This is a genomic window from Pusillimonas noertemannii (assembly GCF_003096595.1).
In the GTDB taxonomy this organism is placed as follows: domain Bacteria; phylum Pseudomonadota; class Gammaproteobacteria; order Burkholderiales; family Burkholderiaceae_B; genus Pusillimonas; species Pusillimonas noertemannii.
This window is the reverse complement of sequence record NZ_QEKO01000004.1, coordinates 397,796-440,121: the sequence shown is the minus strand read 5'-3', so window position 1 is coordinate 440,121 and position 42,326 is coordinate 397,796. Positions and strand designations below refer to the sequence as shown.

Annotated in this window: 43 protein-coding genes and 1 tRNA gene (1 of these 44 cut by a window edge); 21 read left to right on the top strand and 23 right to left on the bottom strand. The window is 62.5% G+C overall.

All coding sequences use genetic code 11. The features are described 5' to 3' along the window. The first annotated feature begins 368 nt into the window (after positions 1-368). Positions 369-1,328 carry a glutathione S-transferase family protein gene (locus tag C7440_RS15285; protein WP_116519118.1) on the top strand — a complete coding sequence of 320 codons (960 nt, stop codon included), beginning with the start codon at positions 369-371 and terminating at the stop codon, positions 1,326-1,328. A 111-nt stretch (positions 1,329-1,439) separates the two neighbouring features. Next, complete coding sequence (locus tag C7440_RS15280; RefSeq protein WP_017525355.1) at positions 1,440-1,868, top strand: VOC family protein; 429 nt, start codon at positions 1,440-1,442, stop codon at positions 1,866-1,868. Positions 1,869-1,875: 7 nt separating this feature from the next. Here C7440_RS15280 and C7440_RS15275 read toward each other — a convergent pair whose 3' ends face one another. From C7440_RS15275 to C7440_RS15240, 8 genes are all read right to left on the bottom strand, one after another. Next, positions 1,876-2,568 (bottom strand): Maf family protein, encoded by a 693-nt coding sequence (locus tag C7440_RS15275; RefSeq protein ID WP_116519138.1) that lies wholly within the window; start codon positions 2,566-2,568, stop codon positions 1,876-1,878. Positions 2,569-2,651: 83 nt separating this feature from the next. Further along, positions 2,652-4,091: a pyruvate kinase gene (pyk, locus tag C7440_RS15270; RefSeq protein ID WP_116519117.1), complete on the bottom strand. Its 1,440-nt coding sequence runs from the start codon at positions 4,089-4,091 to the stop codon at positions 2,652-2,654. A gap of 27 nt (positions 4,092-4,118) precedes the next feature. After that, on the bottom strand, positions 4,119-4,589 hold the full coding sequence (gene rlmH / locus C7440_RS15265) for a 23S rRNA (pseudouridine(1915)-N(3))-methyltransferase RlmH (protein WP_017525358.1): 471 nt from the start codon (positions 4,587-4,589) through the stop codon (positions 4,119-4,121). A 22-nt stretch (positions 4,590-4,611) separates the two neighbouring features. Next, positions 4,612-5,004 (bottom strand): ribosome silencing factor, encoded by a 393-nt coding sequence (rsfS, locus tag C7440_RS15260; protein ID WP_017525359.1) that lies wholly within the window; start codon positions 5,002-5,004, stop codon positions 4,612-4,614. A gap of 29 nt (positions 5,005-5,033) precedes the next feature. After that, positions 5,034-5,639, bottom strand: a complete 606-nt coding sequence (gene nadD, locus C7440_RS15255) for a nicotinate (nicotinamide) nucleotide adenylyltransferase (protein ID WP_116519116.1) — start codon at positions 5,637-5,639, stop codon at positions 5,034-5,036. After that, positions 5,630-6,538 (bottom strand): oxygen-dependent coproporphyrinogen oxidase, encoded by a 909-nt coding sequence (gene hemF / locus C7440_RS15250; RefSeq protein WP_116519115.1) that lies wholly within the window; start codon positions 6,536-6,538, stop codon positions 5,630-5,632. The genes nadD and hemF overlap by 10 nt, the downstream gene beginning before the upstream one ends. A gap of 26 nt (positions 6,539-6,564) precedes the next feature. Further along, entirely contained in the window at positions 6,565-7,854 is a 1,290-nt protein-coding gene (purD, locus tag C7440_RS15245; protein WP_116519114.1) for a phosphoribosylamine--glycine ligase, read from the bottom strand. Between the two features lie 163 nt (positions 7,855-8,017). Then, positions 8,018-8,749 (bottom strand): YebC/PmpR family DNA-binding transcriptional regulator, encoded by a 732-nt coding sequence (locus tag C7440_RS15240; RefSeq protein ID WP_116519113.1) that lies wholly within the window; start codon positions 8,747-8,749, stop codon positions 8,018-8,020. A 112-nt stretch (positions 8,750-8,861) separates the two neighbouring features. Between C7440_RS15240 and C7440_RS15235 the strand changes: the two genes are divergently transcribed. Together C7440_RS15235 and C7440_RS15230 are read left to right on the top strand one after the other, a co-directional pair. Further along, positions 8,862-10,376 carry a helicase HerA-like C-terminal domain-containing protein gene (locus C7440_RS15235; protein WP_116519112.1) on the top strand — a complete coding sequence of 505 codons (1,515 nt, stop codon included), beginning with the start codon at positions 8,862-8,864 and terminating at the stop codon, positions 10,374-10,376. Positions 10,377-10,405: 29 nt separating this feature from the next. Continuing rightward, the gene (locus tag C7440_RS15230) at positions 10,406-11,386 is read left to right on the top strand and encodes a quinone oxidoreductase family protein (protein ID WP_116519111.1); all 981 of its coding nucleotides are present in this window, start codon (positions 10,406-10,408) and stop codon (positions 11,384-11,386) included. A gap of 37 nt (positions 11,387-11,423) precedes the next feature. Here C7440_RS15230 and C7440_RS15225 read toward each other — a convergent pair whose 3' ends face one another. Both C7440_RS15225 and pepN read right to left on the bottom strand, forming a co-directional pair. After that, entirely contained in the window at positions 11,424-12,434 is a 1,011-nt protein-coding gene (locus tag C7440_RS15225) for a class 1 fructose-bisphosphatase (RefSeq protein ID WP_017525366.1), read from the bottom strand. A gap of 12 nt (positions 12,435-12,446) precedes the next feature. After that, a complete protein-coding gene (gene pepN / locus C7440_RS15220) occupies positions 12,447-15,134 on the bottom strand; it encodes an aminopeptidase N (RefSeq protein WP_116519110.1) in 2,688 nt (895 codons plus the stop codon). A 143-nt stretch (positions 15,135-15,277) separates the two neighbouring features. On the opposite strand from pepN, the gene C7440_RS15215 reads away from it, so the two are divergent. Then, entirely contained in the window at positions 15,278-15,907 is a 630-nt protein-coding gene (locus tag C7440_RS15215; protein ID WP_116519109.1) for a DUF4136 domain-containing protein, read from the top strand. Positions 15,908-15,943: 36 nt separating this feature from the next. Here the strand turns inward: C7440_RS15215 and C7440_RS15210 are convergent, their stop codons facing one another. Then, a complete protein-coding gene (locus C7440_RS15210) occupies positions 15,944-16,306 on the bottom strand; it encodes an H-NS histone family protein (protein ID WP_116519108.1) in 363 nt (120 codons plus the stop codon). Positions 16,307-16,580: 274 nt separating this feature from the next. Between C7440_RS15210 and C7440_RS15205 the strand changes: the two genes are divergently transcribed. From C7440_RS15205 to thpD, 7 genes are all read left to right on the top strand, one after another. Next, on the top strand, positions 16,581-17,405 hold the full coding sequence (locus C7440_RS15205; protein WP_116519107.1) for a carbon-nitrogen hydrolase family protein: 825 nt from the start codon (positions 16,581-16,583) through the stop codon (positions 17,403-17,405). Positions 17,406-17,427: 22 nt separating this feature from the next. Next, positions 17,428-18,885, top strand: coding sequence for a metalloprotease TldD (gene tldD / locus C7440_RS15200; protein ID WP_116519106.1), 1,458 nt, complete (start codon positions 17,428-17,430; stop codon positions 18,883-18,885). Between the two features lie 284 nt (positions 18,886-19,169). Continuing rightward, on the top strand, positions 19,170-19,709 hold the full coding sequence (locus C7440_RS15195) for a MarR family winged helix-turn-helix transcriptional regulator (RefSeq protein ID WP_017525372.1): 540 nt from the start codon (positions 19,170-19,172) through the stop codon (positions 19,707-19,709). Positions 19,710-19,747: 38 nt separating this feature from the next. Further along, positions 19,748-20,281 carry a diaminobutyrate acetyltransferase gene (ectA, locus tag C7440_RS15190; RefSeq protein WP_243410941.1) on the top strand — a complete coding sequence of 178 codons (534 nt, stop codon included), beginning with the start codon at positions 19,748-19,750 and terminating at the stop codon, positions 20,279-20,281. Between the two features lie 114 nt (positions 20,282-20,395). Then, positions 20,396-21,709: a diaminobutyrate--2-oxoglutarate transaminase gene (gene ectB / locus C7440_RS15185; RefSeq protein WP_116519104.1), complete on the top strand. Its 1,314-nt coding sequence runs from the start codon at positions 20,396-20,398 to the stop codon at positions 21,707-21,709. Then, positions 21,706-22,104 carry an ectoine synthase gene (locus C7440_RS15180; RefSeq protein ID WP_116519103.1) on the top strand — a complete coding sequence of 133 codons (399 nt, stop codon included), beginning with the start codon at positions 21,706-21,708 and terminating at the stop codon, positions 22,102-22,104. Before ectB ends, C7440_RS15180 begins: the two co-directional genes overlap by 4 nt. An 85-nt stretch (positions 22,105-22,189) precedes the next feature. Beyond that, on the top strand, positions 22,190-23,107 hold the full coding sequence (gene thpD, locus C7440_RS15175; RefSeq protein ID WP_116519102.1) for an ectoine hydroxylase: 918 nt from the start codon (positions 22,190-22,192) through the stop codon (positions 23,105-23,107). Between the two features lie 119 nt (positions 23,108-23,226). Here the strand turns inward: thpD and ehuA are convergent, their stop codons facing one another. The 4 genes from ehuA to ehuB all read right to left on the bottom strand — a co-directional run bounded on the left by ehuA (position 23,227) and on the right by ehuB (position 26,272). Further along, complete coding sequence (gene ehuA, locus C7440_RS15170) at positions 23,227-24,006, bottom strand: ectoine/hydroxyectoine ABC transporter ATP-binding protein EhuA (RefSeq protein ID WP_017525377.1); 780 nt, start codon at positions 24,004-24,006, stop codon at positions 23,227-23,229. After that, positions 24,003-24,695 carry an ectoine/hydroxyectoine ABC transporter permease subunit EhuD gene (gene ehuD / locus C7440_RS15165; protein ID WP_017525378.1) on the bottom strand — a complete coding sequence of 231 codons (693 nt, stop codon included), beginning with the start codon at positions 24,693-24,695 and terminating at the stop codon, positions 24,003-24,005. Before ehuD ends, ehuA begins: the two co-directional genes overlap by 4 nt. Then, positions 24,695-25,366 (bottom strand): ectoine/hydroxyectoine ABC transporter permease subunit EhuC, encoded by a 672-nt coding sequence (ehuC, locus tag C7440_RS15160; protein WP_026068124.1) that lies wholly within the window; start codon positions 25,364-25,366, stop codon positions 24,695-24,697. The genes ehuD and ehuC overlap by 1 nt, the downstream gene beginning before the upstream one ends. An 87-nt stretch (positions 25,367-25,453) precedes the next feature. Beyond that, entirely contained in the window at positions 25,454-26,272 is an 819-nt protein-coding gene (gene ehuB, locus C7440_RS15155; RefSeq protein WP_279305868.1) for an ectoine/hydroxyectoine ABC transporter substrate-binding protein EhuB, read from the bottom strand. 392 nt (positions 26,273-26,664) lie between these two features. On the opposite strand from ehuB, the gene aroG reads away from it, so the two are divergent. The 3 genes from aroG (at position 26,665) to mnmA (ending at position 30,690) form a co-directional block, all read left to right on the top strand. After that, positions 26,665-27,741, top strand: coding sequence for a 3-deoxy-7-phosphoheptulonate synthase AroG (aroG, locus tag C7440_RS15150; RefSeq protein WP_026068126.1), 1,077 nt, complete (start codon positions 26,665-26,667; stop codon positions 27,739-27,741). A gap of 73 nt (positions 27,742-27,814) precedes the next feature. After that, a complete protein-coding gene (locus tag C7440_RS15145) occupies positions 27,815-29,230 on the top strand; it encodes an FAD-binding oxidoreductase (protein ID WP_371743497.1) in 1,416 nt (471 codons plus the stop codon). Between the two features lie 341 nt (positions 29,231-29,571). Then, complete coding sequence (gene mnmA, locus C7440_RS15140; protein ID WP_116519100.1) at positions 29,572-30,690, top strand: tRNA 2-thiouridine(34) synthase MnmA; 1,119 nt, start codon at positions 29,572-29,574, stop codon at positions 30,688-30,690. Between the two features lie 110 nt (positions 30,691-30,800). Here mnmA and C7440_RS15135 read toward each other — a convergent pair whose 3' ends face one another. Continuing rightward, complete coding sequence (locus C7440_RS15135; RefSeq protein ID WP_051019311.1) at positions 30,801-31,454, bottom strand: glutathione S-transferase N-terminal domain-containing protein; 654 nt, start codon at positions 31,452-31,454, stop codon at positions 30,801-30,803. A gap of 216 nt (positions 31,455-31,670) precedes the next feature. Here C7440_RS15135 and purB point away from each other — a divergent pair, with 216 nt between their 5' ends. Both purB and C7440_RS15125 read left to right on the top strand, forming a co-directional pair. Then, entirely contained in the window at positions 31,671-33,047 is a 1,377-nt protein-coding gene (gene purB, locus C7440_RS15130) for an adenylosuccinate lyase (protein ID WP_017525385.1), read from the top strand. A gap of 55 nt (positions 33,048-33,102) precedes the next feature. Beyond that, positions 33,103-33,178: transfer RNA gene (locus tag C7440_RS15125), tRNA-Lys, on the top strand. Positions 33,179-33,291: 113 nt separating this feature from the next. Here the strand turns inward: C7440_RS15125 and C7440_RS15120 are convergent. The 3 genes from C7440_RS15120 to C7440_RS15110 all read right to left on the bottom strand — a co-directional run bounded on the left by C7440_RS15120 (position 33,292) and on the right by C7440_RS15110 (position 36,696). Continuing rightward, positions 33,292-33,558, bottom strand: a complete 267-nt coding sequence (locus C7440_RS15120; protein WP_017524664.1) for a hypothetical protein — start codon at positions 33,556-33,558, stop codon at positions 33,292-33,294. 132 nt (positions 33,559-33,690) lie between these two features. Continuing rightward, the gene (locus tag C7440_RS15115; protein WP_017524663.1) at positions 33,691-35,187 is read right to left on the bottom strand and encodes a phospholipase D-like domain-containing protein; all 1,497 of its coding nucleotides are present in this window, start codon (positions 35,185-35,187) and stop codon (positions 33,691-33,693) included. A 36-nt stretch (positions 35,188-35,223) separates the two neighbouring features. Then, entirely contained in the window at positions 35,224-36,696 is a 1,473-nt protein-coding gene (locus C7440_RS15110; protein WP_017524662.1) for a helix-turn-helix transcriptional regulator, read from the bottom strand. A gap of 305 nt (positions 36,697-37,001) precedes the next feature. Between C7440_RS15110 and C7440_RS19905 the strand changes: the two genes are divergently transcribed. Continuing rightward, positions 37,002-37,169 (top strand): hypothetical protein, encoded by a 168-nt coding sequence (locus C7440_RS19905; protein WP_157787577.1) that lies wholly within the window; start codon positions 37,002-37,004, stop codon positions 37,167-37,169. A 10-nt stretch (positions 37,170-37,179) separates the two neighbouring features. Here the strand turns inward: C7440_RS19905 and C7440_RS15100 are convergent, their stop codons facing one another. From C7440_RS15100 to C7440_RS15085, 4 genes are all read right to left on the bottom strand, one after another. Beyond that, positions 37,180-37,545: a hypothetical protein gene (locus tag C7440_RS15100; RefSeq protein WP_017524660.1), complete on the bottom strand. Its 366-nt coding sequence runs from the start codon at positions 37,543-37,545 to the stop codon at positions 37,180-37,182. Positions 37,546-37,566: 21 nt separating this feature from the next. Further along, on the bottom strand, positions 37,567-38,064 hold the full coding sequence (locus tag C7440_RS15095) for a hypothetical protein (RefSeq protein WP_116519098.1): 498 nt from the start codon (positions 38,062-38,064) through the stop codon (positions 37,567-37,569). Between the two features lie 199 nt (positions 38,065-38,263). Further along, entirely contained in the window at positions 38,264-38,461 is a 198-nt protein-coding gene (locus tag C7440_RS15090) for a hypothetical protein (RefSeq protein ID WP_017524658.1), read from the bottom strand. Positions 38,462-38,584: 123 nt separating this feature from the next. Then, positions 38,585-38,866 carry a hypothetical protein gene (locus tag C7440_RS15085; RefSeq protein WP_017524657.1) on the bottom strand — a complete coding sequence of 94 codons (282 nt, stop codon included), beginning with the start codon at positions 38,864-38,866 and terminating at the stop codon, positions 38,585-38,587. Positions 38,867-39,375: 509 nt separating this feature from the next. On the opposite strand from C7440_RS15085, the gene C7440_RS15080 reads away from it, so the two are divergent. The 3 genes in view from C7440_RS15080 to C7440_RS15070 are tightly spaced (at most 3 nt apart) and all read left to right on the top strand, a layout consistent with a single transcriptional unit that may run on beyond the window. Further along, positions 39,376-40,275: a TrbG/VirB9 family P-type conjugative transfer protein gene (locus tag C7440_RS15080; RefSeq protein ID WP_083851291.1), complete on the top strand. Its 900-nt coding sequence runs from the start codon at positions 39,376-39,378 to the stop codon at positions 40,273-40,275. Further along, entirely contained in the window at positions 40,275-41,867 is a 1,593-nt protein-coding gene (locus tag C7440_RS15075) for a hypothetical protein (RefSeq protein ID WP_017524655.1), read from the top strand. The genes C7440_RS15080 and C7440_RS15075 overlap by 1 nt, the downstream gene beginning before the upstream one ends. A gap of 3 nt (positions 41,868-41,870) precedes the next feature. After that, a protein-coding gene (locus C7440_RS15070; protein ID WP_017524654.1) for a type 4b pilus protein PilO2 crosses the window boundary here: on the top strand, positions 41,871-42,326 show its start. It continues 948 nt past the right edge of the window; 456 of the gene's 1,404 nt are visible here — the first part of the coding sequence; it begins with the start codon at positions 41,871-41,873; the stop codon falls past the right edge of the window.

Here is a 42,326-nt window from a genome sequence, read left to right as displayed (position 1 = left end):
CGAACAGGACCGTGAAACGCCTTTGCGCCGATGATAGTTGGCATTCGCCTGTGAAAGTAGGTCATCGTCAGGCTCTTACACCCCAAAGCCCCCGCATCTCAACCGATGCGGGGGCTTTGCTCTTTGTGAACAGCCACAAGCGCCTGTCACAAGCCCCCAACGGCTGCAATCCCTCTTCGCGCCTCCCACCACCGCGACCCTCGGCGGCCGCTTCTCGGCGCGCACGACTGCGGACATGACTCTTCCCCATACCGGCGTCGAGCCGGAAAACTCCGATTACTTTTTGGTATCGCTTGCCGAGATTCCGCATCTGATGCATTCCTTGTCCGGGTGCTATATTTTTTGCGGATAAGAAAAGGAGGTTTCGTATGTCTCAAAGCATGGAGCAGATTGCCACGGAGTTGCGAGGCGCACTGGGAGGCGGTGAGGTCGTGGGCGAGAGCGGCTCGAAAGAGCCTCGGTTCGAACTATTTCACGCGGCCAATTCCATTTGCTCGCAGAAAGTGCGCGCCGTTCTGGCTCATCACGGCATTCCATACCGTTCGTGCGTGTTGAATATCTTCGAAGGTCAGACCTATCTGCCGGCCAATATCAGGCTGCGCCTGATTGGTTGCGCCGAACTTGGCGGCGGCCTGGTGGCCGGCCACACGGGAAGCACTTCGGCATCGCAAGGCGGATGCGATCCAGCGGTGGTGCCGACACTGATCGATTGGGAGACCGGGCGTGTGCTGGTCGACTCGAAACGCATTTGCGTCTATGTCGATGGTATCGCGGCAGGCGAGACCACTTTGCGTCCGCAGAGCCTGCAAGACGCCATCGATGCCGAAGTGGAGTTTGTCGACAACATGCCTAATTACCAGATGCTGGCTGGAAAACCGCCTGGCGAGGATCACAGGCCCGAATCGCGCCGCAAGAGCAACGGCGTCGGCTTTGCCATGAGCAAGGTCGAGCGCTGCGATCACTACCTGAATGAGTTTGCCGATGATGCGGATCTTGTCAGAGGATATTCCGCCAAACGTTCCAAAGAGCTGCAGGCGGCCCAGCAGTTGTTCACCCCCGAGGCCATGCGGACGGCCTACGACAAAGCCGAAGCCGGGTGCAGCCATCTGGAACAGATGCTCAGTTCAGGCAGCGGCTGGGTGGTGGGCGACACGATGACCATGGCCGATTTGTATTGGGGGCTGGAATTGCTGCGTATGAAGAATATGGCCGTCGAATCGTTCTGGACCGGCGGCGCGAAGCCGGCCGTCGAGGCTTTCATCCAGAAAGTGGAATCCATCCCGGCGATCCGCTCGTCGGTGATCCAGTGGCCGGGCGCAATGTATTGAATGAATGACTTGCCTCCGGTGGCCGGCGGCAGTGGTACGATCGTGCCTGGAGCATGCGTCGAGCCACTCTTTGCTTCGAATGCGCCAGACCACACGACAAGGGGCAACATCATGGAAACACAATCGCTGCATCGAGGACGGCTGCTCGACCACATCCAGTTGGTGGTTCGCAGCCTACCCGCCAGCAAAAGGTTTTATACCGCCGTGCTCGAGGTGTTGGGCGTACCCATAGCGGGGGAATACGACGATTTCTTCTGGGCCGACGAACTCGTCATCAGCGCCGTCGATAGCGAGGCTGCGGCGGGCAAGCTTACCGGCCGCCAGCACTTGGCTTTTCAGGCTCGCGACAAGGCAATGGTCGAGGCGTTCTATCGCGCGGCCCTCGAAAATGGCGGCACCGATAACGGCGCTCCGGGATACAGGCCTTATCACCCTGATTACTACGGTGCTTTCGTGCTCGACCCGGATGGCAACAATATCGAGGCGGTCTTTCATGGCCCGGCTCAGCGCAGTGTGACGTCGGTCGAAATTACGTTCTGATCGACGCTTATATGGCGACGCCGCCTTGCTTCAGCAGGCGCGCGGTTTCGTACAGGGGCAGGCCCACCACGCCGGTGTAGCTGCCGCTGATGTGCTCTACGAACCTGGCAGCGCGCCCTTGGATCCCGTAGGCGCCGGCCTTGCCCATGGGTTCGCACGACGCGCAGTAGGCTGCAATTTCTTCCTCATCAAGCATCTTGAACCTGACCTGGGTGCGCGATACGTCGCACATGAATTGATTGCTTTGGGGCTGGCGCCACGCAGGCTTTGCCGGGCCGGCGGCAGCTCTTGCGTGGACGTCAGACCCTGGCAGTGCCAGCACGATGGCCGTATGCACTTCGTGCAATGTGCCAGACAGGCGCCGCAACATTCCGGCGGCCTCCTCCGCGTCGCTGGGTTTACCCAGCACGTCGTCGCCGAGTATCACGGTGGTGTCCGCCGCTAGCACAGGATGCACGGGGACAGGCTGGGCCGAGCGGGGCCATTCGGGCTGTGCGCCGTCTACATTCATTCCCAGCCAATGGAGGGCGCGCAAGGCTTTCTCGTGCGCGGTTCGCTGCACATAGGCATCGGGGCTTTCTCCGCGAAGCCGGGGTTCGTCCTCGCCAGGCGGCGAGGGCACATGCAGAACGGTGTGGGCGATGGCGGCCTGGCACAGCAGTTCATGCCGGCGGGGACTGGCGGAAGCCAGATAGATCATCAGGATGTCCTTGGATCGGCTGGGAGGCAGTGTCTGTAGGTGGGCGTCATCTTCGGGCGGATTCTCCCGCTCTGGGTGCATCTTCAATCCAGCTGGATCAACGTCATGCTGTCGGTTCCGATGTCGCTGTCGAGGACGCGCCCGCGGGTGAGTATCGCCCAGTCGCCCGGTTGTATCAGTTTTTTGTCCTTCAGGGCGGCCAATGCAAGATTGCCCAATTGGGCCGCTGGCATGGCGGCCGGGTCGAAGGGCATGGCATACACGCCGCGGAACAGGGCCACACGCCGCTGGGTGGCCGCGTGGCGGGTGTAGCAATAAATAGGCACCCCCGAGCGGATGCGCGACATGATGAGCGGGGTGTGGCCGCTTTCGGTCAGGCTGATAATGGCTTTTACGCCCGGGAAATGGTTGGCGGCGTACATGGCCGACAGGGCGATGGTTTCGTCGCAGCGGCCGAACACCTCGCCCACGCGGTGCTGGGAACGCGTGGTGCCGGGCTCTTGTTCGGCCCCCACGCAGATTCGGGCCATGGCGGCCACGGCTTCGACAGGGTACTGCCCTGAAGCGCTCTCGGCCGACAGCATGACCGCGTCTGTGTAGTCGAGCACGGCATTGGCCACGTCCGAGACTTCTGCCCGGGTGGGCACGGGGCTGTGCACCATGGATTCCATCATCTGGGTCGCGGTGATGACCAGCTTGTTGTGGGTGCGGGCGTGCAGGATGATGCGCTTCTGGATGCCCGCCAGGCGGGCATCGCCGACCTCGACGCCCAGGTCTCCGCGCGCGACCATGACGCCGTCGCTGGCGTGGATGAGATCGTCCAGGGCCTCGTCGTCCGCCACCGCCTCGGCCCGTTCGATCTTGGCAATGATCCAGGCCTGGCTGCCCGCTTCGCGCACCAGCTTGCGGGCCTGGTGGATGTCGCGGCCGTAGCGGGGAAAGGACACCGCCACGTAGTCCACGCCGATCTCGGCCATGGTCGTGATGTCGGCATGGTCTTTATCGGTGAGGCTGTCGGCGGAGATGCCCCCGCCGCGCCGGTTGATGCCCTTATTGTCCGAGAGCGGGCCGCCCTGTTCGACCACGGTATGGACAGCCTGCGCGTCCACGCTCTGGACCCGCAATATGACCTTGCCGTCATCGAGCAGCAGTTCGTCGCCCGGTGCGCAGTCGTGCACCAGACTGGGGTAGTCGATGCCCACGATGCGTTCGTCGCCCTGCTGCGGCGGATGCGCATTGCTCAAGGTGAAGGGCTCGCCCGCTTTGAGGGTAATGGCCTTGTTGCAGAAGCGCGCTATGCGTATCTTGGGCCCCTGCAGGTCGCCCATGATGGCGATGTAGCGGCCGTGCTTTTGCGCCAGGGCCCGCAACTGGCGCACGCGTTCGCGGTGATCGTGCGCCGTGCCGTGCGAAAAATTCAGGCGCGCGACATCCATGCCCGCCAGTATCAGTTGTTCAATGACTGCGTCGCTGGAGCTTGCCGGCCCCAGCGTGGCGACGATCTTGGTGCGGCGTTGGGCCATGCCGAAAGCCTCCGGTCGGGCGCGCCTTCAGGCGCGATGGTAGGGATGGTTGACCATGATAGCCCAGGCGCGGTAGATCTGTTCGGCCAATACGACCCGGACCATGGGGTGGGGCAGGGTTAGCGACGACAGCCGCAGCAGGCTGTCGCAACTGTCTTTCAATTGCGCATCCAGGCCGTCCGGGCCGCCTACCAGCAAGGCCACGTCCCGTCCCATTCCGCGCCAGTGCTCGAGTTCGCTCGAAAGCTTGCGGGTGGTCAGGTCTCGTCCTCGTTCGTCCAGGGCGATGCGCAAGGCGTTGGCCGGGATGGCGGCCTCGATGCGCCGCGCCTCGGCCTGCATCATCTGTGCGGGGGTCTTGCCGCCGCTTCGGGGCTCGGGCTTGATCTCACGCAGTTCGAGCGCGCAGTCGGGGGGAAGGCGGCGGGCGTAGTCTTGCCAGGCCTGTTCGACCCAGCCGGGCATGCGATGGCCGACGGCGATGACGAACAGTTTCATGGTGGCTTGCCGTTGGGGTGGGTCAGTCGTCGAGGTCGAATGAGTGCGGCATGACGGGCTGGGTCGATTGAGGCAGCAGCTTGACGCGGACGGGCTTGTCGCCCCAGACCTCTTCGAGGTTGTAGTACAGCCTGATGTTGGGCTGCATGCAGTGCACGACGATGTCGCCCAGGTCGAGCAGCACCCATTCGCCGGTGTCCTGGCCTTCGTAGGCCACGATGGTGACCTTGTTGCGCCGGGCGGCGTCGGCTACGCTTTCAGCCAATGCGCGGGTTTGCCGGTTGGAGGCTCCGCTGGCAATGACGACGCGGTCGAACAGGCTGGTGATGTGGCTGGTGTTGAACACCTTGATGTCCTGAGCTTTGACGTCTTCGAGGGCGTCTATGACCAGTCGTTGCAGTTTCTGAATATCCATAAGTTGACTATAACGTGAGGGGCGGCGATTTAGGAAGCGGCAGAGCGATACAGCCCATGACGTTCGATGTACAGGATGACGGCGGGATGGAGCAGGCCTTCGACCGATGAGCCCTCGGCCAGGCGCTTGCGGATTTCAGAGGCCGAAATCGGCATGGGCGCAAAGGGTATCTGAAGCAAGGGCCGCTGCTGCTCATCGAGCAGTGCCTGCAGGTCGGGCGGCGCGCTGGCGTCGGCCCCGGGACGGCGGGCCACGGCGATGCGCACCAGCGAGGCGATGTCGCGCCATTGGCGCCAGGTACAGAAATTGGCCAGCTGGTCGGCGCCCAGTATCCAAACATATTCGGGGCCGGCTGGAAGCTGGCGCAAGGTGTCGATGGTATAGGTCTTGCCGCCGCGCTCGATTTCGATGGAATTGACGCCAAGCATGGGCGACTGGCCAATGGCCAGCCGCAGCATGGCCAGGCGCTGGCTGGATGTGGCCGCAAGCGGGCCGCGCTGCCAGGGGTCGCTGGCGGGCAGCAGTTGCACCTGGTCGAGCGAGAGTTCGTCCAGGGCGGCCTGCGCCAGCGCCACGTGGGCCAGATGCACGGGGTCGAAACTGCCTCCCAGCAGGCCGATGCGGCTCACAGCCATTCGCGGGGACGCAGGTAGTCGTACAACTCGGCTTCGGGCGTGCCCGCCTCGGGACGCCAATCGTAGCGCCACGAGGCCAGCGGCGGCATGGACAGCAGGATGGACTCGGTGCGGCCGCCCGACTGCAGCCCGAACAGTGTGCCGCGGTCGAAGACCAGGTTGAACTCTACGTAGCGGCCGCGGCGATAAGCCTGAAAGTCGCGCTCGCGTTCGCCGTAGGGTGTGCCGCGGCGTTTCTCGACAAGGGGCATGTAGGCGGGCAGGAAGCAATCGCCGACCGAGCGGGTCAGGTCGAAGCAGTCGTCGAAGCCTTCTTGATTGAGGTCGTCGAAGAACAGGCCGCCCACGCCCCGGGTTTCATTGCGGTGCTTCAGGAAAAAATACTGGTCGCACCACTTTTTGTATGCGGGGTATTTATCGTCGCCGAAGGGGGCCACGGCATCGTGGCAGATGCGGTGGAAATGGCGCACGTCTTCTTCGAAGGGATAGTAGGGGGTCAGGTCGAGCCCGCCGCCGAACCAGAATACGTCGTCGCCGTTTCCGTCTTCAGGGGCCCGCGCGACGAACAGCCGGACGTTCATGTGAGTGGTGGGCACATAGGGGTTGCGCGGATGCAGCACCATGGATACCCCCATGGCTTCCCAGTGGCGTCCGGCCAGGTCGGGCCGGTGGGCGCTGGCCGACGGGGGCAGTGCGCGTCCCCGCACATGACTGAACAGCACCCCCGCCCGTTCAAACAGCGCACCGCCCTCGAGCAGGCGGGACAGTCCGCCGCCGCCTTCTTCGCGCGTCCAGCTGTCGGAGCGGAACGGCAAGCCGTCGGCTTCTTCGAGGGCGCGCACGATGTTGGCCTGCAGGCTGGTGAAGTAGTCGTAGGCCAGGGAGATCGGCACGGACATGGTTTCTTCCTTGTGTTCGGTGTCGGTCAGGAGTCGTTGCCGGGCAGGGCGCGCCAGCCTATGTCGCGGCGGTATTGAGCGCCTTCGAAGCGGATTTGCTGCACGACCCCGTAGGCGGTGTCTTGTGCGCGCTTTACGGAATCGCCCAGCGCGGTGACGCACAGCACGCGGCCGCCCGAGGTTCTGAGCGTGCCGTCGTCAAGCGACGTGCCGGCGTGGAATACCGTGCATTCGCCGGTGTCGGCGGGAATCGAGGTGATGGCGTCGCCGCTGCGGGGCGACTGGGGGTAGCCCGCCGAGGCCATGACCACGCCCAGCGCGGTGCGACGGTCCCAGTCGAGTTCGGCCTTTTCGAGGGTGCCGTTGACGGCGTGCTCGAAGACGGTTGCCAGGTCGCCCTTGGCGCGCATCATGATGGGCTGGGTTTCGGGGTCGCCCATGCGGCAATTGAACTCGAGCACCTTCAGGGGCCGGGTGGCGTCGGGGCCTTCGCCTATCATCAGGCCCGCATAGAGAAAGCCCGTGTAGGGATGGCCATCTTTGGCCATGCCCTGCAGGGTGGGGTGGATGACCTCGCGCATAATGCGATTGTGCAGCGCGGGCGTGATGATGGGCGCCGGCGAATAGGCGCCCATGCCCCCCGTGTTGGGGCCCTGGTCGCCGTCGAGCAGCCGCTTGTGGTCCTGGCTGCTTGCCAGCACCAGCACCTGGCGACGATCGCACATGACGATGAAGCTGGCTTCTTCGCCCTGCAGGCATTCTTCGATGACCACGCGGGCGCCGGCGGCCCCCAGGCTGGCGTCGCACAGCATGTTGTCGATGGCGGCGATGGCTTCGTCGACGCTGGCGGCCACCACTACGCCCTTGCCGGCGGCCAGGCCGTCGGCCTTGATGACGATGGGCGCGCCCTGTTCGCGAACGTATTGCCTGGCCTCGTCGGCATCGGTGAACGTGCGGTAGGCCGCCGTGGGGATGTTGTGCCGCACCATGAAGGCTTTGGCGTAGTCCTTGGAGCTTTCAAGCTGGGCGGCGGCCTTGACAGGGCCGAATATCTTGAGCCCCGCCGCCAGGAAGGCATCGACCACGCCGGCGGCCAGCGGAGCCTCGGGCCCCACCACGGTAAAGGCGATGCCCTCGCGGCGCGCGAGGTCGATAAGGTCGTCGGCAGCGCTGAGGGCGAGGTTTTCGAGGCGGTCGGACAGCGCCGTGCCGCCATTGCCGGGTGCGACGAACACTTTTTGGACGCGAGGCGATTGGGCCAGGCGCCAGGCCAGCGCATGTTCGCGGCCGCCGCCGCCTATGACGAGAAGTTTCATGTGTGATGGAAGCTCAAAAAGACGCTGCGCGCCGCGCCATGTGCGACGCGTACGGTTGCAAACGGTTTATCAGAAAGCGTAACGCGAAAATCCTGTGAAGGAATATATGGTTTTCCAGCATGGCATTGCCGCGCCCAATCGCCTTGCGCCTGCCGGCGTGGGTTCAGGCCGACTCGTCGAAGACTGCCGTGGTGTATACCTCTTGTACGTCGTCCAGGCCTTCGAGCATGTCGAGCATTTTCTGCATTTTCTCGGCATCGTCGCCGGCAAGCTCGGCTTCGTTCAGGGCCTTCATGGTGACGGCCTGTACTTCGGGCACCAGCCCGGCGGCCGCGAAGGCGGCCTTGACGGCTGCGTATTCGGACGGCGGGCAGATGACCTCGATCACGCCTTCGTCGTCGGTCTGGATGTCTTCGGCGCCGGCCTCGAGCCCGATTTCCATGACCTGTTCTTCAGAGGTGCCGGGTGCGAAGATGAATTGCCCGCAGTGGTTGAACATGAAGGCCACCGAGCCTTCCTGGCCCAGGTTTCCCCCGTGCTTGGAGAAGGCGTGGCGCACTTCGGCCACCGTGCGCATGCGATTGTCGGTCATGCAGTCGACGATGACGGCCGCGCCGCCGACGCCGTAGCCTTCGTAGCGGATTTCTTCGTAGCTGTCGCCGTCGGCGCCGCCGGCGCCGCGCGTAATGGCGCGCTGGATGTTGTCTTTGGGCATATTGGCGGCCGTGGCCTTGTCCCATGCCATGCGCAGGCGCGGATTGCTGTCGGGGTCGGGGCCGGCCGCGCGGGCGGCAACCGTGATTTCACGAATGATTTTTGTCCAGAGCTTGCCCCGTTTGGCGTCTTGGCGACCCTTGCGATGCTGGATGTTCGCCCATTTACTGTGACCGGCCATAGATAATGACTCAATATGAATGCAAAGATAAAAGGGGATTTTAACGCGTGCATCGTTATGGTGCCGGAATTACACTACGGCTGCCGTCTACAGCAAATCGATAAGGTGAAAAATGGCTGAACCGATCATTGTTGCAAAAAGCGCCGATGCGCCCGTCGTGATGCTGCCCAGGCTGGCCAACCGCCATGGCTGCATTACCGGCGCGACCGGAACCGGCAAGACCGTCACCCTTCAGGTGCTGGCCGAGGCTTTCTCGCGGCTGGGCACGCCGGTGTTCATGGCCGACGTCAAGGGCGACCTCAGCGGCATTTCGCAAGCCGCGCAGAACAGCCCCAAGCTGCAAGAACGCCTGGATAAACTGGGTCTGCCCGAGCCGCGCTGGGGCGCCTGCCCTGTTACTTTCTGGGACGTATTCGGCGAGCAGGGCCATCCGGTGCGCGCCACGGTGTCCGACATGGGCCCCTTGCTGCTGGCGAGCATGCTCGAGCTCAACGACACCCAGGAAGGGGTGTTGAATGTAGTGTTCAGCGTGGCCGACGACGAGGGCATGCTCATACTCGACATGAAGGATTTGCGCGCCATGCTGCAGAGCGTGGCCGAACGGGCCGCCGAACTGCGGCCGCGCTACGGAAACGTATCGGCCGCCTCGGTGGGCGCCATACAGCGCAGCCTGCTGCGCCTCGAGACCCAGGGCGCCGATCTTTTCTTCGGCGAGCCCATGTTCGACGTTCACGACATGCTGCGGGTCGACGCCGGCGGCCAGGGCATGGTCAATATCCTGGCCGCCGACAAACTGATGCAGGCACCCCGCTTGTATGCCGTATTCCTGCTCTGGATGCTGGCCGACATCTACGAAACCCTGCCCGAGGTCGGCGATCTCGACCGCCCCAAGCTGGTGTTCTTCTTCGACGAGGCACACCTGATCTTTTCCGACGCGCCCAAGGCCCTGCTCGAAAAGGTCGAGCAGGTCGTGCGGCTGGTCAGGTCCAAGGGTGTCGGCGTGTATTTCGTCACGCAGAATCCCGCCGACATACCCGACACCGTGCTGGGCCAACTGGGCAACCGCGTGCAGCATGCCTTGCGCGCCTTCACGCCGCGCGACCAGAAGGCCGTGAGGGTGGCGGCCGAGACCATGCGCCCCAATCCGGCCTTGGACATCACGGCGGCCATTACCGAGCTGGGCGTGGGCGAGGCGCTGATTTCGATGCTCGACGAGAAAGGCCGGCCGGGCGTGACCCAGCGCGCCTGGATGGCGGCCCCGGGCAGCCGCATCGGTCCCGCCACCGACGCCGAAAGGCAGGCGCTGCGGCAGGCCTCTCTGCTGGGCGGCAAGTACGACAAGCCCATCGATCGCGAGTCGGCCTACGAACTGCTGCAAAAGCGCGCCGAATCGGCTGCCGCGCAAAAGGCTGAAGACGGGGCGGGGCGCCCGGGCCAGCCTTCGCGTTCACAGCAAAATGCCGACGACGGCATGCTGGGCGCCGTCAATGATTTCCTGTTCGGGTCGACCGGGCCGCGGGGCGGCCGGCGCGAAGGGGCCGTGCAGTCGGTGGCCAAGAGCATGATGCGCCAGGCGGCCAACAAGTTGATACGCGGTGTGCTGGGGTCGCTGGTTTCCCGCCGTTGATTCGCACTTTTTCATCCGGAGCTCTTTACATGCAGACCGAAGCAATACGCATCACACGCCATGGCGGGCCCGAGGTCATGGAAATGGTCAGCCAGAACGCGCCCGATCCCGCCGAGGGCGAAGTCGTCATCGAGCAGAAGGCGATCGGCCTCAACTTCATCGATATCTACTTTCGCACCGGTTTGTACAAGCATCCGTTGCCGCATGGGCTGGGTTTCGAGGCGGCCGGCCGCGTGGCGGCGGTGGGCTCCGGCGTTACCCACCTGAAAGCGGGCGACCGCGTGGCTTATGCGCAAAGCCCCTTGGGTGCCTATGCAGGGGCGCGCACCATGCCGGCCTGGCAGGTGGTGAAGCTGCCGCGCAGTGTCGATTTTGAGTCGGCCGCGGCCATGATGCTCAAGGGCCTGACGGTGCAGTACCTGTTTCGCCAGACCTATCGCCTGCAGGGCGGCGAAACCATTCTGTTCCATGCCGCCGCGGGTGGGGTCGGCCTGATCGCCTGCCAATGGGCCCGGGCCCTGGGCGTGCGCCTGATAGGCACGGCCTCGAGCCCTGAGAAGGCCGAGCTTGCCAAGCGCCACGGCGCCTGGCAGGTTATCGATTATTCACGCGACGACATCGCCAAGAAAGTGCTCGAGCTTACCGACGGCCGCAAGGTTCCGGTGGTGTATGACGGCGTGGGCAAGAGCACCTGGCTGGCTTCGCTTGACTGCCTGCAGCCGCGCGGCCTGATGGTCAGCTTCGGCAACGCCTCGGGGCCCGTTGAAGGCGTGAACCTGGGCATACTGGCGGCCAAGGGCTCTTTGTACCTTACGCGGCCGTCCATCACCGACTACACGCCTACCCGGCAGAAGCTCGGCGCCGCCGCCAAAGACCTGTTCGACCTTGTGAGCAAGGGCAAAATCCGCATGGAGATCGGCCAGCGTTTTGCCCTGCGCGACGCGGGCAAGGCGCACGAGGCCCTGGCTTCGCGCCAGACCACGGGCGCCACGGTGTTGCTGCCCGAATAAAAAAGAAGGCCGCTGCCGGGGGCAGGGTCAACAGGCCCTAGTCTTCCTGGTGGTAGCGCCGTACGCGTTCGACCTCGTTTTTCGAGCCCAGGACGACGCCGATGCGCTGGTGCAGGGCCTGGGGCTTTACATCGAGGATGCGCGCTTCGCCGTCCAGCGCCGCGCCGCCCGCCTGCTCCACAATGAAGGCCATGGGGTTGGCTTCGTACATCAGGCGCAGCTTGCCTTTCTTGCCCGAGGGGCGTTCGTCGCGCGGATACATGAAGATGCCCCCGCGCGTCATGATGCGGTGTACGTCGGCCACCATGGAAGCGATCCAGCGCATGTTGTAGTCTTTGCCCAGCGGCCCGGTCGAGCCGGCCAGGCAGTCGTCGATATAGCGCTTGACCGGGGGCTCCCAGTGCCGCATGTTGGACATGTTGATGGCGAATTCGGAAGTATCTTCGGGGATGGTGAGGTTTTCTTCGGTAAGCAGCCAACTGCCCATTTCGCGGTCGAGCGTGAAGGCGGCCACGCCGTTGCCCAAGGTTAGCACCAGCATGCTTTGCGGGCCGTACACGGCATATCCTGCGGCAACCTGCTGGCTGCCCGGCTGCAGGAAGTCGCTTTCTTCGATATCGCGCCCCGGGGCGTCATGGGGGGCGTGCAAGACAGAGAAGATCGTGCCTATCGACACATTGACGTCGATATTCGATGAGCCGTCGAGGGGATCGAACAGCAGCAGGTACTCGCCCTTGGGATAGCGGTTGGGGATGCGGTGCAGGGTCTCCATTTCTTCAGAGGCCATGGCCGCCAGGTGCCCGCCCCATTCATTGGCCTCGAGCAGGATCTCGTTAGACAATACGTCGAGCTTTTTCTGGACTTCGCCCTGGACGTTCTCGCTGTCGAGGCTGCCCAGCACGCCGCCCAGTGCCCCCTTGCTGACGGCATGCCCGATCGCCTTGCAGGCGCGTGCCACCGTTTCGATCAAAAGCCGGACTTCGGCCGGCACGGTCTGGTGGGTACGCTGCTGTTCAACCAGATATTGGGTAAGCGTCTTGCGGTTCAAGAGGGACTCCTGTCAGATGTTCAAGGCTTTGGAGACGATCTCGGCGACGTTGCGCGAGAGCGGTTCATGTTGCTGTATGCGCTGCAATGCACTGTGTACTGCGTCGCGATTCGAGGGTGCGTAGCGGGCCCAGCTGTCGAAGGCACGGGCCAGGCGGGCTGCGATCTCGGGGTTGAGCGCATCGAGGGCCAGAACCTGTTCGGCCCAGAATTCGTAGCCCTCGGGCCGATGCACGCCCAGCATGTTGTTCATGCAGAACTGGAAGATCAGGGATCTGGCCCGGTTCGGATTGCGCAGGGTGAAGGCGGGGTGCAGCATCAGGGCGCGGACGGTGTCGGTCCGGGTGGCGCATGCCGTGGCCTGCAGGGCAAACCAGCGGTCGACCACCAAGGGGTCGTGCTGCCATTGCTCGTAGAAGTGGCGCAGCGCCCGCGTTGCGGCGGGCGTGTCGCCCTGGCCGACCAAGGCCGAAAGGGCACCCATGCGGTCTGTCATGTTGCGGGCGCTCTCGTATTGAGCCTGCGCCAGGCTTTCGGCCTGCGGATGCCGGCCCGCCGCAAGATAAGCCAGGGCGAGGTTCTTGAGGGCGCGGCGGCCCGACGATACGGCGTCGGGGCTATATTCGCGGGGTTCGGCCGCGGCGCAGGCCTGGTAGATGGCGAGCCAGGAATCGGCCAGGGCCTGGCCAAGGCGGGCCCTGAGGTCTTCACGGGCCTGGGCTACGGCCAGGGGATCCATGGGGTCGGTTTTTTCAAGCAGCGCCTTGGTGGCCGGCAGGGTAAGCACCCGTGCGCGATAGGCGTCGCTAAGGGCCGGGTCGTGGAGCAGGGCGCGCCAGGTCTCGATGAGTATGGCGTCTTCCTGCTTTGCAGAGCCCGACTGCGACATGGCCAGCAGCTGGCGCGAGGCAAGCTCCTGGCCGGCCTCCCAGCGGGCAAAGGGATCGGTGTCGTGGCGGGCCAGCAGGGCCAGTTCGGCGTCGTCGCGGTCGTACTCGACTATGACCGGCGCCGAGAAATCGCGCAGCAGCGAGGCCACGGGCCTTTCGGCGATGTCGGGAAAGGTCCAGGTCTGGGATTCGGCACACAGGTCGAGGACGACGGTTTCATGCTCTTGACCTTCGTGGCGCAAAGCCAGCGCCTGCCCCTGGGCGTCGAGCAGGCCCAGGGCGAAAGGGATGTGCAGGGGCGGCTTTTCGAGGGGCGGCGATTGCAGCTTCTCGATGCCCACGGGCGGGCAATGCTGGCGCAGGGTGATGCTGCACAGGCCCTGGTCGGCGTCATGCTGCAGCGTGACATGCACGCGCGGCGTGCCGGCCTGCGAATACCAGCGCCGGAAGACATCGAGCGACTTGCCGGGATGGCGGGCCCGATAGACCGAGTCCATGGCGTCGACGAAGTCGTCGCAGGTAACCGCCTGCCCGTCGTGGCGGCGGAAATACTCGCGTATTCCGGCCTGGAAGTCCTCTTCGCCCAGCAGCGTATGCTGCATGCGTATGACTTCGGCGCCTTTTTCATACACGGTGGCGGTGTAGAAGTTGGCGATTTCCTGGTAGCTTTCGGGGCGGATGGGGTGGGCCATGGGGCCCGCATCTTCGGGAAACTGCGCCACGCGAAGGGCGGTGACGTCGTCGATGCGCTTGACTGCCCGGGCGCTGCGGGCGGCGTCTTCGGACAGCCCATGGGCCATCATGTCGGCCGAAAACTGCTGGTCGCGGAAAACGGTGAGCCCTTCTTTGAGCGACAGCTGGAACCAGTCGCGGCAGGTAACCCGGTTGCCGGTCCAGTTGTGGAAGTATTCGTGGCCGATGACGCTTTCGATGCCATGGTAGCTGGCGTCGGTCGCTGTGTCGGGTTCGGCCAGCACGTAAGACGAATTGAAGATGTTCAGGCCCTTGTTTTCCATGGCCCCCATGTTGAAGTCGCGCGCGGCGACGACCATGAAGCGATCGAGGTCGAGCTGCAGGCCGAATCGCTGCTCATCCCATTGCACCGAACGGTGCAGGCAGTCGAGCGCCCATTCTGTTTTGTTGCGCGAGCCCTTGTCGCTGTATATCTGCAGCAGCGCGTTGCGACCGGCGCCCGTGCGGATGCGGCGCTCGAGGCAGTCGAAGCTGCCGGCCACCAGCGCAAACAGATAGCAGGGCTTGGGATGGGGATCTTCCCAGACTGCCTCGTGACGGCCGTTTTCGAGCTCGCTGCCGGCGACCAGGTTGCCGTTGGACAGCAGCAGCGGGTAGGCGGTTTTGTCGCCGCGCAGGGTGACGGTGTAGCGCGACATGACGTCGGGCCTGTCGGGAAACCAGGTAATGCGCCGAAAGCCCTCGGCCTCGCATTGGGTGAAGAGGCTTTCGCCTGAAACGTAAAGACCCATCAGGGCCGAGTTCTGGGCCGGCCGGCATTCGCTGGCTATTTCGACGATGAATCGGGCGGCTTCCGGGAAGAGGGTGAGCGTTTCGTCATCGAGCCGGTATTTGCCGGCATCGAGCTGGGTGCCGTCGATGGACACGGAGACCAGGCTCAACTCTTGCCCATTCAGTACCAGGGGCGGCAAGCCGCCGCCGTCGCGTTCGACTTCGAAACGCGCATGCACCCGCGTACATTCGGCGTCGAGATCGAATTGCAACGCCACGCGCGGCAAGCGGTAGGGGTAGGGCTGGTAATCGTGGCGTGAGATGGCGGGAGCGGTGTCTGTGCGCATGGAGGAATCGGTTGGCCGAAGGTTCATGAATACAATGTATTGTAGTGGTTGGGTGCCCTGGGCGGTACCGCTTGCGGCACTGCAACCTTTTGCATCGCGGCGAGTCTGAACCCTGACGATCTCCACCTTTCGGGAGCAAGGTTATGTTGCAACGCACAATCAAACTGGCTGGCGAATGGTCGCGCATGCTCTTGGGCATCGCGGCACTCATGGTTTTGGCGGGGTGCGCCTCTACACTGTCGGCGCGCGTTACCACTTTCCAGCAGTGGCCGGCCGATTCCCAAGGGGCCCATTACCGTATTGTTCCGCCATCGGGCGACACGCTCGAGGTGCAGGCGTTTTCAGACATGATACGGGCGGCGATCGGACGTACCGGCCTGGTCGAGGCCCAGGGCGAACAAAAGCCGCGTTTCGACGTGCATTTCGAATATGGCGCCACAGTGTCGCAGGAATGGGTCCAGCGTTTTCATGATCCCTATTTCGACAACTTCGGGCCCTGGGGCTGGGGCGGATATTACGGCGGCTTCAGGGGCTGGGGCGGCGGAATCTATTACACGCCCACGGTTGTCAATGTGCCGGTCCAAGTCAGCAAAAACACGCTTACCGTCATCATCCGCGACAATCAGCGCCAGGGGGCGCAGGTATATAAATCGACGGCTGTCAGCACCGCGGGCAGCTTGGTCGAGGTCATGCCTTATTTGGCCCAGGCGGTATTCGACGGGTTTCCGGGCAACAATGGACAGGTGCGAAACATCACCTACGAATTGCAGTGATGCGGGCGCTCTCAAGCGCCCGTCGCGGGTAAATATTTAGCGCTTGATCAGGAACTGGTCGCGGCTTTTTCCGGCGGTTTCGGCCTCGCTGATCCAGCGCGGCGCCTTGCCACGGCCCGTCCAGGTGGCGCCGGTTTCGGGGTGCTTGTATTTGGGCGGAACGGTGCGCTTGGCCGCAGTGGCCGCCCGGGCGGGGCGCGTGGCCGGGCGAGCTGGTTTTTTCTTGTTGTAGGCGGAGGCGATTTCTTCGGGGGTGATATCGTATTCGCGCATCGAGCGCACGATCGAAGTAATGACAGGCGAGCGTTGCTTGCTTTGAAGCGCCTGGGCTTGTTTTTGAAGACGGGTGATTTCTTTCTGGATTTTCAACTGAAGAGCGGCGTACGTGTCGCGCGTCATTATCTTATCCTTGCCTATTACTATTAATGAGAGGGATGCCGTTCTACGATTATTATGTGCGGCTATGTTAATTCAATTACTTTATTAATAAAAGGCATTGCGCCTATATTTTGATTATGTGGGCGTATATGTATCCGGTATATTCAAATTGGCCCGGTGTTTATTCCGTACGAGCAATTTGCACTGAATATTCATTAATCAAAACTTCATTTTGGACGGTGTGTTTTGTAATGCCGATCATTGGCAAATTCATATCGTCCGTATTTGGCTGAAAATGGAAACCCTGAGCGAGAAAGACGAATTTTGCGTGGCGGCCATTCAAACTGTTTCGTCCACCGATTTGCACGAAAATCTGGAACAGGCGGCTTCCCTGATACGGCAGGCAGCCGAACAGGGCGCCCAAATGGCGGTATTGCCCGAATATTTCTGCCTGATGGGCCGGCGCGACGACGACAAAGTGGCACTGCGCGAGCGGCCCGGCAAGGGGCCCATCCAGCAATTCCTGAGCGAGTCGGCCAGGCGGCATGGATTGTGGCTGGTGGGCGGCACCTTGCCGCTTGAAAGTCCCGATTCCGGCCGCATCTATAACACGACGCTGGTTTACGACCCGCAGGGCAGTCAGGCGGCGCGCTACGACAAAATCCACCTTTTCGGGTTTCGACGCGGCGAGGAAGCCTACGATGAGTCGGTCACCATCCGTCCGGGTGGCTCCGAGCCGCAGGCATTCGAGGCGCCCTGCGGCAAGGTGGGGCTTTCCATCTGCTACGATTTGCGGTTTCCCGAGCTTTACCGCGCTTTGGGCGAAACAAGCCTTATTGTCGTGCCGGCCGCCTTTACATATACGACGGGCTCGGCGCACTGGGAAATACTGCTGCGGGCCCGCGCCATTGAAAACCAGTGCTATGTGCTGGCGGCGGCCCAGGGTGGCAAACACGAGAACGGGCGCCGCACCTGGGGGCATTCCATGCTGATAGACCCATGGGGCGACGTGCTGGATTGCCTGCCTGAAGGCCCCGGTCTGGCCCTGGGCAACATCAGCCGAAGCCGGCTCGAGGATGTCAGGCAGGCTTTGCCGGCGCTTCGGCATCGAACGCTGTAACACACACTCTATATATTGACCTATGAAAATCGCTGATCCCGCCATCCAAGCCCTTGCCACCGCCAAGTCGGTGCTGCTTGATCCATGGGGCCTGACCGAGGCCGACATGGCACGCGCACTGGGCGAGATATTCACCCACAAGGTCGATTATGCCGACCTGTATTTTCAATATACGCGCAGCGAAGGCTGGAGCCTTGAAGAAGGCATCGTCAAGACCGGAAGCTTCTCCATCGGCCAGGGCGTCGGCGTGCGGGCGCTCAGCGGCGAAAAAACCGCTTTTGCCTATTCCGACACCCTGTCCCCCGACGCCTTGCTGTCGTCCGCGCGCGCGGTGCGCAGCATTGCGCGCCAGGGCGCGGGCCGCCAGAAAGTGCTGGCCCGGGCCGATTCGGCCGGTCACGACCTGTATCCGGCCATCGATCCCCTGAACACGCTTTCGGCGCCCGACAAGGTGGCGCTGCTCGAGCGTCTCGAGGCCATGGCCCGCGCAGCCGATCCGCACATCATCCAGGTCATGGCGGGCCTGGGGGCCGAATACGACGTCGTCCTGATCGCCGGCAGTGACGGCCGGCTGGTGGCCGACGTGCGCCCGCTGGTGCGGCTGTCCCTGACCGTCATCGCCGAGCGGGACGGACGCCGTGAAATGGGCCACGGCGGCGGCGGCGGCCGTGCCGGCCTGGCGTACTTCACCGACGACGTGCTGCGTTCTTACGTACAGCGCGCCACGCATGAAGCCCTGACCAATCTCTCGGCCCGTCCGGCGCCGGCAGGTGAAATGACCGTGGTGCTGGGTTCGGGCTGGCCGGGCATATTGCTGCACGAGGCAGTGGGCCACGGCCTCGAGGGCGACTTCAACCGCAAGGGCTCCAGCGTCTTTGCGGGCCGGGTGGGCGAGCGCGTTGCCTCAAAGGGGGTCACGGTGGTCGATGACGGCACTTTGGCCGATCGCCGCGGCTCGCTCAACATCGACGACGAAGGCAATGCCACCCAGCACAACGTGCTGATCGAAGACGGCATCCTGAAGGGCTATCTGCAAGACTCCCTCAACGCGCGCCTGATGAAGACCGCGGTTACCGGAAACGGCCGGCGTGAATCCTTCGCCCACCTTCCCATGCCCCGCATGACCAATACCTACATGCTTGCCGGCCAGGACGATCCGCAGGAAATCATCGCTTCGGTCAAGAGGGGGCTGTATGCCGTCAACTTCGGCGGCGGGCAGGTCGACATCACCAACGGCAAGTTCGTGTTCTCGGCCTCCGAGGCCTACATGATCGAAAACGGCAAGATCAGCTATCCGGTCAAAGGCGCCACCCTCATCGGCAACGGTCCGGACGCCATGACCCAGGTCAGCATGATAGGCAACGACCTCGAACTCGATTCAGGCGTGGGCACCTGCGGCAAGGACGGCCAGAGCGTGCCCGTCGGTGTCGGCATGCCGACGATCCGTATGGAAGGCCTGACGGTCGGAGGTACGGCCTGAAGCGTTCCAAAGGGGGCGGGGGCGCCATGTGGACTGCGCGAGCAATGCAGAGCCTGGCGCGCCCCGTTCATTTGATTCCGGAGCTGTGTGGAAGCCCTTAAAAGGTTACCGTTTGTATCAAAAGCCGCTGTGGCCCACAGCGGCTTTTTTCATTGCAGGGCGGGGGTTTCCAGCATATTTCGAACCTGCAACCTACGCCAAAGACGGCGGTAATCCGGTTGACTCGAATGATTCTGGACAATATGATTTGAGTAGAAATCAATTTAACTGAATTATTTCCTATCATGACGGATTTCGTTGAACCTCAAGCGTACGATTTGCGTATTTTGCGTGCCCTGCGCCGCATCACGCGATCCATTGCGCTGCATTCGCGGCAGTTGGCAGCGGGCAGCAACATTACTGCCCCGCAGCTCATCTGCCTGCGCGCGATCGTCGAAAAAGGCCCCATGACGGCCACGGCCATCAGCCGCGAAATCCACGTCAGCGCCAGCACGGTCGTGGGCATTCTCGACCGTCTGGAAGACAAGGAATTGATCCGGCGCGAACGCGGACGAGAAGACCGCCGCATCGTATTCGTTTCGGCCACACAGGCCGGCATCACGCTCGCTCGGGAAACCCCGTCGCCGCTGCAAAAAAAGCTGGCGGACGCCCTGAACGAGCTACCTGAACTGGAGCAGGCCACGATCACGCTCTCACTCGAGCGCATCGTCGACCTCATGGAGTCCGGCGGTGTAACGCCGGTTGAGGTCTCGACCGAGCTTGCTTCTCCAATACTAGAGGTTCCCGACGGGCGCATCCCGCCTGAATCGGGTTTGGTAGTTTGACTGACGACACAGACACTTATCTTTCCGCGCAGCCCAATATCGTGTCCGGCGCGAGCCCATCGCAAAACGGACACCACTCGGAACTGCGCCTTCCGAACAAGGCAGACGCTTCTGCCATCCACAGGCTCATCGAACAGTGTCCGCCACTGGACCTGAACTCGATCTACACCTACCTGCTTCTTTCCGAGCATTTCCGGCAGACATGCGTTCTTGCCGAAGGGCCGCAGGGCCCGGACGGTTTCATCTCGGCCTACATCCCACCCGGCAAGCCCGACGTGCTGTTCGTATGGCAGGTGGCCGTGCATGAAAGGGCGCGCGGCCGCAGCCTGGGCCGGCGCATGCTGCTCGACCTGCTGGCCCGCCTGCAGCTTTCGCACATACGCTACATCGAAACCACCGTGGGGCCCGAGAATGCGGCTTCGCGCGGAATGTTCGCGGGCCTGGCCCGCCACTTGCATGCCGATGTGTCGGAAAGCGCACTTTTCGACAGCCACTTGTTCGGCGACGCCTGTCACGACGACGAGCGGCTCATCCGCATCGGGCCATTGCGCCTGCCTCCCCCCGATATCTAGCTGTTGCGGTTTATTTTTGATCGCTGCCTTGCAGGGCGCATGCAGGGCGGCGCGGGTCCGCGAGGGCCCGGGCTGTTTCGATACGTGAAACCAATAACTTGAGAGGAAGAGATTATGGATTTGAATATTTTTGACCGGATGGAGTCCGAGGTCCGCGGCTACGTCCGGTCGTTCCCGGTGATTTTCAATCAGGCGCGCGGCTCTTTGCTGCTGGACGAAGCTGGAAGGGAATATATCGACTTCTTCAGCGGCGCGGGCACCCTGAACTACGGACACAACAATCCCATCTTCAAGGCCAAGGTCATTGAGTACCTGGAGTCCGATGGCGTCATACACGGCCTGGACATGGCCACCACGGCCAAGAAGGATTTTCTTGAAACGGTCGATCGCGTGCTGCTGAAGCCGCGCAACTGGCAATACAAGCTGCAGTTCACCGGCCCGACCGGCACCAACGCCGTCGAAGCCGCCCTGAAGCTGGCCCGCCAGATCAAGGGCCGTCCTAATGTCATTTCGTTCACGCATGGCTTTCATGGCGTAAGCGGTGGCTCGCTGGCCGTAACCGCCAACGCCAAGTTTCGCGATGCGGCGGGCGTGTCGCTGGCCAATACGTCGTTCATGCCCTATGACGGTTACTTTGGCCCCGACGTGAACACAATCAGCTATCTCGAGCGCATGCTCGAGGATCCCAGCAGCGGCATGGACCGTCCCGCAGCGGTCATCGTCGAAACGGTGCAGGGCGAGGGCGGTGTCAACGTTGCCACGGTGCGCTGGCTGAAAGACCTTGAAAGGCTCTGCCGCCAGTACGACATGCTGCTCATCGTGGACGACATCCAGGTGGGTTGCGGCCGTACGGGCAGCTTCTTCAGTTTCGAGTCGGCCGGCATCAGCCCCGACATCATCACCTTGTCCAAGTCCCTGTCGGGATTCGGCCTGCCGATGTCGCTGGTGTTGTTCAAGCCCGAACTGGACATCTGGAAGCCGGGCGCCCACAGCGGCACCTTCCGCGGCAACAACATGGCTTTCGTGACTGCTTCGCAGGCATTGGATAGTTACTGGGCCGACGAGGCATTCGCCGCCGACGTGCAGCGCAAGGCGGGCATGGTGCGCGATTGGCTCGAGAATCTGGTTCATAGCTATCCCATGGCTGATCTGAGCGTGCGCGGCCGCGGCCTCATCCAGGGCCTGGTCACGCCGGTCGGCGACGATATGGCCAATCAGTTTGCGCGCAAGGCGTTCGAGCAGGGCCTGGTCATCGAGACTTCCGGCGCCAACGACGAAGTGCTGAAGGTGCTTCCGGCGCTGACCATACCCGAGGAACAGCTCAAGAAGGGCCTGGAGATAATCGAGCGCAGCGTGGCGCAGGTTTTGCACGAGAAGGGCGTGAGTTCCAGCGCCCATGTTTTGAAATTTGGAGGTAAGCGTCGATGATAGTCAAGAACGTGAAGGACGTGATTGGCACCGAACACGAAGTAAAGACCGAGACCTGGCTCAGCCGCCGCGTGCTGCTGCAGAAGGACGGCATGGGTTTTTCGTTTCACGAAACCGTTATTTTTCCGGGCACCGAAACCCACATCCACTACCAGAACCATCTGGAAGCGGTGTGGTGCATCGAGGGCGACGGAGAAGTCGAGACCATTGCCGACGGCAAGAAGTATGCGTTGGGCCCGGGAGTGGTCTATGCGCTGGACCAGCACGACGAGCACTGGTTGCGCGGCGGCAAGGAACCTTTGCGGGTGATCTGCGTGTTCAATCCGCCCCTGACGGGATTCGAGGTTCACGACGAGGACGGAGTCTATCCGGCTGCGGTCACCGACGCGGCCTAGGCTTTCGAACATCGGGCGGGCGGAGGCGCCCGGCGGCTCTCGCAGGCCGCCGCGCCTTTCCGGCCCGCACTGAAAGGAGCAAGCTATGACTATGGGTGATTTATACGTTTCGCGAACGGACCGGGGGTCGGCCATTATCGCCCGGCAGGATCCGGTCGTATACGAGGGCGGGGGCTACGCCGACGCGCTCGGCGCAGAGCAGATTGCAAACTACAATCGCGACGGCTTCATCATGCTGCAGGATCTCTTCAGCGCTGAAGAAGTCGAGGCCTTGCTGGATGAAGTCAAGCGCATGAGCGTGGACAGCGACATCACCAGCCTGAAGGAAGCGATACGCGAGCCCGGCAGCGATGCCGTGCGCTCCATCTTCCGGGTGCACGAACTGAGCGAGCGCATTGCCGCGCTGGCGCGCGACCCGCGCCTGATCCACGTGGCGCGGCAGATATTAGGCTCCGAAGTCTACATGCATCAATCGCGGGCCAACATGAAGCCGGGTTTCAAGGGCAAAGAGTTCTACTGGCATTCCGACTTCGAGACCTGGCACGTCGAGGACGGCATGCCCAATATGCGCGCCGTCAGCTGCTCGGTACTGCTGACCGACAATAACGAGTGCAACGGGCCGCTGATGCTCATCCCCGGTTCGCACATGCAGTTCATCTCGTGCCAGGGCCAGACGCCCGACGAGAATTACAAGAAGTCGCTGCGCGCCCAGGAGTACGGGGTGCCCGACCCGCTCAGCCTGCAGCTGCTGGCCGATCAGGGCGGCATCCGCCAGATGACGGGCAAGGCCGGTTCGGTGGTGTTCTTCGATTGCAATGCCATGCACGGCTCCACGGGCAATATCTCGCCGTGGCCCCGCGCCAATGTCTTCATGGTGTACAACAGCGTGCAGAACACGCTCAATCCGCCCAAGTACGGCTTGAAGCCGCGGCCCGAGTACATTGCCGCACGCAAGGATTTCTCGGCGCTGGAGCCGGCGGACGCGGCCAGCACCGTGGCGTAATGGCCCGAGGGTTCGCCGTTCGGCGGCGGCCCCTGTAAAGCGGGAAAGCTCGAAGCCCCTTGCGGCCTTCGGGCTTTTTTGTTGCCCTCGCGAGGAAGGCCGCCCGAGGCGCAGGACGCTTAAGCCGGGTTCAGGAAGGCGTTCAGGAACTCGCGCGTGCGGGCTTCCCGGGGTTCGGTGAACAATTGCTCGGGCGGGCCGTCTTCCAGCACGCGGCCCTTGTCGAAGAAGCAGATGCGGTCCGAGATCTGCTTGGCGAATTGCATCTCGTGCGTGACCAGCAGCATGGTCAGGTCATGCTCCTGGGCCAGCCGCTGGATGACGGTCAGGACTTCTCCCACGAGCTCGGGGTCGAGCGCCGAGGTGGGTTCGTCGAACAGCATGATGCCGGGCCGCATGGCCAGCGCCCGCGCGATGGCCACCCGCTGCTGCTGGCCGCCTGAAAGCTGGCTGGGGAATTTGTCGGCGTGCTCGCTCAGGCCGACAAGTTCCAGGTATTCGTCGGCGCGCTGGCGTGCCTCGTGCCGCGAAAGCTTCAGCACGTGGACGGGCGCTTCGGTGATGTTGCGGCGCACGGTCATATGGGGAAACAGGTTGAACTGCTGGAACACCATGCCCATTTCCTTGCGCATGCGGCGCAAGTGGGCCTCGCTGGCCGGCACCAGGGTTCCATTGCGCTCTTCATGCCACAGCGGCTTGCCCGCGACATGGATCACGCCCTCGTCGATGTCCTCCAGTGTCATGAGGATGCGCAGCACCGTGGATTTGCCCGAGCCCGAGGGGCCGATGATGGTGACCTTCTCGCCCTTGTCGACGTGAAAGTCGAGCTCGTCCAGCACAGTGACGTCGCCGAAACGCTTGACGACGCGCTCGAAGCGGATGATGGCTTGTTCGTTCATTTCAGCGGCAGTCCTCGTTTTGGAAGGCGGGTGTCCAGATAGCGGACTCCCGCCGACGCGATCAGCGTGAGCACCAGGTACAGGGCGCCCACCATGGAAAGCGGTATGACGTAATAGAAACTGCGGTCGCCGATGATCTGGGCGACCTTGAGCATCTCCAGCACCGACACGACCGACAGCACGGGCACGTCTTTCATGATGGAGACCAGGTAGTTGCCCAGCGCCGGGATGATGCGCGGCACGGCCTGGGGCAGGATGATGACGCCGAAGGTCCGCAGGGGCGAGAGGTCGAGCGCGCGGGCGGCCTCGGTCTGGCCGCGGGCCACGGACTCGAGCCCCGCGCGGTACACCTCCGACATATAGGCGCTGTATTGCACGCCCAGCGCCAGCGCGCCGGTCAGGAAGGCGGGCAGCAGTATCCCGTATTCGGGCAGTACGTAGTACAGGAAGAACAGTTGCACCAGCAGGGGAGTGTCGCGCAGGAACTCGGTCAGCGCGCGGGCCGGCCAGGCGATCAGGGGGGAGCGCGCGGCCTTCAGCGCGGCCAGCACCAGCCCCAGCACGGCCGCCACCAGAAAGCCCACCACGGTGGCCTGTATGGTGACCAGCAGGCCGCGCAGCAGGATGGGCAGTATCGATGCGGCGAACAGCCAGTCATTGCTTGTGTTCCATTCAATGCCGAACAACATCAGGCTCTCCCTGCGCGCCAGCGCCCGACCGAGCGCTCGAGCAGCTTCATGATGGCGGTCAGCACCAGTGCCATGCCGAAATACATCAGCAGCAGGATGGAATAGATGGTGGTGCTGTCTTGGGTGAAGTTGCGGATCTGTTCAGCCTTGAAGGCCAGGTCGCCCAGGCTGATCAAGGAGACCAGCGCAGTGTCCTTCAGGTTCTGGACGGCCAGATTGCCGAAGCTGGGCATCATTTCGGGGATGGCCTGGGGCAGGCTGATGCGCCACAGTGTCTGGCGCGGGGTGAAGTCCAGCGACTTGGCCACCTCGAACTGTTCGCGCGGCACGGCTTGCAGCGCACCGCGCACCACCTCGGCCCCGTAGGCGCCGATGTTCAGGCTCAGGGCCAGCGCGCCCGCCGCCACGGGGGGCAGCCTGAGGTTGATGCCTATCGCCTCGCCGATCAGGGGCAGGGCAAAATACAGCCAGAACAATTGCACCAGCAGCGACGTGCCGCGGAACACCTCGATGAAGCCCACCGACAGATAGCGCGCCGTGCGGTTCGGAGAGAGCCGGCCGATGCCGAACAGAAAGGAGAAAAACGCGCCGCCTATGGTTGAAATGATGGTCAGCTGGACGGTGACCCAGGCGCCTTCCAGCAAGGGCGCTATATAGTTCATCCAGTGCATTCAGGTCTCCTCGGCTCGAGCGCCGCCGCGGGGGCCCGGCAAGCGCGGTTGCCGGAGCGCCCTGGCGTGCCCATGGCCATCAGGCGGTCAATGGGCCGCGCATAATTGTTCGCGGGTGCGATTGAACGATTCATCGGCGTCCGCCTCGCTGAACCCGTGGCGAGTCATTATTTGACGCCATGCGTCGGTCTGCTTGAATCGCGCGAGTTCTTCGTCGACCGCACGCTGTAATTCTTTGGAATCCAGGTTGAAGGTAAAGGCTCCCCAGCTGCGCACCGGCTCTCCGTTGATGACGGGGTCGGTAAATTCAGCGGCCGCCTCGACCCTGTCGTCTTTGTCCACCAACTGGTGGATGGTGGCGCTGGTTGCCGCATAGGCCGCGGCACGGCCGGTGGCCACAGTGGAAATGGCGTCGGAGTTGCTCGAGATGGTAACCATGCGTTCTTGCGGCACGTCCAGGGCCTGCATCATCTCAAGCTGGTCGGCGCCGGCCATGATGGCCACTTTGTCTTTGGATCGGGCGAAGTGCTCGAAGGAATGAATTTCCTTCGGGTTGCCCTTGGCCACCAGCAGGCCTTCCCCGTACGAGCTGTTGGGTTCGGAAAACAATACATGGCCGCAGCGCTGGGGAAGGATGGCCATTTCGGCGGCCACCATGTCGAAACGCCTGGCGCGCAAGCCCGGAATGAGGGCGCTGAACGTAGTGCTGATCCACTCTATCTTGGGAATGCCCAGTTGCGTGGCGATGTGCCGGGCCACGTCGGGCCCCACGCCTTGCGGTTTGCCTTGCAGGTCCATATAGCCATAGGGGATTTCGTTGGCTACGGCGATGCGCAGGCTGCCGCGCTGCTTGATCTGCTGCAAAGAGGCGGCTTGGGCAAGCCCCATGGCGCAAATCATCAGCACGGCCGCCAGTAGCGCTGCCAGCCCATGCTTTGTTTTCAGCTGTCTTTTCTGTATATGGATCACGCTTGGATTCGCCGCGCCATGGGGCAGCGCGTGTAATTAATTCTTGTAAGAATGATACAGTACAAAATCATTTCACTTCAAATTAATGGGAAGAAGCCGCTCAAGTGGCTGATTTTTTCTTGTCAGATTGTCTGGGCTCGTGGTAATATGGCCAGCATGAATCGTGCCGCCTACGCTTTCTTTTATTTTTATGCTTTTCCAACACCGCTGGTGGAGGAAGGGAAGCGCTGTACGCACTAAAAAACACCCAATTCCTAAAAAGCCGCCAGCAAGGAAGCTAGGCGGCTTTTTTTATACCGTCTTGCCGCTGGTAATCACTGGAGTAGCTCGTGTCACACAATACCGACGATTTACGTATCCGAGAAATCAAAGAACTCAGCCCCCCATCGCACGTCATGCGCGAGTTTGCCAGCACCCGCGAAGCGTCTCAAACCGTCTATGCCGCGCGCCGCGCCGTGCATGACGTACTTCACGATGCCGACGACCGCCTCGTCGTGGTGATCGGCCCGTGTTCCATCCACAACACCAAGGGCGCCCTCGAATACGCCAATCGACTCAAAGAGCAGCGTGAGCGCTTCAAGGGCGAGCTCGAGATCATCATGCGGGTGTACTTCGAAAAACCCCGCACCACGGTGGGCTGGAAAGGCCTTATCAATGACCCCAACCTGGACGGCAGCTTCAACATCAACCAGGGGCTGCGCACTGCGCGCCAGCTGCTGCTCGAGGTCAACGCCATGGGCCTGCCTGCCGGTTGCGAATTCCTCGACATGATCACGCCGCAGTACATTGCCGACCTGGTCTCCTGGGGTGCCATCGGGGCGCGCACCACCGAAAGCCAGGTTCACCGCGAACTGTCTTCCGGCCTGTCATGCCCGGTCGGCTTCAAGAACGGCACAGACGGCAATGTGCGCATTGCCATCGACGCCATCAAAGCGGCGTCGCAGCCGCACCATTTCCTGTCGGTGACCAAGGGCGGGCATTCGGCCATTGTGTCTACGGTGGGCAACGAAGACTGCCACGTGATCCTGCGCGGCGGCAAGCATCCCAACTATGATGCCGCCAGCGTCGAGGCCGCTTGCCAAGACCTGCTCAAGGCGGGTCTCAAGCCACGCATCATGATCGATGCAAGCCACGCCAACAGCAACAAAGACTACGCCCGTCAGCCCCTGGTCATCGACGACGTCTGCGGCCAGGTGGCCTCGGGCGACCAGCGCATCTGTGGCGTGATGGTCGAAAGCCATCTCGTCGGGGGACGCCAGGACCTCGTCGCCGGCAAGCCGCTTGTCTATGGGCAAAGCATTACCGATGGCTGCATCGACTGGGACACCTCCGTCCAGGTGCTCGAGCGCCTGTCCGAGGCGGTGCTTGCGCGGCGCGGGGTAACAGTGCAGTCCAGCGCGGCCTGAGGCCCATCGCCGCGCCGCACGCCGGCGCGGCGCCATGCCCAGCCACCGCCGAACCGGAGTCCACATGAATCCAATGCTGCAAGGCCAATCAGCCCGCCGCGCCATTCCGCAGGGCTTTCTCGAGGCGCTGCGCGAGCGGTTCGGCACGGCTTTCTCCACGTCCGAGGCGGTGCGCGCGCACCACGGACGCGACGAGTCCCCGTATCCGCCGATGTTGCCGGACGGCGTCGTTCATGCGGCAAGCATCGAAGACATTGCCTGGGTGGCAGCCCATTGCCATCGGCACAAGGTGCCCCTTATTCCGTTTGGCGCGGGCTCGTCGCTCGAGGGCCACGTGCTGGCCGTGCAGGGCGGCATCAGCCTTGATCTGTCGGGCATGGACCGCATCTTGTCGGTCGACGCCGAAGACCAATGCGTAACGGTGCAGGCAGGCGTGCGGCGCAAGCAGCTCAACGAGCATCTGCGCGACACGGGGTTGTTCTTTCCGGTCGATCCGGGCGCCGACGCCACCCTGGGCGGCATGGCTTCCACGCGCGCGTCGGGCACCAACGCCGTGCGCTACGGCACCATGCGCGACAACGTCATGGCGCTCAAGGTGGTAACGGCCGATGGCCGCATCGTCCACACGGGTTCGCGGGCCCGCAAATCGTCGGCGGGCTACGACCTTACCGGAGTCTTCGTAGGCAGCGAAGGCACGCTGGGCATCATCGCCGAGGCGACCGTGCGGCTGTATCCCCAGCCCGAGGCGGTATCGGCCGCGGTATGCAACTTTCCCACGCTCGAAGCCGCCGTGAACAGCGTCATCGAGATCATCCAGATGGGGGTGCCCATTGCCCGCGTAGAGTTCATGGACACGGATGCGGTCAAGGCCACCAATGCGTACAGCAAGCTCGATCTGGCCGAATCGCCGCTGCTGCTGTTCGAGTTCCATGGCAGTCCCGAGGGTGTGAAAGAGCAGGCATTGGCCGTGGGCGAAATTACCGCCGGGCATGGCGGCACCGATTTTCAGTGGGCCGAACATCCCGAAGACCGCACGCGCTTGTGGACGGCCAGGCATCACGCCTACTTTGCAGGGGTGCAGATGCGGCCCGGTTGTCGGGCTACGACAACCGACGTCTGCGTGCCGATTTCGCAGCTGGCACATTGTGTCAGCGCAACCGCGGCCGATCTCGAGACGGCAAGTTTTCCGCACACCATCGTGGGGCATGTGGGCGACGGCAACTTCCATGTGCTGATGATGATAGACCCGGACAAACCGGAAGAATGGCGCGAATCCGAGCTCATCAACCGCCGTCTGGTCGAGCGGGCCATCGCGATGGGCGGCACTTGCACGGGCGAGCATGGGGTGGGGCTGCACAAGATGGAATTCATGCAGGCGGAGCACGGCGAAGGTGCGCTCGACATGATGCGGGCCTTGAAGCAGGCTTTTGATCCGCATCACATACTGAATCCGGGGAAGACGATTCCTCCTCCTTCCGAAGAGGGTTAGGGGTCCTGAACTCGTTCGGGCGAGATAGGCGCGATGTTGGTTTTCGATCCCCCCGTATTTTCGATGCCGCTATTTCTTTCTTGAGTGTGATCTGGGGTCCTTAAGCGCCGCCGCAGGCGATGCGGTTCAGCCCGGGCGGTCGGGCGGTTTGTGGCAGCGCCCTCCAACGCCCGGGCTGAACCGCATCGCCCGCGACGGCTGGCGTTTGAGGCTGGTGTGAGAATGGCTCAGGGCGCATGATCTTGCGCTCGCACTGGGGGCGGGCTGGATGTGTACGGAGTGGCGACCGAAGCTGTGTGTTCTAAAGCGGCGTCCGGGCCGGTGTGCTCTAAAATAATGCCATGATTTCTTCTTCAACAAACAAGGGACGCGTCGTCGTCGGCATGTCCGGCGGCGTCGATTCGTCCGTCAGTGCGTGGCTGCTCAAGCAGCAGGGCTATGAGGTCGTCGGCCTGTTCATGAAGAACTGGGAAGACGACGACGATTCCGAATACTGTTCGACCCGGCAAGACTGGCTGGATGCGGCCAGCGTGGCCGACCTCATCGGCGTCGAGATCGAGGCTGTCAATTTTGCCGACGAATACAAGGACCGCGTTTTCGCGGAGTTCCTGCGCGAGTATTCGGCCGGCCGCACGCCTAATCCCGACATCCTGTGCAATGCCGAGATCAAGTTCAAGGCCTTTCTTGATCATGCGATGACGTTGGGCGCCGAGCGCATTGCCACGGGCCACTATGCGCGGGTGCGCGAAGTGCCGTCGGGGCAGGGCAGCCGCTTTGAACTGCTGAAGGGGCTCGATGCCACCAAGGACCAAAGCTATTTCCTGCATCGCTTGAACCAGGCGCAATTGTCGCGCACCTTGTTCCCTCTGGGCGAGCTGCCCAAGACCGAGGTGCGCCGCATTGCGGCCGAACTTGGCCTGCCCAACGCGGCCAAAAAAGATTCGACCGGCATCTGCTTTATCGGCGAGCGGCCTTTCCGCGAGTTCCTCAACCGCTATCTGCCCACGCAGGAAGGGCCGGTCAAGACTCCTGAAGGAGAAGAGCTGGGCCGGCACATTGGCCTGGCCTTCTATACGCTGGGGCAGCGCAAGGGCCTGGGCATAGGCGGGGTGAAGGGGCGGCAGCGCGCCGACGGCACGGCCGATGCCTGGTACAGCGCGCGCAAGGACATCCAGAACAATACGCTCTATGTCGTGCAGGGCCATGATCATCCATGGCTGCTTTCCGACAGCCTGCAGGCGCAGGACGCCAGCTGGATCTCGGGCGGCCCGCCGCCGCCGGGCAGCTACGCCGCCAAGACGCGCTATCGCCAGCCCGATGCGCGCTGCAACCTTGAACAGGCCACGCCCGGGGGAGAGTTCCGGCTGAGCTTCGACGAACAGCAATGGGCCGTGACGCCGGGGCAGTCCGCCGTACTATATGACGGCGACATCTGCCTGGGCGGCGGCATCATCGTGTAGGAAAGGCTTCGGCCATTGCCGTGTGTCCTGTGCTTCGCGATGCGAGGCAGGTAAAAAAAGCCGAGCGAGAGCTCGGCTTTTCGCTGCAGCGAACGAATGCCCGGCCTGTATTACGGGTTCAGGGCGATGTCTTGCGTTTGGGATTGGCCGGCCGGCGCGGGGGGAGCGCTGGCGGTGAACGACGGCCGATCGTGCAGCTTTTCGGCCAGCAGGGCCAGGTTGGGATATTGGCTGCGCCAATCGATCTGGCCAAGGCGAAGATCGAGGTAGCCCAGCGCACAGCCCACCGCGACATCGGCCAGGCTGAAGTTGACGCCCATACAGAAGGCATTGGGCTCGAGGCCTTGTTCCATGAACTCGAGCGCGGCATTGATCTTGCCATGCTGGCGGTTGATCCAGTCGGGGCTGCGCAAGTGTTCGGGGCGTTGCGTGTTTTCGACCTGGATGGCAACCGAAGCGTCCATGACGCCGTCGGCGATGGCTTCCCAGCATTTGGTGGCGGTGCGGTCGCGCCCCGCCTGGGGCAGCAGGCGGCCCACGGGCGAGAGGGTGTCAAGGTATTCGACGATGACGCGCGAATCGAACAAGCTGCCGCCGTCGTCCATGACCAGACAGGGAACCTTGCCCAAAGGATTGTATTGCTGGATCTGGGATGTTTCCGACCATACGTCATCGAGAACGAGCTCGTATTCGAGCTTTTTTTCGGCCATCACGACGCGCACCTTGCGCACGTAAGGGCTTGTCAACGAACCAAAAAGTTTCATGGCAAAGTCGGAAAGTTGCAGGCTCAAAAAGTATAGCAGGGAAGCCCCCCAAGAGGGTGCTGCCGCGTCCCGCATGCCTTGTTCCATCAGCTGTTTTACACAATGTGTGGTTTATTCGCGGCGCAGGCGGCGCCCATTGCAGCCGGCCCGGGCAAAAAGGGGACGGAACCCGCCGAATGCTAAAATGCGCCTTGATTTTTTCAACCTGTGAACGTCATGCAAATTGCCCAGCAGCTCAGCCCACTGAACGCCCTTTCGCCCCTGGACGGGCGCTATGCCGCCAAGGCGGATCCACTTCGCGCCCTGTTGTCCGAGGCCGGCTTCATGGCTCACCGGGTCGAAGTCGAGGTGGCCTGGCTGCTTGGCCTGGCCGAAGCGGGCCTGCCCGAGCTGCCCGCTTTCTCGGACGAGTCGCGTGCCACCCTGCGACAGCTGGTCGCCGATTTTTCCGAGTCCGATGCCGCGCGCATCAAGGAAATCGAAAAAACCACCAACCATGACGTCAAGGCGGTGGAATACTGGCTTAAAGAACGGGTGGCCGGCAATGCTCAGCTTTCCGGGGCGGCCGAGTTCATCCATTTTGCCTGCACCTCTGAAGACATCAACAACACCTCGCACGCGCTCATGCTGAGCCGTGCGCGTGAACAGTTCATCGTGCCGCGGCTGGGGCAACTGCTTGATCGCCTCAAGGGCTTTGCGAACCAGTTCGCCGACCAGCCCCTGCTGTCGCGCACCCATGGCCAGCCGGCCAGCCCCACCACGCTGGGCAAAGAATTCGCCAACGTGGCCGCACGCCTCGAGCGCGCCCTGCAGGCCGTCCGGGCGGTCGAGCCCCTGGCCAAGCTCAACGGCGCCACGGGCAATTACAACGCGCACGTCGCCGCCTACCCTGAAATCGACTGGCCCGCTTTCAGCGCCCGGGTGCTGGGTGAACTGGGACTGACCCAGAACCGCCACACCATACAGATCGAGCCCCACGACTGGATGGCGGCATTGTTCGATTCGGTAGCGCGCGCCAACACCATACTGCTCGACCTCAATCGCGACATCTGGGCCTATATTTCGCTGGGTTACTTCAAGCAGCGCCTGAAAGAAGGCGAGGTGGGCTCGTCCACAATGCCGCACAAGGTCAACCCGATCGACTTCGAGAACTCAGAGGGCAATATCGGCCTGGCCAACGCGTTGCTCAAGCATCTGTCTGAAAAGCTGCCCGTCTCGCGCTGGCAGCGCGACCTGACCGATTCGACCGTGCTGCGCAACCTGGGCGTGGCCCTGGGGTATTGCGCGGTGGCGTGGGATTCATGCCTGCGGGGACTGGACAAGCTCGAGCTGAACGCCGCAGCCATCGATGCCGACATCGACGGTTGCTGGGAAGTGCTGGCCGAGCCGGTCCAGACGGTAATGCGCCGCTACGGCCTGCCCCAGCCCTACGAGCAGCTCAAGGCGCTGACGCGCGGCAAGGGCATTACGCAAGAGGCCCTGGGCGAGTTCATCGCCGGTCTTGATCTGCCCGCCGAACCCAAGGCGCGCCTGCTTGCCATGACGCCGCGCACTTACCTGGGCCTTGCGCCCGAACTGGCTCGCGACGTCTGATAAAAAAAATGCCCGCCGGCCCAGACAGGACAAAAAACTCTGTTAAAATTCCGGCGGGGCTTTAGCTCAGTTGGTAGAGCAGAAGACTCTTAATCTTTTGGTCGTGGGTTCGAGTCCCACAGGCCCCACCAGAATTACCGCAGTACCAATAAGTTAAAGCCGCGTTTTACGCGGCTTTTTCTTTTCCGGCTCGGCATATGCCGGAAACGTGACAGCTGGCTAAAGCGCCGCCGATTTGTGAGCGCTACTGAGTGGCGGTACTGCGCATGAGCGATTCGCCGGCCAGGATCGTTCGGCGCGCCTCCTCATGCTTATCGTGTAGAGCGAGATATTTTCTCTCTGAACTATCGGATCGGTCGGAGGTTCCGGCGAACGATTCTTCGAGATAGTTTGCGTACCAAACCGATTCTTCGAAGGTCATGCCCACAAATACGTCGTTGTCTTCCCTGTCGGTCGACAGGGCCCGGATTTCTATAAGATACGCCCGCGCTTCGGGCTTGAATTTCAACATAAGACTCCTTGAATGAGCCTCCATTGTAGCCGCCGGCTCAAATGGGGGGCGGAGCCGGCCTCTGTGTAGGGGCGGGGCAGTCGCTGCCAGAGACTTGCCACGCCTTCTGAGGTGGGGCACCCGCACCTTTTGTCATGTCTTTCGGCGCCGCCGCAATCTGGCCAGGCCCTGCGCCCAGCGTTTCTTCAGGCCGCGCTGGCTCATGGGTTCGAGGAAGCCGTCCGCGCTTTCAGGGTCGAGCAGTTCGTTCTGGGCAATGTATTCGTCAAGAGGCCCCGGCTCGACCAGGTCGAGCAATTCGAGGGTCTTGCCGCTTCCGCGCAGCGACTCGATGGTGTGGATCAGCGAGCCGCTGCGTTCGAACCCGGCGGCGAACGTGTCTGCATCGACGCCAAGGTGTTCGGCGAGAAGCCGGGTACGCAAATGGGTGATCGCCTTGGGCGTTTCCCGGTTGGGTTGGAGTGCCGAGTCGATGATGACGTCGCATTCGCTATCAAGCCCCAACGACCGATTGTTGAGGTTCGACGAGCCGATGCGCAGCAGGCGGTCATCGACGATGGACACTTTGGCATGTACGTAGATGTCGGCCCCGTTCCGGGTAACGGGCACGTAGATGCGGAACCGTTTCTTGCTGTCGCTTTCAGCAATCTGGCGCACCAGCTGGACGCGCGCCGCATCCATGGCCATTTGTTCCAGCCATCCGTCCGCGGTACGCGGCATGACCAGCACGAATTCGGGCGGGTTCGCTTCCTCGAGGCGCCTGGCGATGGCCGCGGCGATCTTGGCCGAGGTGAAATACTGGTTTTCGATATAAACAAAGCGCCGGGCCGCTGCGATCATGTCCAGGTACAGGGCTTCGATTTCACGTATCTCGGGCAGATCTTCGTAGCAGGCCCGCGTGCGCGCCACGCCTATGGACACGTTCTGGAACTGGATGGCAAGGTCTTGGGGCCAGACATCGTTTTCGGCGCCGTGAATGGGATCGAGCTTTCTATGCGTGGCGTGGAACCAGCGGTCGCTGCCCAGTTCGCCCAGTACGGATGCGACGGGGCCGGTCAGCATCATGGTGGCATCGTGCCATGGGGGGTAGGGCTTGCCATCGGGCAAGCGCCGGCAGGGTGCGTCGTCGGCATGATCGGGTGTGTCCCAGCGCCCCGTGGCGATATCGATTCCGCCGCAAACGGCCAGATGGTCGTCTAGCACGACGATTTTCTGATGATGGCTGCAGCCGGGCGGATGTGCGCTGTCGAAGTAGAACTCGATGGCTTTTGTACGTGCCCACCGCCACAGCATCCACGCGGCGCGAGGGTGAAGGAATTGCTTTTTCGCGCCGAAACTCCATTTGAGAATATCGATACGGCGCCGGGGATTGTTTTTTGCCAGCGAAAGAAAGAATTGCCCCAGGGTTTCGCCATGGCGTTCGGTGGGTTCGAGCTGTACGCGGGTGTCGAAATCCCAGCCGATGATCAGGATCCGCTGTTGCGCGGCGGCCATGGCCTGGCCTATGAAATGGTAGTAGTCGGCGGCGTCGACGATGACTGTTGCCCGGGCGCAGCGTTCGATTCGCCAGCAGTTCTGGCCTGGAACCAGGACGGGCTCGAGCGTCGGGGTGTCCGGAAGGTTTTCCATGGGCCGATGTTCCGAAACTATGGGTAAATGAAGTGTTTATCCGCCTATGCCGCGTTCAAGCGCCCAAATGATGGCGGCGCCGCGCCGGTGCACGCCTATCTTGCTGTAGATGGCCGCCACATGGTTGCGCACCGTGTGGCGCGAGATGCCCAGCGCTTCGCTGATCTCGCGGTCTTCCTTGCCTTGGCACATGAGGTGCAGGATTTCCTGTTCGCGCAGGGTCAGGTCGGCCAGTTCGGTCTGGTTGCTGGCGGCGCCATGGCGTCCGCGCAGCTGGGCCAGTTTTTCGACGACGGAGCGGCTGAACCAGGACGCATCCTGCATGACGGCTTCAATGGCTTGCATGAGCTCGGCTTCTGTGCGCTTGCGCTGGGTGATGTCTTGGACCACCCAGAGTATGCAGCGCAAGGAGCCGATGGTGACAATCTCGGCCGAAGCCAGGCAGTCGAGGAACTGCCCGGATCGCAGCCGCAGCTGCAGCTCGACGTTGCGCAAGCTGCTGTTGCGCTCGAGTTGCCCGGCCAGCTTCTGATGGGTCTGCGGATCGACCCAGAGCTGTTGCCTGCTCAAGGCCTGGTTGGCATCTTCTTTGTCGGCGTGGCCGGTAACCTGCAGGAAGGCTTCATTGATCTCGAGCAGCTTGCCTTCTTCTATGGAGCTGAGCGCCATGGGCACGGGCGCGAGCCTGAAAGCGGTCGAGAAGCGCTCTTCGGACTGGCGCAGGTCTTGCTCGACCTGCTTGCGCGCAGTCAGATCGATGAATGTGAACAACATGCATGGTTCGCCGTCGACGTCCAGGGGCTGGCCGGCGACGACGACGTACTTGTCGCTGCCGTCGGCCTGTCGCAGCACGGCCTCCATCTGGGGAATGGTCTGCCCGTGCTTGAGGCACTCGATGGCCTTGTCGCGCTGCTCGGCCTGGCGCAGCACGTCGATTTCGTACGATGAACTGCCCAGCAGGCTGCGCTGGCTGTAGCCGGTCATTTGCACGAAGCCGTTGTTGACCTTGATGTAGCGCAGGTCGGACACCCTGCAGATGATGGCAGGAGCAGGGTTGACGTCGAATGTCCGTTCGAAGCGCTCTTGGGCCTCGAACCGTTGGGTGGCGTCCTGCAGCACGAGGGCGCCGCAGGAGTCGGCGACCTGGTCCAGCGCCAGTCCGCGAAACTGGAATACGCGATGAAACTCGTCGTCGTCCTTGCGCGTTACGTGCACACAAAGATCGTGGAAGCCTCCTGCGCGCATCAGGCGGTCTATCGGATATTGCCCGGCGGGCAGCTTGCGTCGGGTGCGATAGTGCAATTGGTAGCGCTTGCGATAGCCCACCGCCGTGTCGCCAAGCTCGTCCATTCGGTGCGCATCATGCATGCGCAACGCCGCTTCGTTCACCCAGGCGATGCGGCCCCGTTTATCCAACACGAGGATTCCTTCGGTGGACCCTGAGGCAAGTTCCTGGAACAGGGCTTCGGCTTCGGCACCAAACGTATCGGCGGCGGTAGAAGGACGCATAGGGGCTCCTTGGTGAGGCGGCGCTTGTGTGGGTGGCGCTATCTAGCTTAACCCATCATTGGTGCAGGCTATATCTCGTCGTGCATGGGCCCGTCGATACCATGACAAAAGTACTAGTAAGACTACGCCGTTTGTATCTTTACAAGGGGAGTCTCTATGGATAAGCTTCGGGCATCGCGTTTGTGTGAGACAACGCTCAATTAGTCCTGGAACTCGAAGTGGCTTACGGTGAATTCATAAAACGGTTGAACAGGGGCATTGAAGGCCGGATCAAGGGATATTTCGAAGATGACGAAGGATGCCTTTTGTATCTGAGCCGCGGCGACACGATCTATGTGCCCTCGATGTTCATAGAAAGACGCGGCGAAGAGCTGCTCGAGCTGCTTCAGGACGCCATTCGGGAAGGCCTGACCGGCACGCATGCCGTGGCCTTGGACCAAGAGGTCCTGCAATTGCGCGAGTCTTCGCGCTAGGGAAGGCGCTTCAGTTGATCGATTGCGACGACTGAAGCTGCGACTGCATTTCGAGAATAAGCGCCTCGAGCTCGGGAGACGTCTGGAGGGCCAGAACCGGCACGCCCTGGGCGTCGGAATCGTCTTGTTCCAGTTTCAGGGTGATGCTTTGGCCTTCAAAGGCCTTGGGGTTGGCCTGAATCTGCACATATTGCTTAAGAAGGCGGTCGACGGCTTTTTGCGCTTCAAGCAATTGGGTTGAAACCGGCGAGTCGGCGTGCAGCTTGAACTGCTGTTCTATCGTTTTGGCCAGGTCCCAGCTGAAGAAAAGCAGGGCGTTCTGGCCGTGGCATTCGGGGTGCAGGAAGCCCCAGGAGTCGGCGGGAGAGGTTGTCAAGGCGGTATGGGCAAAGAGTGATCAGGGCTGGGTGCGCTTGCGCACCGTCTTGCCGTCGTAGGCATATACGTCTATTTTACCGGGCATCTGGCTATTAGGCGTTTGTACCAGGAAAGTGTGCCCCTTGACGCTGACCTTGATCTGATCGGAGCATGAACCGAACGAGTTGGACAGGGTGTAGCCTTTTTCCTCGAGCACCACCCACCGGTACGAGACCGGGCATTCGGGGTCGCCGGTGCTGATGGACACAAGCGCGACCTGCGCCGCCGGAAGGCTGAATGCATAGGGAATATTGAGCAGGCCCTCGACTACCGGCGCGACGTCGGTGTTGTTGAAGTGCAGCCGGGATTCGTAGACATATTCGTTGTTTTGGACCTGAAGGGTGCCATAGGGGGTGTCGAAGACCAGGCGGGAGGGCGCCGCCGGCCAGTTGGTGGACGCCGCAGAGGCCCCGCCCAAGGTGGCCCCAAGCAGGCAGAGCAGCAGAAAGACCGGACGTGTGGGGTGATGGCGGCGCATAGTATTCTGTGGTGGTCTGTACAGCCGCACGGTGATCCCGATGAGGACCCGGCGCAGTACAAATGTTACAAAATGGCGTATGACAAGGCACCGAATGTAAAGTTCATTACATTCTATTCTATCTGCGCAAGAGATTGAAGTGGGGCAACAAGGCGGGTAATTTTGCGTGGCGAAAAAAGTGCGTCTGCCTGTGGCGCCTTTAGCTAGCAAGCGCCAAATAGATGCCCGCTCCCAGCAGCAGTACAAAATAAACGGCCACGCCCGCCAGCAGGCTTTGCAGCACGATGCGCTGTTTTTCCCGCCAACTCAGGCTTCGGGGCGTCAGGCGGCGACGTGTTGCCCACCACCAAGTGGCGGCCATGGCCAATATGCTAAGTACCAGGAACCCTATTTTCATGCCGCTATTCTAGCGGGCACATGTCGCCCTGAGAACACGCGCCCGTGTTCGCGCCGGCAAAGGGCGGTTTTGGAGGGCCTTGTGCCCGGAACGGGGGCACAAGGCGGGGTAGGGGCGCAGAGCCTAGTAGATGGGAGTGCGGGTGATGGAAACCCGAAGTTCGCTGAACGCCTGGCCCGCGTTGCTGTCGGGGCCGTTTTGAGCGATGGCCGTGCTGAGTTTGGTTTCAAGCCCTGCGCAATAGCGCGCGCGCAGGGGTTCGGGCATTTCGTTCAACTGCTCGATGAACGAAGCGGCAAATTCGTCGCCCAGGCCGGTAAGGTCGGCGAAATTGACTTCACCTGATTCGTATTGGCGTGTAATTTTCAGTGCACGGGCCCAGTACTGCTCGATGATTTCGTTCATGGTGGTCTCCTGAGTAGTGTGCCGTTGTCGACCCTTTTGCCCGAAGATCTGGTGGGCGATGCTTCAGGACACGCTTGTGGCGGGCCGTGGTCGAGTGGGCAGCATAATTGTTGTGTGTTGTGCTTTGCCGTGTACCGCTTGGGCCGGATGGCCAGGGCCATGCCGGTCGGCGGCCGATGCCTTTGCAGGCTTGCGCAGCGTGCCCTCCGGGGATGGTTATGGGTGGCTGCTCCGCCGGAGCCAGAGTACCAGACTGACACTGCGCGTACTGTGACAAATTGAATATTTAGTTTTACTTGCTGTGAGCAATTTGTGACGGAAATCGGAATGTGGGTCAAGTGTTTTCTTAAGAGTTCGGTATAGCCTCATGGCTCAGAAGGGTTTTGTCCCGGCCATAAAATGTCGGTGGTGAGAGGGACGAATCGTTCCATGCGTATAACTCGGTCTAGCGCCCCTGCTTGAGCCCGTAGACCATGTGCTCCATCACACATGGCGAAACGGGTGGAACAATGGCGAGGCGTTCTTGGTTGTGCGCGGCAGCGGCCGTCTGGGCAATATCGGCTTCCGGTTGCACGAACCTGCCTGACTGGGCGTTGTTCGGCCCCTTGGGCGGCGAGCCAGAGTCCCGTGTCCCCGGCGGCTACTATTTTTCATGGCGTCTGTCGGGCGATCATCGTGCGGGGCCGCTGCAGGTGTTTGACGACGGGCGCAGCACCTGGCTGCAGTTTTCGCCCGATCAGGCCCTGCCGGCGATCTTTGCCCGCGAAGGGCAGGGCGACCGGCTTTTGCACTACCGACGCCACGGCCCTTATGTTGTGCTGGATGGCGTCTGGCCGCTTCTGGTGCTGCGGGCCGGCTCGCTCGAGAGCCGTGCCGAACGCATGGCCGCCGCGGGTTCCATGCAGGGCGCCGAGGCGGGCATGGAACCCGCGGCGGCCTCTCCCGTGGTGTCGAACGAGCCGCCCACGGCTTTGGCCCCGTCCGGGTCTTTGGCCATTGCGTCGCAGGCCATAGCGGCGCCGGTTGAAATGCCGGCGGGCAAACAAGACGCGCTTCCTTCCGGTTCCATGATCGAGGCGGCACTGCCCGAGCCGTTGCCCAAGCGTGCATCCCGTGCGCCCATATTCCAGGTTTCACCCCAAGACGGCAACATCCGCCTGGCCTTGCGGCGCTGGGCCGCGTCGTCCGGATGGACCTTCGAGGCCGAGCACTGGGCCGTCGATGTCGACATCCCCATTGTGGGTTCCGCTGTGTTCTCGCTTGAGTTCGACCAGGCGGTGCAGCAACTGCTGGCTTCCACCGAGCTCTCGGACCGGCCGCTGCAGCCCTGCTTTTATGCCAACAAGGTTCTGCGCGTGGTGCCCTATGCGCAAAACTGCGACCGCAGCGCTCCCCTGGAGCAAGCCTGATGCGCGGTCTGCGTCTTCTGTGCGCGATTTGCGCAACGGCCCTGCTGCATGGCTGCGCCCTCGAGCAAAAGCTGCGCGAGATCGCCTTGTCGGCCGAGGCCACCCACGCCCAGGTAAGCGGCCAGCGCAGCGTCTTCGCCGATATGGTAGGCAATGCCGAGCTGCGGCGCGCGGCGCAGCACGTTGACCGGCCCTGGCTGGCCGGGCGCGCGCAGCCATTGGCTCGCGAGGTGACACTGCCGCCCGCGCTCAGGGCCGATGTGCGCACTACGCTGGTGTTTCCCGGCGCGGCGCTCGACTTGCCGGCGATCGCCCAGCGCATCACGCTGGCCACCGGCATTCCTGTTCATGTCCGGCCCGACGCGCTGCTGCCGCAAGAACGCTTTACCCCGCGCCTGGCGGGCACCGCCGGCAACGCCGCGCCGGGGGTCGGCGCGGCGGCAACCATGCACCTGGCCGGGGAACCCGGCCCCTTGAGCAGCCTGCTTGACCGCATCGGGGCGGCCCTGGGCGTGCAGTGGCGCTATGCCGACCGCCGCATCGAGTTCTATCGAACCGAAACCCGCATGTTCAATGTCCGGGCGCTTACCCTGAATGCCGATGCCGAGGCGGCGCTGGGGTCGGGAACCGAGGCCACGGGCCATGGCTTTTCAAGCGCGTCCAAGACGCGCCTGACGGGCGGCAAGGCGTCCCTCATGGAAGTCGTGCGCCAGCGCATCGAGCCGTTTCTTTCGCAGGCGGGCGTAGTGGTGGCCGAGCCCGGCGCCAGCTCGACAGTCGTGGTCACCGATACACCCGACGTCCTGCAGCGCATCGCGCAATATCTTGACCACGAAAACCGTTCTCTTACACGGCGCGTGCGGCTCATCGTAGATGAAATCACACTGGCCACCCATGAGTCCGCCGAGGCGGGACTGGACTGGAACCTGATATTTTCCAGTGCCCGGGTTGCCGCGGCGGCATTCATGCCGGGGACCGGTCTGGAACAGGCCGGAGGTCTGGGCCTGGGCCTGAAGCAGGGGCCTTTCAGCGGTTCCGAGGTCATTGTCCAGGCGCTTGGACAGGCCGGGAAAATCGTCAGGCGCAGCAGCCTGCCGGTGCTCACATTGAATCGCAGGCCGGTTTCGCATGCGGTGCGCACCACCTTCTCGTATATCGATCAGGTCCAGACGACGGCGCTGCCCGACGGAGCTGGCGCCGCGCTGCCCACGGTATCGGTCAGCCAGCGCGAAGAAACGGTGGGCTCTTTGCTGACCCTCGTGCCCGATGCCCAGGAAGACGGCCAGATACTGCTTTCGGTGGCCTATGACAATACCGTGGCCCAGCCGCTCAAGTCGGTCACGTTCGGAGACAAGGCCCATCCGCTGCAATTGCAGCAAATCGCCATCGATGGCAACGGCACGGTGCAGCAAGTGGCGTTATGGCCCGGCCAGCCGCTGGTGATCTCGGGCTTTGAGCGGCGCCAGGAAGAGTCCGAGGCGCGCCGGCTCAATCCGGGCTTTCCCATGCTTCTTGGCGGCAGCGACCGTGCTTCGAGCCAGCATCTGACCACCATCATGGTTGTCACCGCACAACTCGAAGAAGGCTATTAGGGCATGCACCATATTCTGATCCGCTCCGTCCTTTCGGTCGACCTGGCCTTCGGCTTGCACTGGCTGCCCCTGATCAGCGGCCGGGCCTCGACCGCGGCACGGCGCATCGCCCGCCGGCACAATGCCACGCACATCGTTCTAGACGGCGATGCTCCGGCGTCCTTCGGCTATGGTTTTTTGCGCGCGCGGGCGACAGGCGGGCCGCGAACCGCTCATTCCGCAGCGCAGAACATGGCGCGGCTGCATCCTTCCGGAAGCGTGGCCGCCATTGTGCCCGTCGAACCCGAAGGCCACTGGCTGGTAGCCGTGCATGAAGGCGCGGTCATCGCAAGAACCGATGTCGTGTATCGCTTGCCCGGACAGGCTGAACAGGCCATGCACGAGCTGCGGCGGGCATACCCTCGACTCACTGTCCTGCATCCTGAAGGCGACGGCCTGACGCTCGAAGCCCTGGCGGCC

Excerpts from the sequence above, each read along its gene's own strand:
- C7440_RS15285 (WP_116519118.1), top strand. The coding sequence starts at position 369 with ATGTCTCAAAGCATGGAGCAGATTGCCACGGAGTTGCGAGGCGCACTG.
- C7440_RS15280 (WP_017525355.1), top strand. The coding sequence starts at position 1,440 with ATGGAAACACAATCGCTGCATCGAGGACGGCTGCTCGACCACATCCAG.
- C7440_RS15275 (WP_116519138.1), bottom strand. The coding sequence starts at position 2,568 with ATGATCTATCTGGCTTCCGCCAGTCCCCGCCGGCATGAACTGCTGTGC.
- pyk (WP_116519117.1), bottom strand. The coding sequence starts at position 4,091 with ATGGCCCAACGCCGCACCAAGATCGTCGCCACGCTGGGGCCGGCAAGC.
- rlmH (WP_017525358.1), bottom strand. The coding sequence starts at position 4,589 with ATGAAACTGTTCGTCATCGCCGTCGGCCATCGCATGCCCGGCTGGGTC.
- rsfS (WP_017525359.1), bottom strand. The coding sequence starts at position 5,004 with ATGGATATTCAGAAACTGCAACGACTGGTCATAGACGCCCTCGAAGAC.
- nadD (WP_116519116.1), bottom strand. The coding sequence starts at position 5,639 with ATGGCTGTGAGCCGCATCGGCCTGCTGGGAGGCAGTTTCGACCCCGTG.
- hemF (WP_116519115.1), bottom strand. The coding sequence starts at position 6,538 with ATGTCCGTGCCGATCTCCCTGGCCTACGACTACTTCACCAGCCTGCAG.
- purD (WP_116519114.1), bottom strand. The coding sequence starts at position 7,854 with ATGAAACTTCTCGTCATAGGCGGCGGCGGCCGCGAACATGCGCTGGCC.
- C7440_RS15240 (WP_116519113.1), bottom strand. The coding sequence starts at position 8,749 with ATGGCCGGTCACAGTAAATGGGCGAACATCCAGCATCGCAAGGGTCGC.
- C7440_RS15235 (WP_116519112.1), top strand. The coding sequence starts at position 8,862 with ATGGCTGAACCGATCATTGTTGCAAAAAGCGCCGATGCGCCCGTCGTG.
- C7440_RS15230 (WP_116519111.1), top strand. The coding sequence starts at position 10,406 with ATGCAGACCGAAGCAATACGCATCACACGCCATGGCGGGCCCGAGGTC.
- pepN (WP_116519110.1), bottom strand. The coding sequence starts at position 15,134 with ATGCGCACAGACACCGCTCCCGCCATCTCACGCCACGATTACCAGCCC.
- C7440_RS15215 (WP_116519109.1), top strand. The coding sequence starts at position 15,278 with ATGTTGCAACGCACAATCAAACTGGCTGGCGAATGGTCGCGCATGCTC.
- C7440_RS15210 (WP_116519108.1), bottom strand. The coding sequence starts at position 16,306 with ATGACGCGCGACACGTACGCCGCTCTTCAGTTGAAAATCCAGAAAGAA.
- C7440_RS15205 (WP_116519107.1), top strand. The coding sequence starts at position 16,581 with ATGGAAACCCTGAGCGAGAAAGACGAATTTTGCGTGGCGGCCATTCAA.
- tldD (WP_116519106.1), top strand. The coding sequence starts at position 17,428 with ATGAAAATCGCTGATCCCGCCATCCAAGCCCTTGCCACCGCCAAGTCG.
- C7440_RS15195 (WP_017525372.1), top strand. The coding sequence starts at position 19,170 with ATGACGGATTTCGTTGAACCTCAAGCGTACGATTTGCGTATTTTGCGT.
- ectB (WP_116519104.1), top strand. The coding sequence starts at position 20,396 with ATGGATTTGAATATTTTTGACCGGATGGAGTCCGAGGTCCGCGGCTAC.
- C7440_RS15180 (WP_116519103.1), top strand. The coding sequence starts at position 21,706 with ATGATAGTCAAGAACGTGAAGGACGTGATTGGCACCGAACACGAAGTA.
- thpD (WP_116519102.1), top strand. The coding sequence starts at position 22,190 with ATGACTATGGGTGATTTATACGTTTCGCGAACGGACCGGGGGTCGGCC.
- ehuA (WP_017525377.1), bottom strand. The coding sequence starts at position 24,006 with ATGAACGAACAAGCCATCATCCGCTTCGAGCGCGTCGTCAAGCGTTTC.
- ehuD (WP_017525378.1), bottom strand. The coding sequence starts at position 24,695 with ATGTTGTTCGGCATTGAATGGAACACAAGCAATGACTGGCTGTTCGCC.
- ehuC (WP_026068124.1), bottom strand. The coding sequence starts at position 25,366 with ATGCACTGGATGAACTATATAGCGCCCTTGCTGGAAGGCGCCTGGGTC.
- C7440_RS15145 (WP_371743497.1), top strand. The coding sequence starts at position 27,815 with ATGCTGCAAGGCCAATCAGCCCGCCGCGCCATTCCGCAGGGCTTTCTC.
- mnmA (WP_116519100.1), top strand. The coding sequence starts at position 29,572 with ATGATTTCTTCTTCAACAAACAAGGGACGCGTCGTCGTCGGCATGTCC.
- C7440_RS15135 (WP_051019311.1), bottom strand. The coding sequence starts at position 31,454 with ATGAAACTTTTTGGTTCGTTGACAAGCCCTTACGTGCGCAAGGTGCGC.
- purB (WP_017525385.1), top strand. The coding sequence starts at position 31,671 with ATGCAAATTGCCCAGCAGCTCAGCCCACTGAACGCCCTTTCGCCCCTG.
- C7440_RS15120 (WP_017524664.1), bottom strand. The coding sequence starts at position 33,558 with ATGTTGAAATTCAAGCCCGAAGCGCGGGCGTATCTTATAGAAATCCGG.
- C7440_RS15115 (WP_017524663.1), bottom strand. The coding sequence starts at position 35,187 with ATGGAAAACCTTCCGGACACCCCGACGCTCGAGCCCGTCCTGGTTCCA.
- C7440_RS15110 (WP_017524662.1), bottom strand. The coding sequence starts at position 36,696 with ATGCGTCCTTCTACCGCCGCCGATACGTTTGGTGCCGAAGCCGAAGCC.
- C7440_RS15095 (WP_116519098.1), bottom strand. The coding sequence starts at position 38,064 with ATGCGCCGCCATCACCCCACACGTCCGGTCTTTCTGCTGCTCTGCCTG.
- C7440_RS15090 (WP_017524658.1), bottom strand. The coding sequence starts at position 38,461 with ATGAAAATAGGGTTCCTGGTACTTAGCATATTGGCCATGGCCGCCACT.
- C7440_RS15085 (WP_017524657.1), bottom strand. The coding sequence starts at position 38,866 with ATGAACGAAATCATCGAGCAGTACTGGGCCCGTGCACTGAAAATTACA.
- C7440_RS15080 (WP_083851291.1), top strand. The coding sequence starts at position 39,376 with ATGGCGAGGCGTTCTTGGTTGTGCGCGGCAGCGGCCGTCTGGGCAATA.
- C7440_RS15075 (WP_017524655.1), top strand. The coding sequence starts at position 40,275 with ATGCGCGGTCTGCGTCTTCTGTGCGCGATTTGCGCAACGGCCCTGCTG.